The following is a 41192-nucleotide window of genomic DNA, read 5'->3' as shown; positions in this document are numbered from 1 at the left end:
TCATAGATACGAGCTAAAGCTGGGTTAGCACTGAGGTAACGTCCTGAGGGGGTGGTTTGGAAGATACCTTCTACAGCATTTTCAAAGATATTGCGATATTTCGCTTCAGCTTGCCTCAGGGCTTCTTCAGCTTGCCGACGCTCGGTAATATCAATCCCAATAGTGAAAGCAGCTGAGCCTTGATGGTACTTCTGGGCAACAATTACATAGTTTCGCTTTTCGTCATTAACAATAGCTGAAACCTCTCGGCAAGCATCTTGCTCTGAGCTAGCAAAAAACTCTTTGACAAAGTCATTAAACTCTGAGCTAGCCTGGAGAAACCCAATGTCTTGACCCACAAAAGCCTCTGGGGGCAAGTTAAAGGTTTTGGCTAAATGGCGATTCACACCCAAGTAGCGCAAATCTGAGCTAATCCAAGAGACAATTCCCGGTACTGCCTCCAAGACGGCCTGTAACTGATCTTTGGTCTTGCGCAGGTCATCAAGAGCCTGCTGACGTTCGGTAATATCAATCCCAACGGTGAAAGCAGCTGAGCCTTGATGGTACTTCTGGGCAACAATTACATAGTTTCGCTTTTCGTCATTGACGATAGCCGAGACCTCTCGGCAAGCATCTTGTTCTGGAGTGCCAAAAAACTCCTTGACAAAGTCATTAAACTCTGAGCTAGCCTGAAGAAACCCAATGTCTTGACCCACAAACCCCTCTGAGGGCAAGTTAAACGTTTTGGCTAAATGGCGATTCACACCTAGGTATTGCAAATCGGAGTTAATCCAAGAGACAATCCCCGGTACCGCTTCCAACACGGCCTGTAACTGATCTTTAGCTGCCCTGAGTTCTTCTTGAGCTTGCTGACGTTCTCGCACCTCCGTCATCAGCTGAGTATTAGATGCTTTTAAGTCAGCTGTGCGTTGTTCAACCTTTAGCTCCAGCTCATCGAACGCTTTCTGGAGTTCTGCTTCAATTCGTCGCCGCTCAACTATTTCATGTTTCAACTGTTCCGTTGCCATTTCTAATGCTTGTGCATTGGTCTCGAAATACCTAGCTTTCTCAATCCATTGAGCAACCTCAGCCAATAATTCAATCACGACATTTGTCCTGTAGGGTTCGATCAATGGTGTGGCGCTAGAGGACCGATTGTATTGGTGAGTTTGTGTATCACAGGCACAGTTATAGGTTTCAACCCCTAACCAGGGTAGGGGTTTAATCGGACGTTCACTGGTAAAGACAATTTCAAATTGTCCAGTAGGCAAAATCCGCCCAATCCGGCATGTTTTACCAATATGGTGATTCGGTTCGATTTGGACTAATCCTCCGGGAGCATCAAATTTCTGACCATAAGCTGCCACCCGTACCCGGTCTACCTCAAATGATTGAGCGGATTCCACGGCTTGTTTCCAGAGGTAAACCTGGGCATAGGCGGCTTCAATGGGGTCACTAGTCACTCGGTTAGCTCCGTAACGACGCTGAAAATTCTGGACAAACCGTTGATTATTAGGAGTGTCCAGACTCTGGAAATAGGTCCAGCTGGCATAATGTCCCGCCGCTATATCCCCTATCCTTTGTAGTTCCGCCTCAGCCACACTCACTGCCATAATCGGAATGTCATCAGCTGTAATTCCAGAGGATTTGTACTGGCGATAGAAGGCTAGATTACTGTCACCATTGAGGGTGTTGAAGACCACATCTGGTCGAACTTGTTTAATTTTGGAGATCACCTCACCCATATCTTGAGTGCCTAGAGAAATGTAATCTTCCCCAACCACTGTCCCCCCCAGCTGTTTCAGTTGCGCTTTAATAATCTTGTTGGCAGTCAGGGGGAAAATATAGTCGCTACCGATCAGATAAAATCGCTTACCGTAATTTTTCACCAGCCAGTTCACCGCTGGCTCAATTTGTTGATTTGGACAAGACCCGGTATAAAAAATATTTGGGGAACATTCCAGACCCTCATATTGTAGGGGGTACCATAGCAGAGAATTTAACACCTCGAATACCGGCAAAACTGCCTTACGAGAAGCAGACGTCCAGCAGCCAAAGACTGTGGCTACCTGATCCTCTTGAATCAGTTTTCTGGCCTTGCTCTCAAATTCTGCTGACTTCGATGCACCATCCTCTACGATCGCTTCGATACGTTGACCAAGAACTCCTCCGCTTTGGTTAATTTCTGCGATCGCCATCAGCTCAGCTTCCACCAGGGGGGCTTCGCTTATTGCCATAGTACCCCGCTGCGAATGCAATATACCAACTCGTATACAGGGGTTATCAGTGTTGAAACTTGGCATTGCTTAAATTCCTGCAATATTTATTTGCAAATCTTTAACTTTTAAGCACCCATCAGCCTCTCACGCTGCGTTTACTCAGCAACCGCAGGCGACGTGACCTACTATTAAATAATCAATGTTATATAAGTGCGAATGTAGCGAGCACCCTGATTAAGTTAGGATAAAACCGTGTTAGGGGAGGAATTTCCCTGGGGGTAAAGGAAATATTTTCGGGTCAACCCGTTAACTATTTACACAACCCATCGAAGATGCCTTGGTTGATGTGGCAGTGGTGGTCATAGAAGTAAAATTTAGAGAATCAAGAGAAAAACGGCAAAGTCTAGGAAAAATTTATAAAGTTTAGTTGTAATTTCCACCTTTTATTCCCTCCCACCTTTTACCTGTTCCCTCCGCAAGTCAATGACACTGCACCTCAACCAATTAGTACAACAATAGTATAAGTAAGTTAAAATTTCCTGTGAACTCAATATATTTCAACATAACCACTATACAATTGTTTACAAACCGATGATGTCTCTTTGAATACTATCACTGAAAAAAATTTTGGCGTCGCTGATAAAGGTTAACTCATCCCACCACTAAAGTAGGTAAAATTTTGAGTCATTAGTATTGAGTTATAGTGGTTATAAGAGTAATGAAGTACACAGAATTTTGTCCCTGTTTCCAGCTCCGAAGTTTCCTGTTATCTTCCCGCCTTAATAAAGGCAGTAGGGTGGATTCGAGTTACCTAAAATCCCTTGCCTTGTGTACCTCACCTATTTGATAAATGCTATATACTACACCTTAGTTTTTGACAAATGACAAATGAAAAATAGCTAATTACAAAAATGGCAACGGAAACGTCACCTTGTGCGGTAGTCTAGAACAAGTAAATTGATCAGCCTTGTAGAAATTGACAGCCCTATGACCTCTACCGTTACCAGTCCTGCCCGGACAATTCGCATCGGTTCTCGCAAAAGCCAACTTGCTCTGATTCAGACTTACTGGGTACAAGAGCAACTGAAAAAGCATTTTCCAGACCGAGAGTTTGAAGTCCAGACCATGAGTACCCACGGAGATAAAATCCTGGATGTGGCTTTATCTAAGATTGGGGATAAAGGGTTATTCACTAAGGAACTGGAATTGGGAATGCTTAGGGATGAGATCGATTTTGCGGTGCATTCCCTCAAAGACTTGCCGACCAGATTGCCAGAAGGGTTGGTGTTAGGGTGCGTCACAGAACGGGAGAACCCCGCCGATGCTTTAGTAATGCACCAAAAGCACCAAGATAAACAAATAGAAACGTTGCCAGAAGGCTCGATAATTGGAACCTCCTCCCTCAGACGGCTGGCTCAGCTGCGCTACCATTTTCCCCATCTGAGTTTTAAAGATGTCAGAGGGAACCTAAACACCAGACTGGCTAAACTCGATTCTGGTGACTACGATGCACTGATTTTAGCAGTAGCTGGGCTACAACGACTGGACATGAGCGATCGCATTCACCAAATTTTACCACCGGAGATCTCGCTCCATGCTGTCGGACAAGGGGCTTTGGGAATTGAATGCCGTGAGGATGATCAAGAAGTCTTAGAACTGCTCAGTGCGATCGCACATCCCCCCACTTCTCAACGCTGTTACGCAGAACGGTCATTATTAAGGGAACTCGAAGGTGGCTGTCAAGTTCCGATCGGTGTAGACACTCAGTTGGAAGGGGATACCCTAACCCTAACAGCTATAGTGGCTAGTGTGGATGGGCAAAAACTTGTCAAAGATACGATTCAAGGGGATTCGAGTCAGGCAGAAAATCTGGGAATCGAACTTGCCCAAAAGCTCAAACAACAGGGAGCTCAAGAGATTTTGGAGGAAATTTTGGCTCAAATCGACCGGGAATAGGAATATAGGAGCTAAACAGTCAATTCAAGTCTGGTTATAAGCGCTATAGATTTTATAATTTTCTTGATTCGCTTTCACTGTAGGAAAAGGTTGTGTAACAGTTATTAAAAATATCCTTTAATCTCCCAAAATATGGAATATTTTGGGAGATTAAAGCCATTGCACTCGTACCCGAGCTAAGGCGGTCGAACTTACGGGACTCTCAAGGAACACTCTGAGGAAGTATGCAGATAATGGCACAATCAAATGTGAGCGAACGCCAAGCGGAACAAGGTTTTTCGATACAGAAAGCTGGCTCAGTCAAGGTCGAAAACAGTCAAGACAGTCAGCTACCATCTGTTATTGCCGGGTCAGCAGCAGCAAACAATTTGACGACCTCGCCAGACTTGTCGCATATATGCACTCTCTGTTCCCGGAAGCGGAAATCATCTTTGACATCGGTTCAGGACTCAACTACAAAAGATTTGGTCTTAAAGCCATACTGGAGCGACTTATGCGCGGCGATCAACTCACACTTGTTGTTGCCTGTAGAGACCGACTCACCCGATTTTGGTTTGAACTTTTTGAGTACTTGGTCAGTCTCAACGGTGGAAAACTCTTGGTTCTCGACAACCCTGAAAGTTGTCGAGAAGCAGAACTCACAGCAGATCTTCTCTCCATCATTCACGTCTTCTCTTGTCGAGTACACAAACTTCGAAAATACGGAGCAAAAATCAAAGAAGATAAGAGTGTTCCTAAACTCTGAACAGCGTGCAATTGTCCGCCACTGGTTTGGAGTGTCCCGTTATGTCTTCAATAAAACCGTCAAAATCCTAGAGAATGGCGAAATCAAGGCAAACTGGAAAGCCATTAAAACTGATATCTTAAATGACCTTCCTGACTGGTGCAAAGCAGTACCTTATCAAATCAAGTCTATAGCGATTAAGGATGCTTGCACCGCCGTTAGGGAGGCCAAGAAAAAGTACAAAAAGACTAGACAAATTAATCGGGTTCGATTCCGTTCTAGGAAAAATCCTGTTCAGTCTTGCTACATTCCTAAATCGGCGGTTTCTGTCAAAGGAATTTACCACACAAAGTTAGGTGCATTGACCTTTGCTGAGACACTTCCTGACAACATTTGTGATTGTAGATTGACTAGCACCAACGGGAACTATTACCTAGTAGTCCCTTACAAAACAGCCCACATTAAAACCGAAAACCAAGGTAGGGTTGTAGCGTTAGACCCTGGTGTTAGAACTTTTTTGACATTTTTTAGCCAGACTTCCGTTGGCAAAATAGGACATGGTGACTTTTCTGGGATTCAGCGTCTATGTCAACACTTAGATAATCTGATTTCAAAGATCAGTAAGGCTAAGGGAAAACAAAAATACCGAATGAGAAAAGCCGCCAGAAGGATGGTGATCAGGATTCAGAGCTTAGTAAATGAACTACATCACAAGGCGGCTAGATTCCTGGTTGACAACTTTGATGTAATATTGCTCCCTACCTTTGAGACGTCTCAGATGTCCAAGAAGCGCAACCGAAAACTTAGATCTAAAACGGTTCGCAATATGCTTTCTTTTGGCCATTATCGGTTCAAAGAGTTTCTAAAACAAAAAGCATCTGAGACCGGAAAGATTGTTGTTGATGTCTGCGAAGCTTATACCAGCAAAACGGTTAGTTGGACGGGCGAGATAGTTAACATTGGCGGCAGCAAGACTATTAAATCGAAAATTGATGGTCAAGTAATGGATCGTGACATCAATGGCGCTCGCGGGATATTCCTGAGAGCTTTGGTAGATACACCCTGGCTGAAAAATCAGCTTGCATTGGCGGGCTAAAGTCTACTTTGGTAGATTTTGGTAGCTAAAAAGTATCGGCTAGAGTAAGCTAGGATAGCTGGAAAGCTGAAGGTTCTTTGATCAAGTCAACAGAAGAGTTAAAGGTCAATTCCTGAAAAGCTCTGCTCCATGTTTCAGGCTTTATCTAATCCACTTCATCCTTCAAGCTCGCAGCTATTTAATAGGCACTAACAACCAATAATTGACAACTAACAGATGAAGATTCTATTCGTTGCGGCGGAAGCAGCTCCCATCGCGAAAATTGGCGGTATGGGGGATGTAGTGGGATCATTACCCAAAACCTTGAGGCAATTGGGACCCGATGTCCGAATTTTCATGCCTTACTACGGCTTTTTGCCCGATAAAATGGCGATTCCAGAGGAACCAGTGTGGTCGGGGGATGCTATGTTTCAACACTTCAATGTATTTGAAACTCTACTACCAAAAACTGATGTCCCCTTATACCTATTTGGTCATGCTGCCTTTGCTGGTCGCCAAATCTACTCTGGAGATGATGAAGACTGGCGATTCACCCTATTTGCCAATGGTGCAGCTGAGTTTGCTTGGAACTACTGGAAGCCTGATGTTATTCACTGCCATGATTGGCACACGGGCATGATTCCCGTTTGGATGCACCAATCATCAGATATCAGCACAGTTTTCACAATTCACAACCTGGCTTATCAAGGCCCCCAGCGCTGGCGCTTAGAAGAAATTACTTGGTGTCCCTGGTATATGCAAGGTCATAATACTATGGCGGCAGCTGTACAGTATGCTAACCAGGTAAATACTGTTTCGCCCACCTATGCTCAACAAATCCAAACTGTTGAATACGGTGAGTCATTAGAAGGTTTGCTGTCATTTATCAGTGGTAAAACTGTTGGAATTGTCAATGGGATTGATACAGAAAGTTACAATCCCGAAACCGATAACTACATTCCTCACAACTTTACCGCTGATACTCTCGACATCCGTAGCAAAAACAAAGTAGCCCTCCAGAAAGAAGTCGGCTTAGCTATCAACCCTGATACCTGTGTGATTAGTATGGTTTCCCGTTTAGTCGAACAGAAAGGGATTGACCTGCTGGTGCAAGTTTTACAGGGTTTCCTAGCTTACACCGATTGTCAATTTTTAGTCCTAGGTACCGGAGAGCGCTACTATGAAACCCAACTGTGGGAAATCGCATCCCGCTATCCAGGACGAATGTCTGCTCAAATCCTATATAACGATCCTCTAGCTCGACGGATTTATGCTGGTAGTGATGTATTCTTAATGCCTTCCCGCTTTGAACCCTGTGGGATTAGCCAAATGCTGGCCATGCGTTACGGCTGTATCCCCATTGTACGACGTACTGGCGGTTTGGTGGATACAGTTTACCACCATGATCCTATCAACCAAACTGGCACAGGTTACTGCTTTGACCGCTACGAACCCTTAGATTTATATACTTGTATGGTTAGAGCTTGGGAAGGTTTCCGCTACAAGAAAGAATGGCGGAGTTTGCAGCAACGAGCTATGAGCCAAGACTTTAGTTGGGAAAAGTCAGCCAAGCAATATATCAATATGTACCAAGATATTGTAGGATCACCTGCAGAAGCACCTCAGCAGGTATCACAAGACAACCATTTAGTTGTTGCCAGCTAGACAGAACATTCCCTATGTTACACCTATTCTGTTACTGTGATCAGTGATCACTAAGGACGGCTAATTTTAGCATGGCTATTGTACCATGGCTATTTTAGTTTTAAATAAGCGTGAAATTAGCACCACCTTCCCCTAGTGGATTGGTGCTACAGCTGTTTCCAACTAGGTGCATGACGACTAGACTGCATGAGTACTAGACAGAGAACGTTAAGGGTTGCTATGAAGATTATGGGGAAACCGGTAGTAAAACCCAAGGGCAGCAATTCTAAGTACCAAGGGCGGTGGAGCCGTAATGAGGGCAAGATTTTCCCCCCTCAAGGCTCTAACCGAAAAATCTCTCCTTCATTGCTCAACCGCTTATCTCTATCTCAAGTCATGCCCTGGGGGGTAGCCATGTTGCTCTCCCCAAGTGGGCTACCAGCAATAGCACAAATCACCTCAGCAGAAGACAGTGCAGGGACTATTGTAACTCCTAATAATCAAGGCTTCGATATCACTGGTGGTAGCCTCTCTAGTAGCGATCAACCGAATCTGTTCCACAGTTTTGATCAATTTGGACTCGATTCCGGTCAGATTGCCAATTTTATCTCTAATAATCCCCAGGTTAGGAATATTTTGGGGCGAGTCGTAGGCGGTAATCCCTCAATTATTAATGGTCTAATTAAAATCACAAGCAGTGGCAGCCCTAACTTATACTTAATGAATCCAGCTGGGATTGTTTTTGGGGCTGATGCTCGACTGGATGTCCCTGCTTCCTTTACAGCAACCACAGCCACTGGGATTGGCTTTGGGGACGGGAATTGGTTTGATGCCTTTGGCGACAATAATAATTACCAGAACTTAATTGGTGACCCCACTAGCTTTGCCTTTGATTTAGCCCAACCTGGAAGTATCATTAACGCTGGTGAGCTGGAAGTGCCAGACAATCAACGGATCGCCTTGATCGGGGGTAGTGTGATTAACACTGGGAAACTGAAGGCAGAGGGAGGCAATATTACTATCGCTGCTGTACCAGGGGAGAGTCTGGTTAAGATTTCTCAATCTGGAAATTTGTTGAATCTAGAGATTGACCCCCCTCGTACACTAGATGGGCAACCATTATTTACCGCACGAGATATACCAGCGCTACTGACAGGAGCAGCCCAAGGCGTTGAGACGGGACTCAGTGCCAATTCCAATGGAACCGTGCAGCTGACAGATTCTGGCACCACAGTTCCCACTCAGACAGGAACAACCATTGTCTCGGGTACCCTAGATGTTTCCAACCTAGAACTTAGGCGACGCAGTGTAACAGTATTAGGCGATCGCATTGCTTTAATTAATGCCACCATTGACTCTTCTGGCAGTAATGGTGGCCAGGTGTGGATTGGGAAGCACCCCCAAGACAATCCAGACAATGTAAAACTAAATGCCAATCGCACCTTTGTTAGCCGTGATTCCGTGATTAAGGCTGATGGAAAAGCTCCAAATAGAGACGGAGGTCGAGTTACTGTCTGGTCAGAGGAAACCACAGCATTCTACGGGGAGATTACTGCCCGTGGCGCTGAATCACAAACTTCATTGTCCGCAGATGGTGGGACAGTTGAGATATCTAGCCAACAGACTTTGATATTTGATGGCAAAAAAGTTGATCTCACCGCCCCTCTTGGTCAAAATGGCAAGATTACATTTGACCACAATAACATTACTATTGTACCTGGGACAGGGATTGCTGGTCAGCAGCTAGCAGATAATCCCCTTGGTTTTGATCTGATAGAAATTTTGTCGGGGGATAGGAGGTCACCTGGCTTTACCCTTGGCGCGAATGCCCTAGAACAAGTTTTGGGCAACATTGTTCTGAATGCTAGTAATGATATTACCGCCCCTAACGTGTCTCTGAACTTTTCTGGAGATATCACCATTGATGGCGTTAATGTCACTCTAGGTGATATCAAGACAAATGGGGGAGCGATTAAAATCAAAGCGTCTGAGGCTCTGAGCACAGAAGAGCTTAACTCATCAACAACAGTTGGCAAGGGAGGGGATGTTACCCTCGATGGCGATAATATTCAGGTTAGCTGGATCAATGCCCAAGGTGGTAGTGATGGGAAAGGCGGCAATGTGGAAATTACCACAGAAGGTTTTTTTAGAGCCACTGGGACGTTTGACACCTTAATCGAGGGCCAAGAAACAGCAGTCAGCATTGCTACAGTTGGGGGAGATGGTGGAGGAAAAATCACCATCAGTCATGGGGGAAACGGGCAAACCCCCTTTGAGGTGGGAAATAGTATTACTAATGGTACAGAGGGAGCTATTTCTACAGGTGATTCTACCATTCTTCCCCTAGAATCCTTTTCGATCTACAAGTCAGATAATGGTGATCTAGAAATTAAGACTGGGGAGCCATCTTCAAATTTGACTAGCCCAGGTCAAGAAATGGCTACCAATTTGATTCCAAATTCCACTAGCCCAGGTCAAGAAATGGCTACCAATTTGATTCCAAATTCCACTAGCCCAGGTCAAGCAATGGCTACCAATCCCTATTCAAATCAGGCTAATATACTCCCCAGTCGCCCTCAAGTATCTCCGCAGTCCATTCAATCCTTCCCAATTCTTACTCAACCAAAGCCTCAGGCAATTGCTACCAAGACAGAATACACTCAAATAGACCCTAAAAATACTACATTAGAACCTCATTATAATCTCAAAAACCTTGAGTTTATTAAGTTTACACCTGAATCGAATTTTCTAAACATTTATTACAATCAACCAGCACCACAGACTATAGCAGAGATTACTAATACTAATAGTACTAATAGTAGTCAATCAAGGGCACAATCCGTCCCACAGCCAGTTACCAGTAAATCCTCTAACTCTAGACTAGAAGCAGAAGCCGATGTCAAAAAAATTGAGGGAGGCTTCACCTATGCGTTTGAAAAACATCTAGGAATTAGCAACACTCCCATAGTAACCCTGGAAGAAGCCCAAGCCCACCTAGGCAAAATTAAAACTATTACTGGACTGAAACCTGCGCTAATTTACCTGTTCTTTAAACCGGAATTTAAACCGGAAACGACTAAGGGCAATCCATTTATTAATTCCAAGGGATTGACGTCAATAAAACCGGAACCAGAGACAACGAAAAATCAGCAAAAGACTAAATCATACTGGGAAGAAAATCTCGATACAGAGCTGGAATTACTAGTCGTTACGGCTTCGGGAACAGTAATTCGAAAACAGGTGCAGGGAGCAACGCGATCGCAACTTCTCTCTGTTGCTCGGGAATTCCAAAGGAGTATCACCAATCTCGAAAGCGCAAATGTCTACCTACCCTTGGCTCAGCAGTTGTATCGTTGGTTGATTGCTCCGGTAGAGCAGGAGCTAAAAGCAAAAAAAATAAATAATCTTGCCTTTATCATGGACGTTGGTTTGCGCTCTTTACCCATGGCAGCACTCCATGATGGCACTGGGTTTCTTGTAGAACGATATAGCCTTGGTTTAATGCCAACTCTATCATTAACCAACATGAACTATGTAGACATTAGGCAATTTCAAGTCTTGGCCATGGGAGCATCCCACTTTAAGAACAAAAACCCATTACCAGCCGTTCCTGTAGAGTTATCGATGGTTACAGAAAAACTGTGGTCAGGAAAGGCCTTCCTCAACGAAGCGTTCACCGTAGCCAATTTGAGAAAAGCTCGTGCCTCACAACCCTTTGGTATCGTTCATTTGGCTACCCATAGTGAATTCCTAGCCGGTAAGCCCAGTAATTCCTACATCCAGCTGTGGGATACCAAGCTGCAACTTAACCAGCTCCATAAACTAGGTTTAAATAAGCCTAAGGTAGAGTTGTTGGTCTTAAGTGCCTGTCGTACTGCCTTAGGAGACGAGCAAGCCGAATTAGGATTTGCCGGTCTAGCAGTGTTAGCGGGGGTCAATTCGGCATTGGGAAGTCTCTGGTATGTCAGCGATGAGGGTACCCTGGGGCTAATGACAACGTTTTACGAAAAATTACAGCAAGTCCCAGTGAAAGCCGAGGCTATACGGAAAGCTCAGTTAAATTTGCTCAGGGGTACAGTCCGTCTGGAGAGAGGGAAGTTGGTAACGGATCAGGGCAGTTTTCCTTTACCAGCAGGGTTAGCCAAGTTGCCAGATGTGGAGTTACGACATCCCTACTATTGGAGCGCTTTTACCCTAATTGGCAACCCTTGGTAATGTTTGATCCTGATTAACAACTCCTGGTACAGAATAATTAAGCTGATTGAACCTCCCCACCCGTCGCAGGGATGGGGATTCCCAGGCACAGCCGTGCGCGACTGTTATCTCCATGGGCGTGACTTTCCCGCGCACCAAGGGTAGCTGAGTAGGGTCAATACCCAGTTTTTTTGAGACCCTTACTTTTTATATTAACACTATTTGAGAGGGAAAAGAATACCCCGACCTAAGAGGACGGGGATGAATTTTCCCTCTCAAACTCTCCCACTCTGATAATTTCGGTAATAGTTATCCTGGTTTTTCCTTGATACTTGATTGTTAGAAAGCGAGGAACGAAACCTAGGTAGTGTCAACCATTCTGCACCACTTAAGGTTAGCATAGGTGGGAGTTGAACTGAACTTTCATGGACTTAAAGGCAGGCACAGTCTTGCACAACGGAAAATATGTTCTTCATAGCCAGCTAGGCAAAGGTGTCTTTAGCATCACCTACCTAGCTATAAACGCTGAGTCTGGTCAAACCGTCGTGATCAAAACCCTCAGCGACAATCTGTGCCACCATCCCCATGGTGACCAGTTCAAGCGGCAATTTCTTGCCCTTGGTAGGCTCTTGAGCAGCTGTCAGCATCAGAATTTAGTCAGGGTCATCGAATCCTTTGAAGCTGCCGAACGACCTTACCTAGTCATGGAATATATTCCAGGGCAGACGTTAGCTGAACTCATCCAAGCCAACTTGCTTCCAGAAGCCCAAGCTATTCCATACATTCGTCAAATTGGCGATGCCCTGAGCATATTACATCAAAAGGGTTTGCTGCATCTAGATGTTAGACCGGAAAATATCATTCTGCGTCAAGATACCGATAAACTAGTGCTATGTGAGTTTGGTATTACTAGTCAACTCACCCTAGGAGTAAGGCAAACCCACGCCAGTTTAATTGCTGCTGGGTATAGCGCCCCCGAACAGTACATTTCTAAAGGGCAACTTTCCCAGGCAACCGATGTCTATTCCTTAACCGCAACCTTTTACTGCTTGCTTACTGGAAACCCACCCCTACCTGCACCAGTCAGGGAAGTATTGCATGCCCAGGAAGGTTTCTATATTCTTTTCCTGCCGGACTTACCACCATGTCCACAAAACCTAACTCCAGTAGTTAAACAAGCAGTCTGGCGTGGCTTGCACATGGTCACCAATCAACGTCCTAAAACTGTAGAAGCTTGGTTATCGCTGCTGCCAACTCAGGAAAAAGTGCCTCAAAGCAGTTCTCAGTTGAAAGTGCTGAGTCCTCAGCAAAAGTCATTAATTGCCCCAAAACTGAGCATTAAGACCTCAAAACTGAGCACTCAGACTTCAAAACTGAGCACTCAGACTTCAAAACTGAGCACTCAGACCTCAAAACTGAGCACTCAGACCTCAAAACTGAGCACTCAGACTTCAAAACTGAGCACTCAGACCTTAGCTGTTCTCAAAACTGTCCACGCCAAGCTCAAAACTCAAACCTCAAAACTCAAAACTACCAAAGCTGGATTCCCACTGAAAGCCCTACTGATGACCGGTGCCCTTGCCGCCTCAGCCGGATTAGGATTTGGTTTCGCACTGCGAATTAACTCTCAAAAAGAACCTGGTTCTACCATCTTCCACACCGATCAATCCTTCCCTCCTCGCAGCAATTGGCCTTTGTCAGAACCCCAACTCTGAAACACCTTCAACCTCATCAAGGTGCTTTATTAATATTGAGACTTACACAGGACTGACCCCGAACTCGCCACCAAACGCGCTTAATAAGTAGTAGGGCTACGAAGGAAAAGTTAAAGTTACTGCCTAAGCCCTGTGAGATTTAAATACATAAAGTGATATAATAATCGTTTTTTAAATTGAAAGGACATGGTAGATGTGAAAAACTGAGGATATACGAGGCAAGTAACTAGATTTGAATTCACTCATAATCTTGGGCAAGTACGTTATAATTTGTAACGTAAGCTAAAGAAACTTATCAATGAGTAACTCTGTAATTCATGCCTTTTTTCTGGGTAGGGCTGCAGCTCAAGCCATTAATCGGCAGCTCGAGGATGCTCTGACCAATGCCCTGAGTGAGTTAGGCAAGTTTGATGCTGAGCAGCGTGAGCGACTGCGGCAGTTTACCGATCAGGTCATTGAAAGTGCCAATCGCGAAGCTGGAGCAGCTGATTCTACTATTAGTAACACAGTAAGTAACACAGCTAGTAACACAGGGAAAACAGGATCCAAACCAGCTGATCTGCAAGCCATGATTGATGAGCTGCGAGCAGAAATTGCCAGCTTGCGTACGGAATTAAAAAACTATCGCAAGCAATCTTGATCAGATTTATCGTTACTATCCTGGAGTATATACAAAAGGGACTAGTTTCGATCCTTTTTAATAATCTTTTTTTAATAACCTCCTATTAATCTGATAAAAACCTTACAAATAAATCCGAGTGTCTGCTCTTTATCAAAACTCTATTAACCTTACACTAAATCAGGAACGCAATGTGTCTAGCCAAAATTCTATAGGTAAGCCATACAGCGAAAAAGCTTATCGGTGGAATCAAGAAAATTACTCCCGTCAAAGGCGTTTTATTGATATTTGGCGTTTTGTTTTGACCCTCATCACTGGGTTGTGGCTTGATGGTAAACCTTGGAGTTATCGGGGAGGATATACAGAGCAAAAGCACGCATATAGACGCAAAACACAAGCTATCTGGATTCGAGATACATTCTTAGATCTAGGACCAACGTTTATCAAAGTTGGACAGTTATTCTCCACCCGTGCTGATATATTCCCCAGTGAGTATGTAGAAGAACTGAGCAAACTACAAGACCGGGTTCCTGCCTTTAGTTACGAGCAAGTTGAGCAGATAATCCAGGAAGATTTAGGCAAGCCCATCAAGGAACTGTTCAGTGCTTTTGACCCAATTCCTCTGGCGGCGGCTAGCTTAGGGCAAGTTCACAAAGCTCAACTTCGCAGTGGTGAAGAGGTAGCGATTAAGGTCCAAAGACCAGGATTAAAAAAACTGTTTACCATTGATTTACAAATTCTCAAGGGGATCGCCTATTACTTTCAAAACCATCCAGACTGGGGGCGTGGTCGGGACTGGAGCGGGATTTATGAAGAGTGCTGTCGTATTCTTTGGGAAGAAATTGATTATCTTAATGAAGGCCGAAACGCAGATACGTTTCGGCGCAACTTCCGTAAGTATGACTGGGTGAAGGTACCCCGTGTGTACTGGCGCTATACCTCATCACGAGTTTTGACCCTAGAGTTTTTACCAGGGATTAAGATTAGTAGTTACGAAGCTCTAGAAGCAGCTGGTCTAGACCGCAAATTAATCGCTCGTCTGGGAGCAGAAGCTTACCTACAGCAGTTGCTAAATGATGGCTTCTTCCATGCTGACCCCCATCCGGGAAATATTGCGGTTAGTCATAAGGGTTCCCTGATATTTTACGACTTTGGCATGATGGGGCAGATTAAGGCCAATGTGCGCGAGCAACTTATGGAAACCCTGTTTGGCATTGCCCAAAAAGACGGCGACCGAGTGGTGACTTCCCTAATTGAATTGGGTGCGCTCTCACCAGTGAGTGATATGGGACCGGTAAGGCGCTCAGTTCAGTATATGCTGGATAATTTCATGGATAAGCCCTTTGAGGATCAATCGATCACTAACATCAGCGATGACCTCTACGAAATTGCCTATGGCCAGCCTTTTCGATTCCCAGCAACCTTCACATTTGTGATGCGAGCCTTTTCTACACTGGAAGGAGTGGGTAAAGGCTTAGACCCCGAATTTAATTTTATGGAAGTTGCAAAACCCTTTGCACTAGAGATTATGACCAACGGCAACACTCCCGACAACAATAGCTTTATTAATGAACTGGGACGCCAAGCCGCACAGATGAGTAGTACAGCATTAGGTTTGCCCCAACGCATTGAAAGTACTATTGAAAAATTAGAAAGAGGAGACCTGCGCATTCGAGTGCGCTCTATTGAATCAGACCGGGTTTTACGACGGCTGAGTGGTATTCAGTTGGGAACCAACTATACTTTATTAATCAGTGCCTTCACCCTTTCGGCTACCATTTTATTTGTAAATGGTAATGTCCTACTAGCTTTGGTAGTCGTTTTGGTGGCAACTGTGTTAGGATTTGCCTTAATTAGGTTGCTCCGACGGCTTGACCGGTTTGATCGGATGTTGTAGTTGTTGTAAAGTCGTAATAACTCCTTATCCCACGATCTATCCACTGTAGTAGCAAGTACTAGGAGGCTAAATCGTTGGATATTTCGGCATTTATCCGGACATCTTTGGACATTTCCTTAATTCAACTGAATCAGGTCGATAATAATCATGTTTCTATCCATCAAAATCAAACTGAAGCTCACAGACGAGCAGAAAGCATCAAGCCAGTAAACAACCGATGTGATGAAAAGTTGCTTCGCCGGTATTACAGATCCGGGCTTACTACGTACAGTTAACCAAGATGACTACTACATAGACCCGGACGGTCGCTTCTTTATTGTTGCCGACGGTATGGGTGGTCATGCCGGTGGACAAGAGGCAAGTAAAATCGCCACTGAGGCGATTAAGACTTATTTGAATAAAGATTGGAACTCTCAAACTCCTTCTGATGAGTTACTAGAACAAGCGATCTATCAGGCCAATCAGGCTATCCTCAACGATCAGCAAACTCATCCAGAACGGTCAGATATGGGAACCACTGCCGTAGTGGTGATGTTCCGTCAAAACCAGTGTTGGTTTTCTCATGTAGGAGATTCTCGCCTCTATCGGTTCCGAAATTCTAAGTTAGAGAAGATTACAGAAGACCACACCTGGGTAGCCAGAGCAGTTAAGTTGGGAGAACTGACAGCTAAACAGGCTCGCATGCATCCCTGGCGTCATGTTCTGTCTCAATGTCTAGGCAGAAAGGACTTACCTAAAGTCAATGTCCATAGGATAGAGGTTAAATTATGCGATCGCCTTTTGCTTTGTAGCGATGGACTCACCGAAGAACTTTCCGATGAATTGATTGCTTCCTCTCTCCAAGAGAGTTCAAGTATTGATCAGGCTCTGGTTATGCTTGTTGAAGCCGCTAAAGACCAAGGCGGTAGGGATAACATTACTGTGGTTATAGTAGAGATTGGGGAAAGGATGAAAGGTCTTGGATGAAAGGTGTTGGGTGAACGTGCGTGATTAACACACCTTACAGGTAGAGTTACGTTGTAAATACAGCTTGGATATACCAGTTACTAGCACTGAGGTAAAACAGAAAGCTCACTCCCTGGGCTTTCATAAGGTAGGCATTGCAGCTGTGGATGTTGATCATCATGACTCAGCAGAGCAAAACTTGAAGGCTTGGCTAGGGTTAGGGTATCAAGCAGACATGGCTTGGATGGCAAATCCTCGACGCTTGGATATTCGTGCCTGTATGCCAGAGGTGGAGTCAGTAATTTCTGTTGCTCTCAACTACTACACCCCTCACCAGCGTCCCGAAAGCCCTGAGTATGGCAAAATCTCCCGTTACGGTTGGGGGAGAGATTACCATAAGGTCATGCATAAAAAATTGAAGGAATTGACCTTTTGGTTACAAGCACAAGCAGAAGAAATCCAGGTGCGTTACTATGCTGATACAGGGCCAGTACAAGATAAAGTCTGGGCGCAGCGCTCAGGTATTGGTTGGATTGCTAAAAATGGTAATGTAATTACGCGGGAGTATGGCAGTTGGGTATTTTTAGGGGAAGTGTTGACTAACCTAGCCTTGACCCCAGATACCCCTCACACTTCACACTGTGGTAGCTGTACCCGCTGTATTCAAGCCTGTCCAACGGGTGCTATTACCAAACCGTTTGTCGTTGATGCCAACCGCTGCATCGCCTATCATACCATTGAGAATCGGGCTGCAAACTTGCCGGAATCGATTAAACCCCATTTAGAAGGCTGGGTTGCTGGTTGTGACATCTGTCAAGATGTTTGCCCCTGGAACCAACGTTTTGCTAAAGAAACTGATGTGGTAGAGTTTCAGCCCTACCCTGAGAATGTGGCTCCTCGACTCACGGAATTAGCTACTATATCTGATCAGGAGTGGAATCGACGGTTTCCAGCTTCGGCGCTGCGGCGTATTAAGCCAAATATGCTACGGCGCAATGCCCAAGCTAATATTGATGCATGTCAAAAATCGGTTGACTAGTCTGACTAGTCATTGATTATTTGGGTGGCGAATTGCGAATTGCGAATTGCGAATTGTTAATTGTTAATTGCTCAATGAGTGTAAAAGTAATTCTTTTTGATTTTGATGGGACTCTGGCTGATACCCTTACTGCCATTGTCAAGATTAGTAATAGCTTAGCGGGAGAATTTGGATATCAGCCCACATCAGCTGAAAAATTGGAGCAAGTTAGACATTTAAGCTCTAGGGAAATTATTAAGCAATCGGGTATTTCGAGGTTTAGAATCCCGTTTTTGTTGAAAAAAGTCCAAAAACTATTACGCGAAGATATTCAAAGTTTAACTCCTATTCCTGGACTAATAGACGTTTTAAATGATTTTAAATCTGAAGGTTACCAATTAGGGATATTGACATCTAACTCTGCAGATAACGTTAACCTTTTCTTGGAAAATAATTCTTGGGTAAAGCTTTTTGATTTTGTTGACTCAGGGAGTCCCATATTTGGAAAAGAAAAAGTTATTCGTAAATTCCTCAAAAAACATAATTTAAATCCTGCTGATGTGATCTATGTCGGAGATGAAACTAGGGATATTGAGGCAGCTAAACAAAATAATCTTAAAGTAGTTGCTGTCAGTTGGGGATTTAATTATAAAGAAGTTCTAGCTCAATATCAACCCGATTTTTTGATCGACGAACCCCAGGAGCTATCTGAACTAGTATCTAATTTAGATCAATCAAAAGTTAAATCAAAAGTAGTTTGTTATTAGGAATTAGTTAATTGTTCCTTATTACTTGTTAATTTCCCAATGATAATTTGACCAATGACAATTTGATATCAGCCCATTTTAAATCACATTTTGTACTACTACCAATAGTCCGCCAGGGATGAAAATCCCAGGGCGAGTAAATCCAGTCCTCTCAAGAGGACTAAATGCTTGTCAGATCAAGGTTGAAGTCTACATATAGCCAATCCAATAGGTTGTATAAAGCCAGGTTATCTAAGAATTGGATTGGCTTGTATTATCCTTTTTTTATCTGAATTATCGATTATTTTACCCATCAATTGATACCGTAACCAGCTATATAGCAGAAGTCAGAAGTCAGAAATCAGAAGTCAGAAGTCAAACTCTTGCGCTTACTTAGGTTTGAGACTTTTGTCATGTCCTAACTGCCCTGGCGACTGCTATAGCTAAAAAAACTATGGTCAAGTAACAATGCTTACTGCTGTTTATCATATACTGATCATTTTGTCAAATTCTACAAATCTCCACTACACCTGACACCCAGTCTTAACCAACAAGCTTTGGTGCGTAAGTCCTGAAATTAACCAATTGCCGTTGTTGGATAAAAGTTGAATTAAATCGTCAATTTAAGCTGAAAAACTCAATTTGAGTGGAAAATAGGAATATAGAGCAGGATTAGCGAAGAGCAACGTGAAATATTTCTTTTTATCGGAAGGCTGGATAGTCGGGCGCGTTTGGGAGTTTGGAGGTCTTTGGAACGAAAACGCTTGGCGACGGCTGCCAGAAATTAAGCAAATGAACCTTTCTATCCTAGAGCAAGGAGAAAAATTGTGGCTCTATCAGGTTGAAGACCTTGTGGTTATGCTTGAAGTCAAACCCATGCCTAACACCTCACCTGAGTCAGCAAAAACTATTGGTCAAGTTGTCCTAAAACGCTTGATCACTGCTGAGCAAGTTCTTGAGCGCTTAGCGATGACACATACTGAAATCATGGTAGCGGGCAAAGGTTAACTGTTATAGGGAAAAGGCACCAGGGGACAAGGAAGAAGAGGGAGAAGAAGGTGAGGATAGGGAATATGAGGAAACAATACTTTTGATTGCGATTTGTGATCAAAGCTATAGCTCGGGTTAGCAGTTAATCAAAAAACCCTACCCATAGGATTGGACCCTAATACCGAGTTGCATATCAATAGCCCTTTGAGCCCCAGCTTTTACCACCTCTGGACTCTTTACCCTCTGCCCCCTCCCCTCTTAAGTGCTTTAGGTAATATCGTTTAAACTCAACTGGGCATAAGTTCTATCCTTGTGCCTTTTTCCATATACATTTTTCATGTTGATTTGTGTCCGACTATTGCTAATCAGTAAAGAGGCTACCGGAATGAATTTGACAATTTTTAGGTTTTAGAAGCTATATTGCTCTAATTTAGGCAAATACAAGGGAAATTTGCCCAATATAGCTGGTTAAGCGCTTCCGACCCTAAGCTGAGAACACGAGCGTTCGCTTGCAATCGGCTCTAACAATAGTTACACTTCTTTAAACAAACTTTAGTTTCATACATACTTTGTCCTACCTAAGTTGCCAATGGCGATATCTAGGGGGGCTACCAAAGTAGCGATACAGTTAGGTTCATACCTAACCAAGGTCGGTCGGAGAGCTTGAAAGCTCTCCAAACAGTGTCAAATTAAAGAAATCATACCGTAAGCGTTGTCAGATGAGGTTTTTAACCCCTCGAACAACGTTACTCTTAGGATCCCCTGTGTTTCAAGCGGGGGGAAGTTCAAGGCGATTTCTAACATACTGATCAAAAGAAGCGTCGAAGTAAAAACTCTATATTAGGAGGAGCGTAGTCAATGGGACTACCCTGGTACCGAGTACACACGGTCGTCCTGAATGATCCAGGACGTCTGCTAGCTGTGCACTTGATGCATACAGCCCTGGTGGCAGGCTGGGCTGGTTCAATGGCCCTGTACGAATTGGCAATTTTTGATCCGAGTGACCCGATTCTTAACCCGATGTGGCGTCAGGGGATGTTCGTCATGCCCTTTATGGCTCGTCTAGGGGTTACTGATTCCTGGGGGGGCTGGAGCATCACTGGTGAAACTGTAACCAATGCAGGCTTATGGTCTTTTGAAGGTGTCGCTGCAACTCATATTATCCTTTCTGGTTTATTGTTCCTGGCTGCCGTATGGCACTGGGTTTACTGGGATTTAGATGTGTTCAGAGACCCACGCAGTGGCGAACCAGCTCTCGATTTGCCAAAAATTTTTGGTATTCACCTGTTCTTATCTGGTTTACTCTGCTTTGGCTTTGGTGCCTTTCACTTGACTGGGCTTTGGGGTCCTGGGATGTGGGTATCTGATGCTTATGGTCTCACTGGTAGTGTTCAAGCGATCGCACCAGAATGGGGACCAGCAGGCTTTAACCCCTATAACCCTGGAGGTATTGTCGCTCACCATATCGCTGCTGGTGTTGTTGGGGTTATTGCTGGTTTATTCCACTTAACAGTACGACCACCAGAACGCTTGTTTAAAGCTCTACGGATGGGGAATATCGAAACGGTACTCTCCAGCAGTATCGCGGCTGTGTTTTTTGCTGCCTTTGTAGTAGCAGGCACCATGTGGTACGGCAGTGCTGCCACCCCAATTGAACTGTTTGGTCCAACCCGTTATCAGTGGGATCAGGGGTATTTCCAACAGGAAATTAACCAACGGGTACAAGCTGAATTGGCTGATGGTGCTAGCTTGTCAGAAGCTTGGTCATCGATTCCAGAGAAGCTGGCATTCTATGACTATATAGGCAACTCCCCTGCCAAAGGTGGTTTGTTCCGTACAGGTCCGATGGACAAAGGGGATGGCATTGCTGAAGGTTGGCTAGGTCATGCGGTGTTCACAGACAGTGAAGGTCGGGAGCTGACCGTTCGTCGGATGCCGAACTTCTTTGAAACCTTCCCGATCATTTTGACCGATGCTAATGGTGTAGTTCGTGCGGACATACCTTTCCGACGGGCTGAATCTAGGTATAGTTTCGAGCAAGCTGGTGTCACTGCTAGCTTCTACGGTGGAGTTCTTGATGGTCAAACCTTTACTGACCCCTTCGATGTGAAGCAATACGCTCGTACTGCTCAGCTGGGTGAGGGCTTTGAATTTGACCGCGAAACCCTAAACTCTGATGGTGTATTCCGCACTAGTACTCGGGGTTGGTTCACCTTTGGTCATGCTGTCTTTGCACTGTTGTTCTTCTTTGGGCACATCTGGCACGGCTCACGCACCCTCTATCGGGATGTGTTTGCTGGTGTCGATCCTGACCTAGAGGAAGAGCAAGTCGAGTGGGGCTTCTTCCAGAAGCTTGGTGATAAGAGTACCCGTAGGACAGAGCCTATCTAGAGGTTAACTATCTCCTATCACAGTTTGAGTCAAAAGCAAAAGGCAGAAGAAAATAAATTTTTCTTTTGCCTTTTTGCTATTTCTGTGGTCCATGCAAGGTAGACTGATAAGTGAGGAGATAATCAGGAATTATAGCTATGGAATCAGTTGCTTATATCTTAATCTTGACCTTAGCCCTAGGCACCCTATTTTTTGCCATTGCTTTTCGGGAACCGCCTAAGATCGGTAAGTAGTTTACCTCGATTTCTCAGATCGAAATTCAACAGTTCTGTGGATGCTCTGAGCCGCAATAGCCTGTGAATGATCCTATAGGATATAGGTAAGTGGACAGGTAGATATCGGCTCATCTTCCATATAATTGTTATATTTGTTATTTTGAAAGTATCGACTCTTAGGGCGTTCTAACTATCTGCCGCCAATCAGTCCACTCAGCAAGAAAACAAAATTATCTTATGCGATGCCCCTCTTGTCACCACACCGAGAGCCGCGTTCTTGAGTCTCGTTCTACTGAGGCAGGGAAAAGTGTGAGGCGACGTCGGGAGTGTTTGGGATGCAAACATCGCTTCACGACATATGAGCGGATCGAATTTGTGCCAATAACTGTGATCAAGCGGGATGGCAAGCGGGAATCATTTGACCGTTCCAAGTTGTTACGGGGAATTATACGTGCTTGTGAAAAAACCGGTATTCTCCAAAAACGCCTGGAAGCATTGGTTGATGAGATTGAAGCAGAATTGCAACAGCGATTTGGTCGGGAAGTCATCAGTCACGAAATTGGCGAGTTAGTCTTGCGCTACCTACGTTCGGAGAGTGAAGTGGCTTATGTACGCTTTGCTTCGGTCTATGGCAAATTTCAAGGGATTAGAGATTTTGTCACTACCCTAGAGGATCTCCAACAGGAAGATGTACCAATGGAAATCCCCCAGGTTCCGCCAACCCCCTCAGATCAGGTAGAAGAAATAAAGACATCCACTTCGGTGTAATTGATCAGATGTTTGTTCATGGTTGACGGTTGATGGTTGACTCTCAAACGTACAAGGTCAACTAGTGGTCTCGTGTCGAGTTGTATGGTTACCATTTGTAGAGATGTTCCACGCAAGGTCTCTACAGGAAGAAGGATTAAGAAACAAACCAGCGTGAGGTTTGGAAACCCGATCTAGGCAAGAGCAGGTTACCGATGCTACCGGACTTAAGATGAGTTTCTTACAGCTAAAGCCGGATTTTAGGGAGCTAGACTAGAAAGTGAAAGAATTTTCAACTCAAGGGCGTGAATTCTATTGAAGCCTAACTAGGTTTACCCAGGAGTTGAGTCAAGGCAAGACCAAAGAGCAAACAGCCATGAAGAAACGTTTCTGGATGAGAGCATGGATGGCTAATGCAGAGGTAAACACCTCTCCACAGCCGCTGGCAAATCCTGAGGTTAGATTACAGCAACCTCAGGAAAACCGCAAGTTAGTCAAATTCTGGCGTATTGCTGCCAGTTTGCTCCTTTGGCAAGGGGTGATACTGGGTACCCCAGCCCAAGCACAGCTTAAACAAGAGAAATCTCTAACCTATAGTGAGCTATTAGAGAAAGTTAAAAATCGGGAAGTCGCTAAAATAGAAATTGATGAAGCTACTAAGATTGCTAAAGTTAGCCTAAAGGAGGCCAAGGAGAATGAACCTCCTCAACGAGTTGCTTTGTTCGATCAAAACTCCTTGCTACTCAAGGAACTCCGTCAACAGAATGTTCCCACTGAAATTAAGCGCTCTGCGGATAACTCAGCCGCTTTAGGTCTAATTGCCAACTTATTTTTGCTTCTGTTGTTACTAGCAGGCTTGATGATGATCCTGCGACGCTCTGCGAGTAATTCTGGTCAAGCCTTAAACTTTGGCAAATCCCGAGCACGGTTTCAGATGGAAGCCAAAACCGGGGTTCTGTTTGATGATGTAGCAGGTATTCAAGAAGCTAAGGAGGAATTGCAAGAAGTCGTCACATTCCTCAAACAACCAGAACGCTTTACTGCTGTTGGAGCACGCATCCCGAAAGGTGTGCTGCTAGTCGGTCCTCCAGGAACTGGTAAAACTCTCTTAGCCAAAGCGATCGCTGGTGAAGCAGGAGTTCCCTTCTTTAGCATCTCTGGTTCCGAATTCGTGGAAATGTTTGTGGGTGTTGGTGCCTCCCGTGTCCGTGACTTGTTCAGAAAAGCCAAAGAAAATGCCCCTTGCTTGGTCTTCATTGATGAAATTGATGCAGTAGGACGGCAACGGGGAGCAGGGATTGGCGGTGGAAACGATGAACGGGAGCAAACCCTTAACCAATTGCTGACGGAAATGGATGGGTTTGAAGGCAACACAGGTATTATTATTATTGCTGCCACTAATCGCCCAGATGTCCTGGATGCTGCACTATTACGTCCTGGACGCTTTGACAGACAAGTTATTGTGGATTACCCTGACTACAAAGGCAGGAATAACATTCTGGAAGTCCACGCTCGCAACAAAAAGATTGACCCTGAGGTTTGTCTAGAAACTGTTGCTAAGCGTACCCCTGGGTTTACTGGTGCTGACTTAGCCAACCTACTCAACGAAGCGGCAATCCTGACTGCCCGCCGCCGCAAAGATGCCATCACTATGCTCGAGATCAATGATGCTATTGACCGGGTGGTAGCTGGGATGGAAGGCACTCCTCTAGTGGACAGCAAGAATAAGCGATTAATTGCCTACCATGAAGTAGGACATGCTGTAATTTCCACTCTCTTACCGGATCACGACCCGGTACAGAAAGTAACCCTAATTCCCCGAGGGCAAGCCCGTGGTTTGACCTGGTATATTCCTGATGAAGAGCAAGGTTTGATTACTCGGGCTCAACTAAAAGCCCAAATTACTGCTGCTTTAGGGGGTAGAGCGGCAGAAGAAGAAATTTTTGGTGAGGCTGAAGTGACTACTGGTGCTGTTGGGGACTTGCGACAAGTGACCTCGCGAGCACGGCAGATGGTAACCCGCTTTGGAATGAGTGATTTGGGTCCTCTGTCCTTAGAAGATCCAGGGGGAGAAGTCTTTCTAGGGGGTAATGTGATTAATAGGGCTGAGTACTCAGAGAAAATTGCTGCCCACATTGATGCCCAAGTTCGCACAATTGTGCAGCATTGCCATGGCCATGCTCGTCAGTTAGTCCGGGAAAATCGGGTAATAATTGACCGATTAGTAGACCTGTTGATAGATCAAGAAACTATCGAAGGAGACCAGTTACGCAAAATTGTAGAAGAACAAACCCAGATGGACAAGGAACAATTGGTAGTTTCGTAGTTTCTAGTTAAACGATCACGCGGCATGCATGTTTGAAACATGTTAATGGTTAATGGTTAATGGCCATTAACCATTAACATTTTTGCCAATCAAACTCGTGTTTTATACATTGCCCGCAGCACCTGGGCTGGGTCAACGTATTGCTTGCCATACTTCAATCCCCAGTGCAGATGAGGACCGGTGGTACGACCAGTCATCCCTACTCGACCGATTCTAGCTCCAGAAGGCAACAGTTGGCCTTCCTTGATCTGAATCCCACCGGAGTTGTCAATTAAATAGCGAGTACCTCCATTTTTAACTGCGTATCCTTTCATGTGACAGTAGATGTGCTGCCACTTGCCCGATTGAATAGTTATTGAGGTGCCGCAAGCAGTACCATCAGAAATTTTAATTACTTTACCACTCCACCAGTTACGGATATAGCTTCCTTCAGGGGCAGCTATGTCTAAACCTCGGTGGAATTCCCATCCAGAACCTCTAGGAGAGGGTCGGTAACCGAAGCCAGAGGTGTAGCCCCGGAAGTTTTCTACGGGAAAGGAACCCCCTTTGGCAAAACTTCTTACTCCGGCTACCAAGCTTGAGGGAGGTTCTGATGCAGTTACTGGCTGGCTGGGCAAACTCGAAAGGGTACTTAAACCGATTAAACTCGTTAAACTCAGTCCAGCGAAAATTAGAAGCCTTGATAAATAACCACTGCGCATTAGTTCTAGTCTGGCTTTAGCTAGTTAGGGGTCTTTCCATTTATATCCCTCGAGATCACCTGCCATCAGCAGGGTGTTTGGGGTTTTTGAGGTATTTATCAAAATCTTGAGTTTTGTTAAGATACCTCAATAAGCTAATACACATTTAACTTGCACAATTTAGCGATGCAGCAAGGGAACAGGGGGTTTCCCCCACTCGCTATTGCATCAAGACAAGGATTGAATTTTTTGTTAAGGGTTGACCTTTGACTAACCGTTCTGCCCGTGTCTACTGTGCGCTTGTCTAGCGTTAACCGTTAACACTAAAGCGATTAACTCAAATAGAGAAGTTAAATGTTGGTTAACTTAGTGATTAATTTGCCCCAGCCTACCCTATCCGTGAACCAATGCTGACTGAATTTTTGCCCTTCCGATTTGAGGTGGATACTACAGCGATCGCAGGAGCATCTTTGTGGTCTCTAGCGCTATATTTAAGCCTCTCGTCCTTCAGGCAATGGATTATGGAGCAATTGAACCGCTGGTTTAACTTTGCTGAGGGATTCTTTTACATCTCGGCTCAGGAATTTGAACGAACCCGCAAGGTCAGAGAATCTCAAAACGCTTTCTATGCGTCAGTTGTCAGCATTGTGCCTTTTTTAGTCATTGGTGCAGTTTGTAACTACCTCGTGGAAATTAGCCTGGGACACAGTTGGGCAATCAGTATCGGGATTATTGCTTGCATGAGTTGTGGTGTTTATGAATTAGGGCGTCAGTCTGGGAATTGAATTTAGCCAGGCCGCGAGAAGCCCCGCGCTCTACCTGAAAAGGTGGGGGTCGGGATGATAGCGGGAAAAGGGTCGGAACGAAGCTTTTCAATAGACTAACTAATCTGGTATCCTGGTCCTGCTCAGGGCCTCATGATCCTGTTGAGTTTTGACTAGAGTTTCTAGATGAGGCAGATTCGCGGTTGGAGTATCCGCTAATGCTTCAGCAGTACTTTGATTCCCTTGTTGATCCCGTTCCAAAATTCTCAACCAATCTAAAAATTCACTAGTACCTGGTATTTTTTGCCAACTTCTCAATCCCCGCAGTTCTCCAAATTTTTGGATAGCTGCTTCGGATACGCGGGTAATATCAGTTTTAAAATGACTCTGGATAATCTGTTTTAGGGTAGCATTTTCTGGAAATTTAAGGTAGTAAAATAAACAACGACGTAGGAATGGTTTTGGCAATTCTTTTTCCCTATTACTGGTAATAATAATTAACGGTAAAAAATCTCTTCGTTCTTCTTTTGTTTTCCCTTTTAAAGCATCAAAACGAACGTTTATTACTTCTTTAACTTGGAATTGCAATCGCTCCATTTCTAAGAGCAAATCATTAGGAAAATCCCGATCTGCTTTATCAATTTCATCAATGAGAACCACCGAAGGAATGTCATTTTGTGATTGCTTAATTGCCTCGCCCAACTCTCCTAGGGTAACATAATTTCTGCGGTACAAAGGTTGGCTGGGATTACCTGCGGTTTGACGTTCCTGAATGTCATACAACCGACCTATGGCATCATAATCATAAAGTAAATCCTGGGCTCGACTGGTAGAGCGGATGTAGCAGCTGTAGAGGGGATAACCCAGTTCATAGGCAACCGCATAAGCTAATCGCGTTTTCCCGCAGCCTGGGTCACCTTCTAATAATAAAGGACGACGCAGGTAGAGAGCAGTATTAACTGCATTTGCCAAAGCTTTAGAAGCAATGTAAGGTTCTGGCTCTTGCCATGCACCAGGAAGCGGTTTGTAGCGACACTTACCGTCACCTGTGTACTTTCTTATCCCTAAGTCATCCATAGCACCTTATACGAATTCACTAAAATAATTCTAAAAATAAGATAACAGTAATAAAGAGAAATAACTTGATCAATAATATGTTTGCGATCGCCTAAGGATTACAGTATTATACTTGTCGCTTAATCAGGTAAATAGCACGTAAGCATTCAGCTATCAGCCTTGGCCAAAGGCCAACGGCTGAATGCTTACAATAGCACTAGGTAAGTTGTTAGTTTAAAACTGGCTCACTACTGACCATGGCCGGATTATTGTAAGCATTCAGCTATCAGCGGTCAGTCGTCAGCCGTTAGCTTTGTGGGACAAGCCAAAAGCGTTGTCACTTGGTTCACTCAGATTAAACCAATGGTTACCTGTTTTATTCAAAAGCACCATCTGTAGCGCTAATCGCGCTATAGCACCTCAAGTAGCACCATCTGTAGCGCATTAGCTGACGGCTGAATACTTAGGGATTATTTAAGCGATCGCATTCCATCGCTCCATACCTTTCCCATCTTCTGATACTCCCGCCGAGTGCCCTGTAACAGATGTTCCATCATCACTCCACTACCTGCTTCAGCTGCTAGAAAAGCTGCTGCTAGGGCAATATTCTTGATATTCCCTCCACTCAATTTGAACTGTCGTGCCAAAAACTCAAAATCTACATCTGCTGACAAGGGGATTTCCTCCGTCCAAATCCCCTCCCAAATGCGCCGACGACTAGCTTCATCTGGTGAGGGAAAGTGTACTGTAAAGGCTAACCTACGGACAAATGCCTCGTCTAAATTTTGGCGCAGATTTGTTGTCAAAATTGATATCCCCTCATATTCCTCCATCTTCTGCAACAGATACCCAACTTCAATATTGGCGTAGCGGTCATGAGCATCTCGAACTTCAGACCGCTTGCCAAACAGAGCATCTGCTTCGTCAAACAGAAGGATAGCGTTGGCTGTTTCCGCAGCCATAAAAATGCGGTTCAGATTTTTTTCAGTCTCGCCAATGTACTTACTGACAACCTGGGATAAATCAATTTTGTATAGCTCAAGCTGTAGTTCATTAGCAATCACTTCCGCCGCCATGGTCTTACCTGTACCTGGTGGACCTGAAAATAGTACATTTAATCCTTTACCAATGGATAGCTTGCGGTGAAAGCCCCATTTTTCATAGACAATATGACGATACTTGGCTTGATTACAAATTTCTTTGAGCTGAGCGAGTTGATCGGAAGGTATGATAATGTCTTGCCAACTATACTTAGGGTTAAGTTTGCGGGCTAATTCAGTTAAATTGCTACCAGATTGGTCACGACCTGCTGCTAATAAGTCATTTAGGGTTGGCTTAATTGTACTGTTTAATGGCAATTCTTCAAATTCGGCAGCAGCACGCCACAAAGCCTGATTACAAGCATTTGTCACTGCTCCTGCTATTTGAGCTGAACTCAAGGTAAAACGATTGGCTAGGGTATCCAAGTCGCGATCGCTAAGTACAATTCCTTTAGTTTCTAAACTAGCTTGCCAGTAAACGCGGCGTTGATCAAAATCCGGTGTAGCAAAAGGTACAGTAATCACACCCTGGAGATTGGTAAACTTTGGCACCCACGACTGTATTCCAGATAAGATTACCACACCTTTTGCCTCAGTTAGTCTGTCAAGTACCCTTTTATATAACAGATGCTGCTCTTTGCTCTGTAGTGCATCTAAACTTTCCAGACTTTCTAGATACAGGATAGCATCGTGAAAACAGGTTTGACGAAATAACAGTTTTAGCAGTTGGTCAAACTCTTCCTTAATTGCTAAAGCTTGAGCTAAATCCGCAATCAATAACTGCTTGTTCAGTTGAGCGGCAAGGGCGATCGCTCCACGGCGTTTTTCAGTAGAATATAAACCAGAGAAATACAGATGTAGAGGCTGGCTGGTATTTTGAGCGTGTTTGATTAACTTAGGAAGTATGTGTTTAATGTCATCCCTAATCGGTAAGTTGTCCTCAACCGCAGGAGTATCTATCAATTGACACCAAGATTCTAAACGCGGTTCAAGACTCTTTTGTTTTAACAGAGAATGGATAACCTGATCATCTAGCTTGAGATAATAGGATAATATTGGTGGTTTAACCTGATGAGGGTCAGGAATTAAGTGAAGTAAACCATGTTTGATTAAGGGTGCGTCAGGAGCAAAATGAACTCGTTGCAACAGTTTGGCTTCAGGAGAGGGACATAGTAAATTTAAGGCTAAATCAATACTAGGTCGCCTGCGAGTCACATCATCCTGGAGATAAGCATACAGACCCTCGTAAGCTAAATCAATTTCTGGAGCCAGGGCAATCAACATCACGTCTAAATCAAATTCAGACAAACCGAAAGTCTGTTTCAGCCAGTTTAATGGTGTATTCTTAGTCTGATCGGACTCAGTTTTTTCTGCATCTATTGCAAACAAAGGTATGCCTGGTTCACGATCTAGGAGTTGCTTGACCTGATCGCGATCAATACGAAGACCTCGATAAGGGTCAGTAGCTGCTTGAGAACCGTAGACAGCTTGTGCTTTTATTACTGCTTGCTCTAGTAGTTTATTTAGTCTTTCTAAGGCTGAGAGTAGATCGTCGAACATGGGGTATACCATTTTCATTTCAATCGGTATCGGGAATTGAGCCAAGCTTTCGCCTCGTTACGGGTAACTTCACAAGATGGGAGGCTGTTGGGGAAGTTGGTAATCTTTGGGTATGAGGAAGAATTGGCCGTAGGCCACGCTAAAAGCGATTGACCTACGGTCACGCGGGGCGCGATTAGCCCTTTGGGCTACGCTACGCGAACGCTTTGGATTAGACCAAAGGGTTTGGGCAAAGTCGGTATTGATGGTTAATTCATTTTCTCGCGCAGCTCTCGAACTACTTCCAGACTCAATCCTGTTGTTGCGGCGATCGCTTCGTCATCGAGTACAGTGAGTAATTTTTGAGCAATAATGCGTTGTTCTTCTTTTTTCCCTTCCAGCCTACCTTCTTGACGACCTTCTTTTTTCCCTTCCAGACGACCTTCTTGACGACCTTCTTGAAGACCTTGCTCCCTACCTTCTTCCCGACCAAGAGCAACTGCTCCCTGCTGATCGTAGATAAACATTTCTCGACGTTCCAAATCTTCAATTTCAGTGGGGCTTAAGTTGGCTTGATTGGCAATTTCAAAGGCTCGTTGTAATTCAGGAATATTGTCCATATTTTCGGGGATGGAGGCAAGCGATCGCGCAGATTTGATAAAGTAAATCCATTTATCGGTAATGGTTTCGAGTTCTGGGAGTTCTTTGGTAAACTTTGGTAGCTCAACGAACACTAGTTCGATATCGTTTTCGGGATACACCGAGCCATCAGATACTTCTCGATAAACGAAGCGAGAGGTAAAATGATGGCGATCTGCGAACATTTCAAAATCGGTCAGGGTGAGAGCTATGACTGGTTTGAGCATGCGGTAGCCCTCTCCCTTTTGTAGTTGAAAGGCGTAGGTTTTAGCAGCGTTGAACAATACTCTCTTACCAAAGGATTGCACATTTAAAACTTGCATTTCGATGATGACCAGGGTGCCATCCTTCAGTTTAGCTTTGACATCAAGGTAAGTATCTTTTAAGCCCTCAACTTTCGGCGGTAAGTTGGGATTGATGATTTCTAAGTCTTCAATGGTAGAGTTACCGTCATAAATCAAGGCATTGAGAAAACTAATCAGAATGTCTTTGCTTTCGGCGGAACCAAATATTTTCTTGAAGGCGTAGTCAGTTTTGGGATTGATAAATCTCATCATTTTAGCTGTTATCGAGTTGGTCAATTTCTTCGTAAAGTAAGTTAATGGGAAATGCTAGCTCAATGCTGCTAAGTTCAACTTGACAATCTTGTGGGCGATCAGGGCTACTAGCATAATGGTACAGTTCCCATCTCTGGTTTTGGTTTAATCGATAGCATTCCACGCTCATTTGATCCGGGTCAATCAAAACATATTCTCGTAATGTTTCAATGTGGCGATAGTGTCTAAATTTTTGGCCACGGTCAAAGGCTTCTGTGCTGCTAGAGAGCACTTCTACAATTAGACAGGGATAACGAATATAATCCCGGGCAGTGCGGTCTCTGTGATCACAGGTAACGGATAGGTCTGGATAGTGAAAAGGACCTTGTTCTGTAATCCCAACTTTGGCATCGCTGCTCAAGGTTTTAGATTGTTTACCCCGCAGGTGGGGTTTGATTAAAGCGACTAGATTTACAGCAACTTGGTTATGGGGGATGGTGCCCCCAGTCATGGCATAGATCTGACCGTCAATATAGCCGTAGCGGGCAAGTTGCTCTGCTTCCCAAGCTAAATACTCTTGGGGAGACATTTGGGGAGTGCCAAGTTGAGCAATCATGGAATTTGGATCAAAAATCAGCTTATTTTTCATATATAACATTTTTAAATAGGTTATGAACAATATTGCTAATTTTTCATAACATCAAAAACTCGTCAGAGGTTTTTACTACTGTTTCCTGTTTCCAGATCTGCTGTTTCCTTTTCATATAAATCCTATGTTTACATCTCAAAGAAAAATGCTATATACCCAATCTGACCGAAGAGAGATAACTATAAACAGTCCGCAACGGATTTGTTACAAAAATTTTCAAAATATGTTATAATTAAAGATTATTTTTATGTTATAATAAAATTAACATGGAGGTTAAACGTTCCATGTTAAGAGCCAGCCTAATGATTTTCGACAGTCCAAGGCTGGCTCTAGTACCCCTAAAAAAGGATATAGTTTCATTATGTCTTATTCTGAACGCCTTCATCCGTGGGTGATAGTTCGCCTATTGCCAAGAATGCAACGAGTAGTTGTTGCTCGGTTCCGCAAGCGCTCGGATGCGGAAGGTCATTTAAAAGCCCTTAAACGGTTGATGCCTAATGCTCAATTTGTGATTATCTTTGATGTAGGAAATAATCCTATGGGTAAAGAATCTTAGCGCTGCACCCAAGGGAGTAGGAAGTAGGAAGTAGCAATGCATCGGTTTTTTCCTACTTCCTGATTGACAATATAGTGGTTTCTAGTCTAATGAGGTACACATAATTTTTACCCTCTTAACTCTTAGCTCTTACTTCTTATGACTTCACTGCTCCGAAGCTCCCTGCTCCCTTTGCCAAAGTGTTTATTTAGCATAACCAGTACGAAAGAGCTGTACATTCTTGAGTTAACTACATCCTTCTACCCATGCCACTTCCGGTAGTTTACCAGCACGGAAAGTAGTTACCTTACCCTCTGGATTGGTTTCAAAAATCACTCGATAATTTTTATCTGAACTATCTGTTGGTACGAAGGTTGCATATTTACCACCCGGTACATATTGATGGGGTTCAAGTTCTATTTTGTTACGATACAAAGACATAATTTTCTCTAACTTATCCCCCACTTTTACACCACTAATTGTGCTAATCTGGGGAGAACGTGTGTCTACCCTGGCAATTTTTCCCTCTGTTACCATAAACCAGAGATTTTCTATGCCTTCTGGCTTGTAGATTAAGCAACCATAGTCTTCTCCACCACTAGTTTGTTGCACTAATTTAACTTGCCCAGCCTGGGATGCTTCTTTCACCGTCATGCCCACGGTGATGGGGCCAATGCCATTAATTGCTATTTTAGATTTAGTAGAAAGTCTTTCTCTCTTGCTCCCAGTCTTCAAACAGAGGTTTTCACCACTTAAGTCCCCAAAACAATTGCCGTCTTTGTTGAGGATAACTACCGATTTGATAGTTGAGAACTGTTTGAGGGTAGATTGAATAGCACTGGTAGCTCTAGCATCATAGCCTACTCCAGGGGAAGGAATGGCACGGCAAAACTTGAGGGTGGCGGTTTCTGCTGCAATAGAGAGGGTAAAATCTTTACCACAATTGGAGCTACCCTTAAGTTTTAGTGCTTCGGTGAAACCAATTTTAGTTTCTGCTTTGGTCGGACCCATAATCAACTGTTCAATGGCAAAAGTAGCCACTGCACGACTATTGGTGCTTCTGACTACAGGTTCCACATACCTAAAATCCTGATTACTTTGAGGTTGCTTGGGTAAAAAAACCTTAACTTTTCTTTGCTTAGGGGTATTTTGAGTTTGGGTAGGAGTTGGGGATGTTTCTACTTCTGTTATAGGAGATGGAGAGGAAGTGGATGTATCCGGTGGCGGTGTCCCTTGTTCGTTACAAGCATTGAGACTCAAGTATGCTAAGAGTATGGTACTCAAGAGTATAGTTTTAGATTTGTGTAGATCCATTGCGCACCTCGACGTTATCCTTGTTAAGAGGTTGTCTGAGAAGTCCCATTTGCTACATCCAAGCCCCCGTTGGTCCCCCAATTTTGGGGGACTTTTAGAAGCAAATTGACTCTTGTTCCCCCCAAATTTGGGGGGCTAGGGGGGCAAAATTCAGTATCAAAAAACTTGGGAGATATCCTCTAAGGTTAATAGTACTTTAGATTTTCAATTATCTTTAAAGCCTGGCTTTGTCCATGTTGAGGAAATTGTTTGTATCGGCGATTAGACCAAAGGGGTAGCGCTTCCGGTACGTACTGTACCTCACGTATTTCATAAATGCGGTTCTTCAGTACCTACTATGCGCTCATTTTCAGTAAAAAAAAACCGAAAGCTTACTCTACAAGCGATGCAGCGCGGTCTTGGGGAGCCAGTGCGGTCTTGGGGGTCTCCCCCATGAGCAACTGGCGTGGTTTCCCCCATGAGCGACTGCATCAAGACAGGATTCTGAGGCTATTTAATTAACAAAAATTTATAAATACTGCCTCTTTCCACTGCTCCCTGCTCCCTGCTCCCTGCTCCCTTCCCTAAACTGTTAATTTAGCATAACAAGTACGGAAGAGCCATAAATGCTATATTTATAGCAAAGTAGCTTTCCCGTTGATTATGTATCAAGTTACCCTATCTGTTCCAGAAGAAACCGCACAGGCTTTAAACCTAACACCACACTAGGAAAAGAATTATGTTTAAGTGCTGGGATGAAACTTTATGAATTAGGTAAACTTTCCTCTGGTGCTGCTGCTCAACTAGCTGGTATTGAGCGAGTAGTTTTTTTATCTAAGTTGAGTGACTATGGTATCAACACTTTCAGATTAACAGAAGCCGAATTAACAGAGGATTTAGAAAATGCCTAATGTGATTGCTGATACCTCACCAATCCAATATCTCTATCAAACAAATTTACTAGATTTACTCCCACAACTTTATGGCTCCGTTATTGTCCCTCAAGCTGTGGCGAATGAATTAGCTGCTGGAGCAGCTTTAAAAATTTCCCTGCTCCCTGCTCCCTGCTCCCGTCTTGATGCAGTCGCTCATGGGGGAAACCCCCAAGACCGCGCTGCATCGCTGCTCCCTAAAACCCATAAATTTGTACCTCACAAGTCGTAGAATTGCTATATGTCTTAACCCTCAATCCGCAAAATCGCTTCTTTCACTTCCACCTCTGATTCAATAATTGCGATAATTCCTGGTAAATATTCATCCATTGTGATCACGTTAGCATAAGCTATTGGTTTAATTAAAGCAAAACTAAGATTGTCATCTTGTACATCAATGCTGGTTTTGTAGCGGATTTCTCCATCCTCTAAATCGAATTCAAAGTTACCCATAATCATGCCATAGTTGGCACGAGTGATGAATTCTGTGATGGCTAGGTGCTTGTTTTCTGGAGCCTTAACGGGACAAACTGAATAAAAAACGAATTGTCTTTGTTCTTCTCTGGCTTGGGCGTAGCAAGTCCATTGTCCATTTTCCCCCCGAAATAAAAGACGCAAGGCTGATGTTTCTGGTATATTGACAAATTGCCATTGGTCTGATTCAAAAAAGTTAACTATTGCGGTAAAGATTGATTGGTTTGTGGTGGTATCTTCTTCTGTGTCGGAGAATTTTTCATCAACTAATTCGTTGAAAATGCTGGTAATTCCTTCAAGAAATTCAGAGGTAGCGTTTTGGGTAGCTTCAGCTAAATTGGCTTGGGTCCATTCTTTGAAAAAGTTAACAATTCCTTCTGACAGTTCTTCGCTGGTAGCTTCTGGCTGGTTAATGGTGGAAGGATTAAGGTAGTTCCAGAAGGTGTTATAACCGACTTCACCGTTGGGTTGTTGCTGTTTTACCGATAAGCATAGCCAGCTTTCGGTGTTGAGTAGTTTGTTTGTTAAGGGGTTTTCGGGTTGTTGACAAAGGTGAAGCAGGTAGTTAGCAGCTTGTTCTGCGGTGGAAGCCTTTTCTAATAGCTGTGGCAGTAAATCCGGTTGGAGAGTGGTTTCAATTTGGATGTCACCACTGGGGAGAAAGTTACCACCACTCATGGGTGCCCGTACTTCTGGTTTGAGGTTGAATAGTTTTTCGGTGTCGATGCGGTGGTAAAGTTCGGGGGTTACACAGAAGGTAAGACGACATTCGATGATTTGGTCGTTTTGTTTGGTGAGGGATAGGGAAGTTGTGGGAATGGTTAAGGGATTGGAGGAGTCGCTTAAGGTTAACTCTTTGTCTAAAGGGAAGTTTTCAGTATAATCATTCATTTTTTTGATACATTAAAGTAAAGCCAGTTGTGGTTAATGGCAGTCCTGGTTTTAGTTCCAGTACTTTTTTTCGATGTAAATTTTGAGGAAATTATCGAATGGAAACCACCAATCAACGTTTAGAGCAATGGCGTGAAACCCTAGAAAATATTTTAAAGTATTACGCCAATCTTCCTTACCGCTATGGTGATGTGACAACCTCTGTAATTATCAGTGGCGATTGACCGTAGGTCACGCTACGCGAACGCAATCATTTTATGCTGCTCGATGAAGGCTGGGAAAATCATCGCCGTGTATATGGTACCATTGTTCATGGTTCAATCCGCGATGGTAAAATCTGGATTCACTACGACGGTATTGAAGATGGTATCACGGATGAATTGGTTGCTTCAGGAGTTCCGAAGGATAGGATTGTTCTTGCTTTTCATCCCCCTGAGATTCGTAAACATACTGGGTATGGGGTTGCATAGGGTTTAGCATCGTTATCTGAATCTAATTCACTGCAAAGTCAGTATATTGACGTACAGCAGGTTCTTGAAATGCTAGTACAATATCAGTCTTTGGTACTCCCAATTTAACAAGTTCGTTGGCAAAACCAATTTCAGTTCCATCATGATGTATCCAAATTTTCCTATTCTTGATACTCATATGTAGAACACAACCATACATTGGTTGGCGATTCTTCCAACCGGTATAGACAACTTGGTAATGGTCGTGGTCTGAGTCAAAAATTAAGGCAGCTTCAACATCTTCATCAGATGGACTTTTACTGGCATAATCACTCAGAAGTTGTTTAATGTATTGGCGATACTGGATTATTTTTTCCATTCTAAAATCACCTCTTCAGATGGATCATAAACCAAGAGACTGAGCTGAAAACGCTTAACTACTGTTTGCACAAATGGTAGACTAAAGAAAATCCTGAATGCCCCAACAGGTATTGCCAAAAACAGTTTGAACTCAGGTTTCTCTTGTTCTAAAGCAACTTGGTAATTTAAAAATTGCCCCAAAGCAGTGTGGAACTCAGAAATATTAGATGGATTGGTGAAGCTTTTTATCTCAACAGCAATTTTTTCATTTCCTCTTGTTGCTGCAAGTAACCTCTCAGCACCCAAATCTATTTGCATATCAACTCGGCCAGACCGAACCCTGAGAGGATCATCGGTAATTGTCCAGCCATCTTTTTCTAGTCCGTGCCTTACAGCATTATGAAATAGGTCTCTCATTCGCTGGCTATGACGGGCAATCTATGCAAATCTTGATACAAAACTATTATACAATAATGGACTTACTTTAGAGTTTTGAGTTATTCTGGGTTAGGTTAGCGATTGACCTACGGTCACGCGGGGCGCGATTGACCTACGGTCACGCGGGGCGCGTTCGCACTACATGATCAGGCGATTAGCCCAAAGGGCTAAGCTTCGCGTACGCACTAGCATTGTAAAGCTGCATAAAATCCTGCTGTACGTCCGGTTCAATCAATTCTTGCTCATCTCTTAGATTTTTGAAACGTTCGATAATTGTTTGAAAGATCGTAGACGTAGAGCTAGGCACGAAATCTGAAGGACTATCTATGATCAGTTTCATCATCTCATTCAAAAGTAAGGGATCACAATCTGTTACCTTTTCTGACATATAATTCAAAGCTTTCTCTTTGTCCGCATTAAATAAAACACCTAGGGCAGTCGCTTGTAGGTAACGATCACCATGAGATGTAGACAGGATTTCCCAGGCGATTGGGGCAACTGCACTACTCTCACGCATCCAAAGTTCGACCAGTGCAGATGTGGCAATATACAACTCATTATCTAACGCTAGTTCTTGAAGTACTGCTTCTGGAATAACACTGTAATCAATGTCTTCATCATTCATGATAGACACATTATTCCATTCCTGAAAATTATTATGATTGTGATTCATTACCAGCCTCGCTATTGGTTTTGCTATTTATTTTTTTTTGGAGTATGTAATTGTGTCTAAATAAACAATAGGTGGTGTCCCTTCTTTAACACTGAGGTGGGAATCAATAACCATTTTACCTCTCGGAGCTTCGATAGCGCTCACATGTTTGACCTTGTTGCCTACTTCCATCTCAACTCCCAATTTTCCAATCTCTTCGAGTACATGCCCAATGATTTTGAATGCATCCTCAAGGGAATCTGGGTTCATCCCAGCCTTGAGAAGCGACTGCAAATTCCCCTGTGAGCGCTGGTAGTTGTGCAAAGGTCCTTGTTCGATTTGTTTTATTCTTTTTTGCTTTTTGGGGTTCCTGGCAAATTCTCTCTGGGTCTCTTTGCCAAGCTTACCAGCTCTTTCTGCTTTGAGTTGCTGTAGCTCTTCTCTTAAAGCTTCAGGAAATTGAACTTTACCTGCACCGTAGATGAGAATTTTTCCAGTGGGAATATAGATTGAACCTTTTTTAACGCATTCAATTGACTTACCACCTAATTTCTGAGGAGCAGAGACAGTAACGATTTCAGCTCCTAATTCCTTGGCAAGAGATTCCTTGTCCGAATTACTCTTAGCTTTCACGGGATATTTTGAGAAAACGCTGATATATATGCATTTTAATTGAATTATAGCGGTTTGGCTAAATAGGATTTGGTATAAGGTAATAACGGTCGCTGGCCAAAAATGGGCAATTTATCAGTCCAAAGCATCCCATAATTCAGGCATGGGTTCATCAAAATCTGGAGGAATTGTAATGGGAATTCCCCGTAGAGGATGCTGAGGACTGCGATCGCGGCTTAAATCAAGTTCATTAGGGGATTGGGATCGCTGTGATGCTGAGGTTACTGTCAGGCTTTGAGCCAAAAGTTGGAGGATGCGAATCCTTTGGGCTAAATCGAGGCCGAGGAGTTGTTGCTCTAGTTCTTGATTATTCATGAATTTGCGCTTCATGAGTGTGTTATTTATTTTAGCAGATTTCTATTTCTCCTCGCACTGTTTTATGGCTACGCTTGCAGGGACATGAAGCACTCAGTGCTGCTTACAACTTATAATTGAAAAGGAAAATAGTACGGTTTATTTTGTGTGTATGGTTCAGGTTACTGATTACCTGTACGTTGTTCGAGATGACCAGATTCTCAATAATGAACCGATCATTAAGGAGACTCGAACTCCTGTGAGGGCAGTTGTTGAAACGTGGCGTATGGGAGTTCCTCCGGAAGAAATTCCCATAGGAATGCCTCATCTGACACTGGCTCAGGTGTTTGGTGCTTTGACATATTACAGTGATCACCAAGATGAAATCAATCAATACATTGAACAAAATAAAATTCCAGATGAATTCATAGAGCCACTGGTTCAAGGGCTGTGAACAGATTATTTATTCATTTATATACCTATGACTATCAAACAACTAGAAACCCAATTACTTGCTCTATCTCCCACAGAGAAAACAGAAGCAATTCACCTTTTAGCCCATAGTTTGAACCAAAACTGGCGTGGCATAACCAAAACCAGAAACGTTTGTGGTGGTGATGCTTGTATTGCTGGAACTCGTATTCCTGTTTGGGTATTGGTAAATGCCCGTAATCTAGGCATTAGCGAGTCTCAACTACTCTATGACTATCCCACATTAACAGCAATTGATTTAGCGAATGCTTGGATCTATGCCCAAGTTAATCCTGAGGAAGTTGCCACTGCAATCCAAGAAAATGAGGCAGATTAATGATGGTTCGTTTATATTATAAAGTTACTCAAAAAGTAGGTCGGGGCCGAAGAACAAGACTCAATATATAGCAATTATCTATACCATGAGGTACCAAGGGATCCCCCTAAATCCCCCTTAATAAGGGGGATTTAGGGGGATCACCGTACCTCATAAATCCTAGAAACGCTATAAAAAGCTACAATATAAAAAGCTACAATGAATAAATTCCATCGCAATCGCTCTGTATGAGTAGACTACTAGCAATCGAGAAAACGATTTCAAGCTTTCAAGCATTACATGAGCGCTTGGGGTTATGTCGCGCCACTGATGAATCGTTTTTTTCAGAATGGCAGGTATCCTCTATTGAGATATTAGATGATGATAAATCTTTTCTGGACCGTCTCCGGCAGCGATATTATTATTACTACAATGCTGGTCTCTTAACTGAAGGAACGGTGCTTTTATCTATTGTTGCACCACTGCTGGAGCGGTTGGAATTTCATGAGCCTCCGTTTTTTGTACAATCTGAGATTCCTATCAGTCTGGAGGTGGAAGAACATAATGAAGTTTATCGAGGTCGGATAGATGTATTGGTGATTCGCGATCTTGTTTGGATACTGACTGTAGAAGCTAAACGATCTAAGTTTGCGGCGGATATTGCTTTACCACAGTGTTTAGCCTATATGAGTGCTGCACCACGACAACCAAGCTTTGGCATGGTAACGAATGGCAGCGATTTTATCTTCTGCAAGTTGAAGGATAAAGTATACGATTTTTCTGATGCGTTTTCATTATTGTCTCGGCAAAATAAGCTTTACGAGGTTGCGACTATTCTCAAGAAGTTAAAAACCAACAAATTTTCCGACAACTAGAGATTGCTGTTAGCGAAGCGGATGCTGTTGATGATTTTTGGCAGGCATACACCACGAAGTTTGCGTACTTTTATAACTTTTTATTATATAGTCAAGCTGTGTAGCAGCTTAGAGGATATCTGAAAAGTTTTTTTATACTGGATTTTGCCCCCCTAGCCCCCCAACTTTGGGGGGAAAAAGAGTCAATTTTATTCTAAAAGTCCCCCAAAATTGGGGGATTTAGGGGGCTTGGATGTA

General features: G+C 43.6%; 38 protein-coding genes and 1 pseudogene. 25 read left to right on the top strand and 14 right to left on the bottom strand.

Annotated features, from left to right (window positions below):
• Window positions 1-2216 (bottom strand): urea ABC transporter substrate-binding protein (gene urtA / locus F6J99_RS12060; protein ID WP_293113118.1); only part of this gene is annotated, 2216 nt, incomplete at its 3' end.
• Between the two features lie 969 nt (window positions 2217-3185).
• On the opposite strand from urtA, the gene hemC reads away from it, so the two are divergent.
• The 16 genes from hemC to ftsH all read left to right on the top strand — a co-directional run bounded on the left by hemC (window position 3186) and on the right by ftsH (window position 25400).
• Window positions 3186-4154 carry a hydroxymethylbilane synthase gene (hemC, locus tag F6J99_RS12055; protein ID WP_293113117.1) on the top strand — a complete coding sequence of 323 codons (969 nt, stop codon included), beginning with the start codon at window positions 3186-3188 and terminating at the stop codon, window positions 4152-4154.
• A 214-nt stretch (window positions 4155-4368) separates the two neighbouring features.
• Window positions 4369-4899, top strand: coding sequence for an IS607 family transposase (locus F6J99_RS12050; protein WP_293113120.1), 531 nt, complete (start codon window positions 4369-4371; stop codon window positions 4897-4899).
• Window positions 4883-5974, top strand: a complete 1092-nt coding sequence (locus F6J99_RS12045; protein WP_293113116.1) for a transposase — start codon at window positions 4883-4885, stop codon at window positions 5972-5974. Before F6J99_RS12050 ends, F6J99_RS12045 begins: the two co-directional genes overlap by 17 nt.
• Window positions 5975-6190: 216 nt before the next feature.
• The gene (gene glgA / locus F6J99_RS12040) at window positions 6191-7618 is read left to right on the top strand and encodes a glycogen synthase GlgA (protein WP_293113115.1); all 1428 of its coding nucleotides are present in this window, start codon (window positions 6191-6193) and stop codon (window positions 7616-7618) included.
• A 219-nt stretch (window positions 7619-7837) separates the two neighbouring features.
• Window positions 7838-11812, top strand: a complete 3975-nt coding sequence (locus F6J99_RS12035; protein ID WP_293113114.1) for a CHAT domain-containing protein — start codon at window positions 7838-7840, stop codon at window positions 11810-11812.
• A 404-nt stretch (window positions 11813-12216) separates the two neighbouring features.
• On the top strand, window positions 12217-13506 hold the full coding sequence (locus F6J99_RS12030) for a protein kinase (protein ID WP_293113113.1): 1290 nt from the start codon (window positions 12217-12219) through the stop codon (window positions 13504-13506).
• 298 nt (window positions 13507-13804) lie between these two features.
• Window positions 13805-14146 carry a DUF6825 family protein gene (locus tag F6J99_RS12025; RefSeq protein ID WP_293038291.1) on the top strand — a complete coding sequence of 114 codons (342 nt, stop codon included), beginning with the start codon at window positions 13805-13807 and terminating at the stop codon, window positions 14144-14146.
• A 172-nt stretch (window positions 14147-14318) separates the two neighbouring features.
• Complete coding sequence (locus tag F6J99_RS12020) at window positions 14319-16022, top strand: AarF/ABC1/UbiB kinase family protein (RefSeq protein WP_229424294.1); 1704 nt, start codon at window positions 14319-14321, stop codon at window positions 16020-16022.
• A gap of 222 nt (window positions 16023-16244) precedes the next feature.
• Complete coding sequence (locus tag F6J99_RS12015) at window positions 16245-16988, top strand: Stp1/IreP family PP2C-type Ser/Thr phosphatase (protein WP_293060155.1); 744 nt, start codon at window positions 16245-16247, stop codon at window positions 16986-16988.
• Window positions 16989-17052: 64 nt separating this feature from the next.
• Window positions 17053-18006 (top strand): tRNA epoxyqueuosine(34) reductase QueG, encoded by a 954-nt coding sequence (gene queG / locus F6J99_RS12010; protein WP_293113112.1) that lies wholly within the window; start codon window positions 17053-17055, stop codon window positions 18004-18006.
• Between the two features lie 74 nt (window positions 18007-18080).
• On the top strand, window positions 18081-18752 hold the full coding sequence (locus F6J99_RS12005; RefSeq protein WP_293113111.1) for an HAD-IA family hydrolase: 672 nt from the start codon (window positions 18081-18083) through the stop codon (window positions 18750-18752).
• A gap of 666 nt (window positions 18753-19418) precedes the next feature.
• The gene (locus tag F6J99_RS12000) at window positions 19419-19739 is read left to right on the top strand and encodes a hypothetical protein (protein WP_070392016.1); all 321 of its coding nucleotides are present in this window, start codon (window positions 19419-19421) and stop codon (window positions 19737-19739) included.
• Between the two features lie 840 nt (window positions 19740-20579).
• A complete protein-coding gene (gene psbB / locus F6J99_RS11995) occupies window positions 20580-22112 on the top strand; it encodes a photosystem II chlorophyll-binding protein CP47 (RefSeq protein WP_293113110.1) in 1533 nt (510 codons plus the stop codon).
• Between the two features lie 137 nt (window positions 22113-22249).
• The gene (locus F6J99_RS11990) at window positions 22250-22345 is read left to right on the top strand and encodes a photosystem II reaction center protein T (RefSeq protein ID WP_008180851.1); all 96 of its coding nucleotides are present in this window, start codon (window positions 22250-22252) and stop codon (window positions 22343-22345) included.
• Window positions 22346-22564: 219 nt separating this feature from the next.
• Entirely contained in the window at window positions 22565-23095 is a 531-nt protein-coding gene (nrdR, locus tag F6J99_RS11985; protein ID WP_070392014.1) for a transcriptional regulator NrdR, read from the top strand.
• 322 nt (window positions 23096-23417) lie between these two features.
• Window positions 23418-25400: an ATP-dependent zinc metalloprotease FtsH gene (ftsH, locus tag F6J99_RS11980; protein ID WP_143727596.1), complete on the top strand. Its 1983-nt coding sequence runs from the start codon at window positions 23418-23420 to the stop codon at window positions 25398-25400.
• 89 nt (window positions 25401-25489) lie between these two features.
• Here ftsH and F6J99_RS11975 read toward each other — a convergent pair whose 3' ends face one another.
• Window positions 25490-26101: a M23 family metallopeptidase gene (locus tag F6J99_RS11975; protein WP_070392013.1), complete on the bottom strand. Its 612-nt coding sequence runs from the start codon at window positions 26099-26101 to the stop codon at window positions 25490-25492.
• Between the two features lie 386 nt (window positions 26102-26487).
• On the opposite strand from F6J99_RS11975, the gene F6J99_RS11970 reads away from it, so the two are divergent.
• Entirely contained in the window at window positions 26488-26865 is a 378-nt protein-coding gene (locus F6J99_RS11970; protein WP_070392012.1) for a hypothetical protein, read from the top strand.
• Window positions 26866-26964: 99 nt separating this feature from the next.
• Here the strand turns inward: F6J99_RS11970 and F6J99_RS11965 are convergent, their stop codons facing one another.
• The 4 genes from F6J99_RS11965 to F6J99_RS11950 all read right to left on the bottom strand — a co-directional run bounded on the left by F6J99_RS11965 (window position 26965) and on the right by F6J99_RS11950 (window position 32303).
• The gene (locus tag F6J99_RS11965; RefSeq protein WP_293113109.1) at window positions 26965-27921 is read right to left on the bottom strand and encodes a MoxR family ATPase; all 957 of its coding nucleotides are present in this window, start codon (window positions 27919-27921) and stop codon (window positions 26965-26967) included.
• Window positions 27922-28370: 449 nt separating this feature from the next.
• Complete coding sequence (locus F6J99_RS11960) at window positions 28371-30500, bottom strand: ATP-binding protein (protein WP_293113108.1); 2130 nt, start codon at window positions 30498-30500, stop codon at window positions 28371-28373.
• A gap of 248 nt (window positions 30501-30748) precedes the next feature.
• Entirely contained in the window at window positions 30749-31672 is a 924-nt protein-coding gene (locus F6J99_RS11955; RefSeq protein WP_293113119.1) for an Rpn family recombination-promoting nuclease/putative transposase, read from the bottom strand.
• Between the two features lie 4 nt (window positions 31673-31676).
• The gene (locus tag F6J99_RS11950; protein WP_293113107.1) at window positions 31677-32303 is read right to left on the bottom strand and encodes a Uma2 family endonuclease; all 627 of its coding nucleotides are present in this window, start codon (window positions 32301-32303) and stop codon (window positions 31677-31679) included.
• A 361-nt stretch (window positions 32304-32664) separates the two neighbouring features.
• Between F6J99_RS11950 and F6J99_RS11945 the strand changes: the two genes are divergently transcribed.
• Window positions 32665-32859, top strand: coding sequence for a hypothetical protein (locus F6J99_RS11945; RefSeq protein ID WP_293113106.1), 195 nt, complete (start codon window positions 32665-32667; stop codon window positions 32857-32859).
• A 225-nt stretch (window positions 32860-33084) separates the two neighbouring features.
• Here F6J99_RS11945 and F6J99_RS11940 read toward each other — a convergent pair whose 3' ends face one another.
• A complete protein-coding gene (locus F6J99_RS11940) occupies window positions 33085-34122 on the bottom strand; it encodes a hypothetical protein (RefSeq protein ID WP_293113105.1) in 1038 nt (345 codons plus the stop codon).
• Between the two features lie 339 nt (window positions 34123-34461).
• Window positions 34462-34611, bottom strand: a complete 150-nt coding sequence (locus F6J99_RS11935; RefSeq protein ID WP_293113104.1) for a hypothetical protein — start codon at window positions 34609-34611, stop codon at window positions 34462-34464.
• A gap of 275 nt (window positions 34612-34886) precedes the next feature.
• Between F6J99_RS11935 and F6J99_RS11930 the strand changes: the two genes are divergently transcribed.
• Together F6J99_RS11930 and F6J99_RS11925 are read left to right on the top strand one after the other, a co-directional pair.
• Window positions 34887-35042, top strand: a complete 156-nt coding sequence (locus tag F6J99_RS11930) for a UPF0175 family protein (RefSeq protein ID WP_293113103.1) — start codon at window positions 34887-34889, stop codon at window positions 35040-35042.
• Complete coding sequence (locus F6J99_RS11925) at window positions 35035-35295, top strand: hypothetical protein (RefSeq protein WP_293113102.1); 261 nt, start codon at window positions 35035-35037, stop codon at window positions 35293-35295. Before F6J99_RS11930 ends, F6J99_RS11925 begins: the two co-directional genes overlap by 8 nt.
• A gap of 14 nt (window positions 35296-35309) precedes the next feature.
• Here the strand turns inward: F6J99_RS11925 and F6J99_RS11920 are convergent, their stop codons facing one another.
• Window positions 35310-36428, bottom strand: a complete 1119-nt coding sequence (locus tag F6J99_RS11920) for a YbjN domain-containing protein (RefSeq protein WP_293113101.1) — start codon at window positions 36426-36428, stop codon at window positions 35310-35312.
• Window positions 36429-36526: 98 nt separating this feature from the next.
• Between F6J99_RS11920 and F6J99_RS11915 the strand changes: the two genes are divergently transcribed.
• Window positions 36527-36652 (top strand): hypothetical protein, encoded by a 126-nt coding sequence (locus tag F6J99_RS11915; RefSeq protein WP_293113100.1) that lies wholly within the window; start codon window positions 36527-36529, stop codon window positions 36650-36652.
• Window positions 36653-36679: 27 nt separating this feature from the next.
• Window positions 36680-36898 (top strand): annotated as a pseudogene (locus tag F6J99_RS11910) (XisI protein); the annotation flags it as partial.
• Window positions 36899-36920: 22 nt separating this feature from the next.
• Here F6J99_RS11910 and F6J99_RS11905 read toward each other — a convergent pair.
• From F6J99_RS11905 to F6J99_RS11885, 5 genes are all read right to left on the bottom strand, one after another.
• A complete protein-coding gene (locus tag F6J99_RS11905) occupies window positions 36921-37256 on the bottom strand; it encodes a XisI protein (RefSeq protein WP_293024449.1) in 336 nt (111 codons plus the stop codon).
• The gene (locus F6J99_RS11900) at window positions 37244-37654 is read right to left on the bottom strand and encodes a XisH family protein (protein ID WP_293113099.1); all 411 of its coding nucleotides are present in this window, start codon (window positions 37652-37654) and stop codon (window positions 37244-37246) included. The genes F6J99_RS11905 and F6J99_RS11900 overlap by 13 nt, the downstream gene beginning before the upstream one ends.
• A 175-nt stretch (window positions 37655-37829) precedes the next feature.
• Complete coding sequence (locus F6J99_RS11895) at window positions 37830-38300, bottom strand: hypothetical protein (RefSeq protein WP_293113098.1); 471 nt, start codon at window positions 38298-38300, stop codon at window positions 37830-37832.
• Between the two features lie 75 nt (window positions 38301-38375).
• Entirely contained in the window at window positions 38376-38960 is a 585-nt protein-coding gene (locus tag F6J99_RS11890; protein ID WP_293113097.1) for a hypothetical protein, read from the bottom strand.
• A gap of 114 nt (window positions 38961-39074) precedes the next feature.
• Window positions 39075-39329: a hypothetical protein gene (locus F6J99_RS11885; protein WP_293113096.1), complete on the bottom strand. Its 255-nt coding sequence runs from the start codon at window positions 39327-39329 to the stop codon at window positions 39075-39077.
• Between the two features lie 136 nt (window positions 39330-39465).
• Here F6J99_RS11885 and F6J99_RS11880 point away from each other — a divergent pair, with 136 nt between their 5' ends.
• From F6J99_RS11880 to F6J99_RS11870, 3 genes are all read left to right on the top strand, one after another.
• Window positions 39466-39747: a DUF433 domain-containing protein gene (locus F6J99_RS11880; RefSeq protein ID WP_293113095.1), complete on the top strand. Its 282-nt coding sequence runs from the start codon at window positions 39466-39468 to the stop codon at window positions 39745-39747.
• Window positions 39748-39774: 27 nt separating this feature from the next.
• A complete protein-coding gene (locus F6J99_RS11875) occupies window positions 39775-40101 on the top strand; it encodes a DUF433 domain-containing protein (RefSeq protein WP_293024460.1) in 327 nt (108 codons plus the stop codon).
• 227 nt (window positions 40102-40328) lie between these two features.
• Complete coding sequence (locus F6J99_RS11870) at window positions 40329-40955, top strand: type I restriction enzyme HsdR N-terminal domain-containing protein (RefSeq protein ID WP_293113094.1); 627 nt, start codon at window positions 40329-40331, stop codon at window positions 40953-40955.
• Window positions 40956-41192 lie beyond the last annotated feature (237 nt).

The organism is Moorena sp. SIO4G3 (assembly GCF_010692305.1).
In the GTDB taxonomy this organism is placed as follows: domain Bacteria; phylum Cyanobacteriota; class Cyanobacteriia; order Cyanobacteriales; family Coleofasciculaceae; genus Moorena; species Moorena producens_A.
Note: the sequence above shows the minus strand (reverse complement) of the source record. Positions and strands in the feature narration are given on the sequence as shown.

What these genes read in the sequence shown, in the direction of transcription:
- F6J99_RS11990 (WP_008180851.1), top strand. Translation starts at nt 22,250, where the DNA reads ATGGAATCAGTTGCTTATATCTTAATCTTGACCTTAGCCCTAGGCACC.
- F6J99_RS11955 (WP_293113119.1), bottom strand. Translation starts at nt 31,672, where the DNA reads ATGAGATTTATCAATCCCAAAACTGACTACGCCTTCAAGAAAATATTT.
- F6J99_RS11965 (WP_293113109.1), bottom strand. Translation starts at nt 27,921, where the DNA reads ATGGATGACTTAGGGATAAGAAAGTACACAGGTGACGGTAAGTGTCGC.
- psbB (WP_293113110.1), top strand. Translation starts at nt 20,580, where the DNA reads ATGGGACTACCCTGGTACCGAGTACACACGGTCGTCCTGAATGATCCA.
- F6J99_RS11895 (WP_293113098.1), bottom strand. Translation starts at nt 38,300, where the DNA reads ATGAATGATGAAGACATTGATTACAGTGTTATTCCAGAAGCAGTACTT.
- F6J99_RS12030 (WP_293113113.1), top strand. Translation starts at nt 12,217, where the DNA reads ATGGACTTAAAGGCAGGCACAGTCTTGCACAACGGAAAATATGTTCTT.
- F6J99_RS11920 (WP_293113101.1), bottom strand. Translation starts at nt 36,428, where the DNA reads ATGAATGATTATACTGAAAACTTCCCTTTAGACAAAGAGTTAACCTTA.
- F6J99_RS11925 (WP_293113102.1), top strand. Translation starts at nt 35,035, where the DNA reads ATGCCTAATGTGATTGCTGATACCTCACCAATCCAATATCTCTATCAA.
- F6J99_RS12025 (WP_293038291.1), top strand. Translation starts at nt 13,805, where the DNA reads ATGAGTAACTCTGTAATTCATGCCTTTTTTCTGGGTAGGGCTGCAGCT.
- F6J99_RS11970 (WP_070392012.1), top strand. Translation starts at nt 26,488, where the DNA reads ATGCTGACTGAATTTTTGCCCTTCCGATTTGAGGTGGATACTACAGCG.
- F6J99_RS11935 (WP_293113104.1), bottom strand. Translation starts at nt 34,611, where the DNA reads ATGGGGGAAACCACGCCAGTTGCTCATGGGGGAGACCCCCAAGACCGC.
- F6J99_RS11915 (WP_293113100.1), top strand. Translation starts at nt 36,527, where the DNA reads ATGGAAACCACCAATCAACGTTTAGAGCAATGGCGTGAAACCCTAGAA.
- F6J99_RS11950 (WP_293113107.1), bottom strand. Translation starts at nt 32,303, where the DNA reads ATGAAAAATAAGCTGATTTTTGATCCAAATTCCATGATTGCTCAACTT.
- F6J99_RS12005 (WP_293113111.1), top strand. Translation starts at nt 18,081, where the DNA reads ATGAGTGTAAAAGTAATTCTTTTTGATTTTGATGGGACTCTGGCTGAT.
- F6J99_RS11960 (WP_293113108.1), bottom strand. Translation starts at nt 30,500, where the DNA reads ATGTTCGACGATCTACTCTCAGCCTTAGAAAGACTAAATAAACTACTA.
- F6J99_RS11870 (WP_293113094.1), top strand. Translation starts at nt 40,329, where the DNA reads ATGAGTAGACTACTAGCAATCGAGAAAACGATTTCAAGCTTTCAAGCA.
- F6J99_RS11975 (WP_070392013.1), bottom strand. Translation starts at nt 26,101, where the DNA reads ATGCGCAGTGGTTATTTATCAAGGCTTCTAATTTTCGCTGGACTGAGT.
- nrdR (WP_070392014.1), top strand. Translation starts at nt 22,565, where the DNA reads ATGCGATGCCCCTCTTGTCACCACACCGAGAGCCGCGTTCTTGAGTCT.
- F6J99_RS11930 (WP_293113103.1), top strand. Translation starts at nt 34,887, where the DNA reads ATGAAACTTTATGAATTAGGTAAACTTTCCTCTGGTGCTGCTGCTCAA.
- F6J99_RS11905 (WP_293024449.1), bottom strand. Translation starts at nt 37,256, where the DNA reads ATGGAAAAAATAATCCAGTATCGCCAATACATTAAACAACTTCTGAGT.
- F6J99_RS11875 (WP_293024460.1), top strand. Translation starts at nt 39,775, where the DNA reads ATGACTATCAAACAACTAGAAACCCAATTACTTGCTCTATCTCCCACA.
- F6J99_RS11900 (WP_293113099.1), bottom strand. Translation starts at nt 37,654, where the DNA reads ATGAGAGACCTATTTCATAATGCTGTAAGGCACGGACTAGAAAAAGAT.
- F6J99_RS11945 (WP_293113106.1), top strand. Translation starts at nt 32,665, where the DNA reads ATGTCTTATTCTGAACGCCTTCATCCGTGGGTGATAGTTCGCCTATTG.
- F6J99_RS11880 (WP_293113095.1), top strand. Translation starts at nt 39,466, where the DNA reads ATGGTTCAGGTTACTGATTACCTGTACGTTGTTCGAGATGACCAGATT.
- F6J99_RS12035 (WP_293113114.1), top strand. Translation starts at nt 7,838, where the DNA reads ATGAAGATTATGGGGAAACCGGTAGTAAAACCCAAGGGCAGCAATTCT.
- F6J99_RS12015 (WP_293060155.1), top strand. Translation starts at nt 16,245, where the DNA reads ATGAAAAGTTGCTTCGCCGGTATTACAGATCCGGGCTTACTACGTACA.
- F6J99_RS11885 (WP_293113096.1), bottom strand. Translation starts at nt 39,329, where the DNA reads ATGAAGCGCAAATTCATGAATAATCAAGAACTAGAGCAACAACTCCTC.
- glgA (WP_293113115.1), top strand. Translation starts at nt 6,191, where the DNA reads ATGAAGATTCTATTCGTTGCGGCGGAAGCAGCTCCCATCGCGAAAATT.
- hemC (WP_293113117.1), top strand. Translation starts at nt 3,186, where the DNA reads ATGACCTCTACCGTTACCAGTCCTGCCCGGACAATTCGCATCGGTTCT.